The organism is Ruegeria spongiae, assembly GCF_023502395.1.
Lineage (GTDB): Bacteria > Pseudomonadota > Alphaproteobacteria > Rhodobacterales > Rhodobacteraceae > Ruegeria_C > Ruegeria_C spongiae.
Window position 1 is genome coordinate 56,763 of record NZ_JAMFMB010000002.1, and the last position, 53,944, is coordinate 110,706.

The following is a 53,944-nucleotide window of genomic DNA, read 5'->3' on the forward strand; positions in this document are numbered from 1 at the left end:
GATGTTGGACCCCGGCATGGTGCAGGACGCACTGCTCAACCTGGTTCTGAACGCCCGAGACGCCTGCGGGGCCACCGGACAGATCACCGTCAGCGCCCATTGCATCGGTCAGACCTGGCTGGAACTGGCGATTACGGATACCGGGCAGGGGTTTTCTGATAAGGCTCTAAAAAGGGCATTGAACCCGTTTTTTACCACCAAGGGCAGCGAGGGATCGGGGCTGGGACTGTCGATGGTCTATGATACGGTCAAACTGGCGGGCGGGGATCTGCAATTGTCGAATACGCCGGTGGGTGCCAGCGTTGTTGTGCGTCTCCCCCTCCGGGTCGCGCCTGACATGAAAGGCGGAATGGCGCTGCTTGTCGAAGACAACGACGATCTGCGCGCCGGATTCCGCGATATGCTGGTCGAGTTGGGCCATTCGGTGATCGAAGCGACCTCGGTGGACGAGGCTTGCGCGCTGGCCGCCGATCTGGGCGACATCTCGATGGTTCTGTCCGACATCCGGCTTGAGGGGGATGCGACGGGGCTGGACCTGATGGAGCGGTTACCCGCCAATCTGCCCTGTATTCTGATGACGTCGCTGCCCGCCTCCGATCCGCTCTATCGCGACGCGATCACTCGTGCGCCGGTCTTGCGCAAACCGTTCGGAACCGGTCAATTGGCGGCACTGATCCAGAAAGAGGCCCGGACGTGACCGACGCATTGGTGACCATCCTCGATGATGAACCCGCGATCCGCCAGATTCTGACCGACGCGCTGGAAGAGGCGGGGTTCCGGACCCAGTGCTTTGCCCGCGCCCGCGAATTCGAAGCCTCGCTGAAACGGGTGACGCCGGATCTGTGTCTGGTGGACCTGTCGCTGCCCGACACCGACGGACTGGCGCTGGTGCATCGGCTGGCGCTGGAACAGGGGGCAGCGGTGATCATCATCTCGGGCCGGGCGCAGGTGCAGGACCGGGTGACCGGGCTGGAACTGGGGGCAGACGACTATATCACCAAACCCTTCGATCCGGCCGAGGTGGTGGCGCGTGTGCGCGCGCGGCTGCGCAGCCCGAAAATACCCGGGCCTGCAGGCGAGACAGCACTGTTCAACGGCTGGACCGCGCATTTCGACCGTTACGTGCTGGAAGACAGCGACGGTGGCGAAACGCCGTTTTCTCATGCCGAAGGCGAAGTGCTGCGGCTGTTTCTGGAGAGCCCCAAGCGGCTGATCAGCCGCGCCCAGATGCAAGAGGCGCTGGGCGGTGCCGCTGGTGAAAGTTTTGACCGGGCGATGGATGTGCGCATTTCACGGCTCAGGACCAAGCTGCGCGAAGACCCCAAGAATCCACGCCTGATCAAGACGATCTATGGCGCGGGATATATCTTTCTGGGTGACGTAAAGTGGCTCTAATAGGGCCAAATCAGGCAATGATTTCGGGCCAGAGCGCCGCATTCGCGCGGGTGAACACCCCCAGATGGCCAACCTTGCGCAACCCGAACGCGGATGGCTCAAGCGGGACATGCGTGGCGCATGCGTCATAGAGCCGGGCCAGCCGTTCGGTGGCAACCGCCGGGCATACCTCGTCATCGGTCAGGCTGACCATCCTGACTGGCGCGCCGCTTCGCCGCCAGTTGGGCTGCGGCAGGGTCCAGCCAGCGTCCGGCAGATACGAATCACGCGAGGTACACCAGCGCCGCCATTCCCAATACACTCCCGCAGGCAGATCCGTGCCAAAGCCGATCAACCGACCGGGCAAATATCCCGCTAGGCGGGTGGCCAGCGGCACGTGGCCGAACCAGAACAGGCGCGCCAGACCCTGATAGGGCCAGGGGTGGTCGCCATGATGCACCAGACCGGAACAGACACCGATCATGCGGCTGACGTCTTCGATCCCGTCCTGCATCGGCATCGCCATCGCGCCCAACGAATGACCGATCACCCAAAGCGGCGTTTCTGGAACGCGCCGCCGCATCTCGGCGCGCGCAGCGGGCATGTCGATCAGAATCCAGTCCGACATCTTGACGCGTGAGGCCCGCAGCGGCCCGCTGCGCGAGGTCTCGAAATCGCGGTAGTCATAGGTCAGGACAGCCATGCCCTGGGTTTCGGCCAGCCAGCGCGCGAAGTGGCGATAATACGACTGTGGCACGCCGGTGGCGCTGTTGATCACCACCGCCGCGACAGGATCTCCGACCGGCAGGAACAGTTTCCCCGACAGCGTCGCGGGACCGGCACCAAAACGGATATCGTGGGTCAGGATTGTTGTCTGCGCATCAAGCATCGGCGTTCTCCCGTCGCTAGACCAATTGGTCTACTGTTCTTATGTGTGGACCAATTGGTCTAGTCCTGTCAATATCGAAGTGCGATGAAAGAAAAACGCCCCATGCCCACCAAGGATCGGCTGATCCGGACCGCCGCCGAATTGTTCCGGCGCAGCGGCTACAACGGCGTCGGTCTGAACGAGTTGCTGACGGCGGCAAATGCGCCGAAAGGGTCGCTGTATCATCACTTTCCGAATGGCAAACCGGACCTGGCACTGGCGGCGGCGAACTGGGCCTCGGACCGGATGCTGCGGATGATCGCCGCGGCCTATGAACCGGCCAGCAGTTTTGCCGAGGGGACGCAGGTGCTCTGCGCGCGACTGGCCGATATCTTCGACCATTCGGGTAAATGGGATGGCTGCCCAATTTCGAGCACCCTGTTCGAAGGGCCCGATAACGAAGCGTTCCGCACCCATGCCGCGCATCTTTATGAAGGCTGGATATCCGAGGCGACGCAGCACGCAAAGCGGCTCGGGGTCGAGGCGCCGCAGGCCACCGCCGAAGAGTTCTTCATGCTGATCCAGGGCGCCTGGCAATTGTCACGTTCCCGGCGAAGTTCGGCCCCGTTGCGGGCGCTGCCCACGATCGTCAGGCGCGGTGTCGGGTCCGGCGGCGGAATTTCTTGACAGACTCAGTCATCAAGGATTAGCGGTTGTGTGATGGTTCTCACACCACATCTGTGGTTGGGATGAAAAGGGAACTCGGTGCGGCCCCGATGGGGCCAATTCCGCGACTGCCCCCGCAACTGTAGGCGGAGAGCGATGCCGTATGACCACTGGCCGAAAGGTCGGGAAGGGCGGCAAAGCATCGACCCGCAAGTCAGGAGACCTGCCATCGGAACTGTAACTCGAACGCGGGCGGGGTGTCCGGTGCGGGTCTGTTGACCCCAGCGGTCACGGACGTTCACGGCCCCTGTCCCGCCAGCGCGGAGGGCGCGATGTGATCTGGACGAAGAACAACCGAACGTTTGCGGAAACCCAGTGTCTGATTACCGGAAAACCCTGTCCGGCCCTGGCCCGGATGGTGGACAGGCTGGCCGATGCGATGGACTCGGCCCGCACGGTGACGGCGGCGGATTTCGAGATTGAAGGCAGCGCACAGCTTGCCCATTGCGGGCAGGATTGCACGGCGGTTTACCGGGCAAACCATGCGCGGATACGCATGTTCGCCGGCGTCGCCGAGACCGCCGATCTGGATGTCATGAACCTATATGCCGACGCAATGATGGACCCGGAGGGGCAGGGCTTTCCGGCGCCGGACAGCGCACCACCTTGCGCCATGATCGAACTGCGCCTGCCTTTGGTCGCGCATCAGGTACAGGCCGCCGCCTGATCCGTCATGGCGCTTTCTCTGTGACCTGATCGGGATGGGTCGCGGCCCAATCCTCCATGATCCGGGTCAGTGCCGGGTCGCTGCTGGCCTCGATCAGGTTGCGCCCCAGCGGCGCACCCGCCCCAAGCGCATATGTCAGGCAGGTGGCGTGATCGCGGTTGCCCCGGTGTGGGTGGTTGTCCGCCCCGTGCAGAATGGTCGACACCAGCCCCCCGCCATAGCCGTTCAAATGGCCCAGATCCGGAGACAGCGTCAAAAGATAGCGCATCATATCGCGCAAGCCTTCCCACCCGGCGACCTGCAGGGCGGTCAGCCCCTCGCGATCGGGTGTGTCGGGGTTCAGGCCAAGGGCGACGAGGCGTTTCACATGATCCAGCTTGCCGGGCAGATGCAGGATGGATCGGATCAGAATGCGGTATTCATCAGGCAGGCTGGCCGCATCCAATGACGCGCCGGGCGGCAAAACCCCATCCGCTGCCTGGGCCAGAAGCTGCTCTGCTTGGGTAAGGTGTGGGGCACTGCCCGTTGCCTCGATGGCGCGGGCAAGCGTCGTATTGCCGAAGACCCGCGCAAAACCATAGGCAGAATAGCCTTTATAGAGCCTGTCCCGATCAGCGCCATGATCCAGCAACAGGTCTACCACCGGGCCATCACACATGCGTCGCGCCGCCTGATGCAGGGCGGGCATGACCCAGGGTTCTTCTCCGCCAACTGGGTCATCGTTGAACTCCTCTACCTGTGCGCCGTGGTCCAGCAACATTCGCACCGCTTCATGATCGTTGAAGTCCAGCGCGCGCAGCAAGGCGTTGGTGCCGCGCGGATCGGCACCGGCGGCCAGCAGCATTTGCAACCCCTTGTGATGCCCCAGCTCGGTTGCGTGATAGAGCGATTCTCCGTCATTCGGATCGGCTCCATGATCCAGCAGCCATTGGGCGAGGATCATGTTGTCGGCATGGCCAGTTGCCCCATATAGAGCCGAAAGTTGATGTGGGCTGCCCGGTTCCAAGGGGTAGCCGTCATTCACGTCCGCGCCTGCAGCAAGCAGCGCCTCGGCTACGGCAATCATGTCCCGCTCAAGTTCGGGGTGTGCGTGGATGTGCCGGGAAAAGGCCAGATGCAGGATCGGTCTGCGCGGGCCTTGCAGCGCCTGATGGACGACACCGGGATCGCGGTCCAGCCACGCCCTGACGGCATCGACGCGATAAAGCGCACAGAGCAGACCAAAACGGTCATCGGCCAGATCGGGCGTATCGGTCAGCAATTGCGCGACCCGCCAATCCGCCCCCTGAAACAGTGCCAGTTTAAGCTGTTCGGCACGGGCGCCGCGCTGCATTGTCGCGGTTTCGAGGCTGAACTTCATTTTGGGCCAGCTGTCATGCCCGGCCTCTCGGGCGATCACATGAAGGGCGGCACTGTGGGTAACCGCCGGGGCTTCGCCCAGAACGGTTTGAACACGGGCAATTGCGTGCGCATCACCGGCCTTGCACGCTTTCTTCAAGCGCTTTGCCTGACGGCGGTGGTGGTCGAGGGGATCGGTCATCGGTTTTCCTCCAACACCCCGGTGGTCCGCTGATCGGGGAGAGAAAAAACCGCATGTTGCGTTGGTCTCTGAAGGGGGCTGATACAGCTTTCCGCGGACCCGGATGCCGCCCAGTCGGCACCGGTATCATAAGACGCGTCGCTGATCAGGACAAGTTCGGGCGCGTGCGGCCATGGCCCATTCCATCTGATCTTCGGTTTCCACGGCGCAAGGTCGTACGGCGCGCAGGCGGGTCAGGGCGGCCTCGGGCGCTTCTCCACCTTCAATCATCAGCCGTAGCGCGACCATTCCGGACCGCCCGCAGCCGCCCCGGCAATGCACCAGAACCCGCCCGCCGCCGTTCAGCGCATGACGGGCATCGGCGCTCACCTCGGGCCAGGCCTCTTGAATGGCAATGGGCGGGGCAGAGAAATCCGTCACCGGCAGATGCGCCCAGCGGCTGGCGCGGCTCTGAATATCGGGGCCGAACTGCAGCGCGCCGGCCCCGAACATCTCCAACTCAGTGGTCATCGAGATCACAAGCCCCGGTTTCCACTCCGCGATCAGGGCCAGATCGCCGTCATAATCGCCCGACCGTCCGGGCAAGGGGGACAAGGCAAGCGTCCCGCCGCCAACCGGCAGGTCATGAATAACCATGTGCAACATAAGGCGGTCCCCCTGCGAGCCGCGAACTCATTACATTATTGCAATGCACCCATGCTATGCGCTGCCCCAAGCTTTCCCAAGGGTTTTCCCGCATACGCGAGGTGGACGCCGGGGGGGCGGCACTCTAGGCTCCGGCGTCAGGAACGAATCCGCCAGAGCAGACATGACCGACACGCCCAGCCCCGCCTATCAGGTTCTCGCCCGCAAATACCGCCCGGAAACCTTCGCCGACCTGGTCGGGCAGGATGCGATGGTGCGCACGCTGAAAAACGCGTTCGAGGCGGACCGGATCGCGCAGGCCTTTGTGATGACCGGCATTCGCGGCACCGGCAAGACCACCACCGCGCGGATCATCGCCAAGGGCATGAATTGCATCGGCCCGGATGGCGGCGGTGGCCCCACCACCGAGCCTTGCGGGCAATGCGAACATTGCGTCGCCATCATGGAAGGCCGCCATGTCGACGTGATGGAGATGGACGCCGCCAGTCGCACCGGTGTGAACGACATCCGCGAGATCATCGATTCGGTGCGCTACCGTGCGGCTTCGGCGCGCTACAAGATCTACATCATCGACGAGGTTCACATGCTCTCGACCAGCGCGTTCAACGCGCTGCTCAAGACGCTTGAGGAACCGCCCGAACATGTGAAGTTCATCTTCGCCACCACCGAGATCCGCAAGGTGCCGGTCACGGTGCTGTCGCGTTGCCAGCGGTTCGATCTGCGCCGGATCGAGCCGGAAGAGATGATCGCGTTGATGCGCAAGATCGCCTCGGCCGAGGGCGCCGAGATCGCCGAGGATGCGCTGGCGCTGATCACCCGCGCGGCGGAAGGCTCGGCACGGGATGCAACCTCGTTGCTGGATCAGGCGATCTCGCACGGGGCCGGGGAAACAACGGCAGAGCAGGTACGCGCGATGCTCGGTCTGGCCGACCGGGGTCGGGTGCTGGACCTGATGGACATGATCCTGCGCGGCGACGCGGCGGCGGCGCTGACCGAACTCAGCGGGCAATATGCCGAAGGGGCTGACCCGCTGGCGGTGCTGCGCGATCTGGCCGAGATCACCCATTGGGTCTCGGTGGTCAAGATCACGCCGGATGCCGCCGAGGACCCGACCGTTTCGCCGGATGAACGCAGCCGTGGGTCTCAGATGGCCGAGGCGCTGCCGATGCGGGTGCTGACCCGGATGTGGCAGATGCTGCTGAAAGCGCTGGAAGAGGTGAGTGCCGCGCCTAACGCGATGATGGCCGCCGAAATGGCGATCATCCGGCTGACCCATGTGGCCGATTTGCCGACACCCGAGGAATTGGTGCGAAAGCTGCAGGACACGCCGCCGCAACCGATGCCGGGCGGTCCCGGTGGCGGGCGGGCGATGCAACCTGCCGGGGCCCCTGTTGCGCAGGCAGCACCGGTATCCGCCACGCCCCGAAACGGGGCGGGTAATGCCCCCACGGCCGCGCTGGCGCAGGATATTGAACAGGCGCTGGCGCGCTATCCGACATTCGAACATGTGGTCGAGCTGATCCGCGCCCATCGCGATGTCAAACTGCTGGTCGAGGTGGAAAACGGGGTTCGGCTGGTCGCCTACCAGCCGGGCCGCATCGAATTCACCCCGACGGAACAGGCACCCACCGATCTGGCGCAGCGGCTGGGCTCGCGGCTGCAAAGCTGGACCGGAAACCGCTGGGCGGTCTCGGTTGTCTCGGATGGCAAGGCTCCGACGATTGCAGAAATACGGGACGCCGCAGAGCTGGCCCTGAAGCAGGAGGCCGAGGCGCATCCGCTGGTTCAGGCGGTTCTGGCGCAGTTCCCCAAGGCCAGGATCACCAATATCGAAACCCCCGAACAACGCGCGGCACAGGTCGAGACCGAAGCGCTGCCCGAGGTCGAGGATGAATGGGACCCGTTCGAAGACGGGTAAGCGACGCCCTTGTGGTGCGCTCGGGTGGTGCGTATCTAGGCGATTAATCTAGTTAACGGAGGCACTCGATGCTCAAAGGACTCGGCGGGCTTGGCGATATGGCCAAGATGATGAAATCGGCACAGGAATTGCAGACCAAGATGACCGACATGCAGGAAGAGCTGCATAACATCATGGTAGTCGGCGAATCCGGGGCCGGGCTGGTCAAGGCCACCGCCTCGGCCAAGGGCGAGCTGAAGGCGCTGGATATCGATCCCTCGATCTTCAATGGCGATGACAAGGAAGTCGTCGAGGACCTGATTCTGGCCGCGATCAAGGACGCGCAATCCAAGGCCTCGGACCGGGCGCAGGCCGAGATGGCCAAGCTGACCGAAGGCATGGGCCTGCCGGCGGACATGAAACTCCCGTTTTGATCGCCTCGTGAGCTCGACCCGCGACATCGACAATTTGATCGAGCTGATGGCTAAGCTGCCCGGGCTTGGCCCCCGCTCGGCGCGGCGCGCGGTGCTGCATCTGATCCGCAAACGCGCGCTGCTGCTGACTCCGCTGGCGGATCAGATCAGCGTGGTGGCGGAAACCGCACGCGAGTGCCTGAATTGCGGCAATGTGGGCACCGCCGATATCTGTGACATCTGCGAAAGCGAGAAACGCGCAACCGGCGAGCTTTGCGTGGTCGAGGATGTGGCCGACCTCTGGGCGATGGAACGCGCGGGCGTGTTCAAGGGCCGTTACCATGTGTTGGGCGGGACGTTGTCGGCGCTGGATGGCGTGGGCCCGGACGATTTGCGCATTCCACGTCTCAGGGACCGGGTGGCAAGCGAAGGCATCACCGAAGTGATCCTTGCGTTGAACGCCACCGTCGACGGCCAGACCACAGCGCATTACATCGCTGAACAGCTAGACGGGCAGGTCCGCCTCACGTCGCTGGCGCAAGGCGTGCCCATCGGGGGTGAGCTGGATTATCTCGATGACGGGACGATCACCGCAGCTTTGCGGGCGCGCAAAGAACTGTAGGCGTCGCGTTACCCCACCTCGCGCTCTTCCCATTGGTTGCGTTCCTGCCAGATCAGGCGCAGCGCCTCGGATTGGCCGGTGAAATGTGCGTCCAGCGCCTCGCAGCACCAGATCCGGTCGCAGCGAAAGTGACGAAAGCCGTCGCGCAGCTCGCACCAGGCGGCAAGCATGGTGCATTCCAGATGATAGATCAGCGCAACGGGGCGGACGATGCGGTCGGTCTCGCGGTTTTCGGAATCGCGATAGGTCAGACGCAGTTTGCGCTCGTTGCGGATGGCGGCTCGCAGGTTGGCCTTTGACACGCAGCCAAGTGCCGGATCGTCGGGCGGGGCACCCCAGGGCGCGACCTGCAGCCATTCGGCGGGGTCATGCAACGCGTCGATCTTCTGACAGATGCGGCTGGCGGCCTGTTGCAACGCGCTGTCGCCGGTGCGGGACAGCATGGAGAGACCGACGCGCAGCGCCTCGACCTCTTCTTCGTCGAAATTCAGCGGCGGCAGGTTATAGCCGCGCCGCATGACATAGCCCAGACCGGGCGCGCCCTCGATCGGGGTGCGCATCGCCTGCAACGCGGCGATATCGCGGTAGATCGTGCGCTCGGACACTTCCAGCTTCTGGCCAAGCGTTTCCGCCGTCATCGGCTTTTCCGAGGCGCGCAGAATCTGGATCAGTTCGAACAAACGGGTCGAGCGGCGCATCTGAACTCCTCAAGGCTCCTGACAGGTTAGCACATGATCCTGACAGCGGGGTGGCAGGAGTGATGTGATGTTCTGACTTCAGTGTTCAAGAACGGAGCAGAGCCATGAGTAGCGATGACCATAAGATCATGATGCACTTGAAACTGGGCCGCTGGAGCGATCAAAGACCTTTGCGCAACTATGAGTTGGAACGCGAATGGCTGGAGCGGAAGAAGGGCAGCGATTACAAGATCGCCAAGCCAACCCGCAAGCGGTTGCCCTTCTGGCGGCGGTTCGGGCGTCAAAGGCCCGATCTGGCCGCCTCATAAGCCAGCAACGCGCGCTTGACCGGCAGACCCCAGTGATAGCCGCCCAGACCGCCGGATTTGCGCAGGGCGCGGTGGCAGGGGATCAGCCAGCTGATCGGGTTTCGGCCCACCGCCGTGCCCACCGCCCGCACCGCGCGCGGCTGACCGATGGCCTCGGCGATCTCGGAATAGGTCGTGACATGGCCCGAGGGGATGCGCAGCAGCGCCTCCCACACCTTGATCTGCAGGGGCGAGCCGATCAGGTAAAGCGGGGTGGGGTCGCGTTTCTCGCTTTCGGCGCCAAAGGCGCTGAGCACCCAGGGGCGCAGTCGCATCGGGTCTTCGATGAACTCCGCCTGCGGCCAGCGCGAGATCAGATCTTCCATCGCCTCCGCTTCACCTGTTTCAGCCGCAAAGCCGATGCCGCAGATGCCCTTGTCGGTGCCCATAACCAAGGCGGGGCCAAACGGGCTTTCGAACCAACCCCAATAGATCACCAGACCGTTGCCCTTGCGGGCATATTCGCCCGGGCTCATGGATTCCCAGCGCATGAACAGGTCGTGCAACCGGCCCCCGCCGGACAACCCGACGCTATGGGCGGCATCCAAGGTGGTGAACCGGTCATGCAGCAGCGCCTTGGCATGGCCGAGCGCCAGATACTGCTGGTATTTCTTGGGCGAGACGCCGACCCAGCGCGAGAACAGGCGCTGGAAATGGGCCGGGCTCATATCCATCTCGCGCGCCAGTTCCTCCAGCGACAGCATCTCGCCGCCCTGGTCGATCACCTCGATCGCGCGGCGCATGACGCCGTAGTGATAGCCTTGCTCGCTGGTCTGCATATTCATCGCGAATGCTCCTGTTCCTGTTGGCAGGGTATGAAATTCGGGCCTTGGGTTCGACCCGAAACCTGCGCAATTGATTTCCGCGATTCGGTCCTGTCGGGGCTTTACGCCTCTGCCGACACACGGCATTAAGACCGCCGATGGCAAAGCAACTCGACTATCATACGATCCGCGAGATCTTTACACGCTTTCACGCGGCCGACCCTGAACCCAAGGGCGAACTAGAGCATGTGAATGTCTATACGCTGGTTGTGGCCGTGGCACTGTCGGCGCAGGCGACCGATGCGGGGGTGAACAAGGCCACGCGTGCACTGTTCCAGATCGCCGATACCCCGCAGAAAATGCTGGGCCTGGGCGAAGAGGGGCTGATCGAGCACATCAAGACCATCGGGCTTTTTCGCAACAAGGCCAAGAACGTCATCAAGATGAGCCGTATTCTGGTCGAGGACTATGGCGGAGAGGTGCCGAACTCGCGTGCCGCCCTGCAATCGCTGCCGGGGGTGGGGCGCAAGACCGCCAATGTGGTGCTGAACATGTGGTGGCGTCAGCCCGCGCAGGCGGTGGATACCCATATCTTTCGCGTCGGCAACCGCTCGGGTATTTGTCCGGGCAAGGATGTGGACGCGGTCGAACGCGCCATCGAGGACAATATTCCGGCCGATTTTCAGCTTCATGCCCATCACTGGCTGATCCTGCATGGCCGCTATCACTGCAAGGCGCGCAAGCCGCTTTGCGGCACCTGTATCATTCGTGACCTTTGTGAATTCGAGGATAAATACCTATGAAAACCTATCAGATCGTCGGGATCGGCAATGCCGTGGTGGACGTGATCAGCCAATCCGACGACAGCTTTCTCGATCTCATGGGGATCGAAAAGGGCATTATGCAACTGGTCGAGCGCGAGCGCGGCGAGGTGCTTTATGCCGCGATGAACGCCCGCGTGCAGACTCCGGGCGGCTCGGTCGCCAACACCATTGCGGGCGCTGGCGCGCTGGGGCTTGAAGCGGCGTTCATCGGCCGCGTGCATGACGATGCGCTGGGCCGGTTTTATGCCGAGGCGATGAAGGATGACGGTGTTGATTTCGTGAACCCGCCCGTTCCCGGCGGCGAATTGCCCACGTCCCGCTCGATGATCTTCGTGTCACCTGATGGCGAGCGGTCGATGAACACCTATCTGGGAATTTCCTCGGAACTGTCCTCCGAAGATGTTCCGGGGGATGTGGCGGGCAACAGTCAGATCATGTTCCTCGAGGGCTATCTGTTCGACAAGGAAAAGGGCAAGGCGGCCTTTCTCGAGGCCGCGCGCACCTGCCACAAGGGCGGCGGCAAGGCGGGCATCGCGATATCCGATCCGTTCTGCGTGGAGCGGCACCGGGTCGATTTCCTGCTGCTGATCGAGAACGAGCTGGATTTCGTGATCGGCAACGAGGCCGAGATCAAATCGCTGTTTGAAACCGACGATCTGGAAGAGGCGCTGGCCAAAACCGCTGCCATCTGCCCGCTGGTGGTCTGCACCCGGTCCGGCGACGGCGTGACCGTACTGAGCGAGGGCACCCGCATCGACGTGCCGGTCGACAAGATCGTGCCGGTGGACGCCACCGGGGCGGGCGACCAGTTTGCGGCCGGGTTCCTTTTTGGCATGGCCACGGGCCGCGATTACGGAACCTGCGCGAAGATGGGCAATGTCTGCGCCCGCGAAGTCATCAGCCATATCGGGCCTCGTCCCGAGGCGAACATGCTGAACCTCTTGCGCGAAGACGGGTTGCTGTAAGCCCTCCGCGGGCAGGCCCGGTCAAGGCCTGCCCGGCGCAGGGGGCGCTCCAGCGCTGTACGGTTCAGGATTTGTCCTGTTCAGCCGCAGCTTGCAGCACAAGCAGGAAGCCGGACAGGAAAATGGCCTCGGCCAGAAGCTTGCAGACTTCCTCTAGGGTTTCGAGCACAGCGTGCAGCGAGTGGGCCGCGCTTTCGGATTTCGTCACCCACAAGGCGAAACCCGGCCCATTTGAGGCGGTGTCCAGCGCGATGCTCAATATCAAGACGGCGAACCCTGCGAGCAGGTAGGGGGCAAGGAACCTGTACAGTGTGAGTTCCGAACGAAACACATACAGCACGATCGCGCCGATCAGGGCATAGACGCCGATAATGGCGTCATCCAGGCGATCCGAAAACGACGTTTCGGTCATCTCACTCATGGCGTGAATGGATTTATCGATCCCTTCGTGAATCTTCAGTGCATCGTCCAGTGCAAGGAACAGGAAACCCGACGCGATCAGCAACCAGACAAGGCTGGGGTGCTGCAGCCAGTTTGCAGCGGTGCGGCGTCGCAGAATATAGATCCTGAAGCAGGTAACCGAGATCGCAAGCAGCAGCAGAACCGATACAATTGTGCCCGGTTTGCCTTCGCTGAATTGATCCGAGATGTCACCCTTGTGATACCCGATCAGAACAAACAAGAGGCTCAGGAACAATGATGCCCCAATGATGTTTTTGGTGGTCGTAATGTATTGCAGTTTCATCAAGTTTCACACTCGTTAGGCCTTGTTGCCAGCTGCTGCTGACTTGGCGAAGTATCAATGTGAAGTCACGCGGTGGTCAAGTCAGGTATGTGGCGAATGCCGCGACCACCCGCTCATAGACGTCGCGTTTGAAGGAGACGATTTCCTCGGTCAGTTGTGCGGGATGCTGCCATTTCCAGCGGGTGAATTCCGGGTGTTCGGTCTTGATGTCGATCTGATCATCGCGGCCCTGGAAACGCAGCAGGAACCATTTCTGTTCCTGCCCGCGAAAGCGCCCCTTCCAGATCTTGGGGACAATGTCATGGGGCAGGTCATAGGGTAGCCAGCCGTCGGTCTCGGCGATGATTTCAACCAGCTCTGACGTCACTCCGGTTTCCTCCCAAAGTTCGCGTAGGGCGGCGTCGCGCGGGTCTTCGCCGGGGTCGATACCGCCCTGGGGCATTTGCCAGGCCTCGGAATGGCGGTCATTGCGCTGGCCGACAAAGGCGCAGCCATCGCCATTGATCATCATCAGCCCGACGCAGGGGCGATAGGGAAGTTGCGCGATCTGTTCTGGTGTCATGTCAGTTCCGGTTTGATCCTCGCCGATATTTAGCAATGTGGCAGGGGATGGGAAAGCAAGTTACGCTAGGTTTTGAATGACAAGCGCAGTCAAGAGCGCTTTTCTCCGCGCAGCAACTGACAGGAGCGAAGAATGACCAACTATCCGAACATGCTGGCCCCCCTGGATCTGGGATTTACGACGCTCAAGAACCGGGTGTTGATGGGGTCGATGCACACCAATCTGGAAGAAACCAAGGATTGGGATCGGGCTGCAGAGTTCTATGCCGAACGGGCGCGCGGCGATGTCGGGTTGATCGTCACCGGTGGCATCGGTCCAAATGAGGAAGGCTCGGTGGCCCCCCACGCGGCGCTGATGGCCAGCGAAGAGGACGTTGCCAACCACTCGGTCATCACCAATGCGGTGCATGAGGCAGGGGGCAAAATCGCAATGCAGATCCTGCACGCGGGGCGCTATGCCTATCAACCGAAATGTGTCTCTGCCAGCCCGGTGAAATCGCCAATCTCTCCGTTTCAGCCCAAGGAACTGGATGAGGAAGGGATCGAAAAGCAGATCACCGATTTCGTCAATTGTACCCTGCTGGCCCAAAAGGCCGGATATGACGGGGTCGAGATCATGGGGTCGGAAGGCTATTTCATCAACCAGTTCATCGTCTCGCACACCAACAAGCGCGAGGATCGCTGGGGTGGGTCGTATGAAAACCGCATCCGCCTGCCCATCGAGATCGTGCGCCGCACCCGCGAGGCGGTGGGCGAGGATTTCATCATTATCTACCGGTTGTCGATGATCGACCTGGTGCCCAATGGCTCGACCTATGACGAGGTGGTGCAACTGGCGCTGGAGATCGAGAAGGCGGGCGCCACGATCATCAATACCGGCATCGGCTGGCACGAGGCGCGCATTCCCACCATCGCCACCTCTGTTCCGCGCGCGGCTTTCGCCTGGGTGACCAAGAAGCTGATGGGCAAGGTCTCGGTCCCGCTGGTGACCTCGAACCGGATCAACACGCCCGAAGTGGCCGAGCAGGTGCTGGCGGATGGTTGCGCCGACATGGTCTCGCTGGCCCGTCCGATGCTGGCGGATTCGCATTTCGTGGCCAAAGCCGCAGCGGGCGAGGCCGATCAGATCGCGCCGTGCATTGCCTGCAACCAGGCCTGCCTGGATCACACGTTCAGCGGCAAGCTGACCTCGTGTCTGGTCAATCCGCGCGCCTGCCACGAGACGGAACTGACGATCACTCCGACCGAGAAACCCAAGAGCATAGCGATTGTCGGGGCCGGTCCGGCCGGACTTTCAACAGCAATCACAGCGGCGGAACGGGGTCACAAAGTGACTGTATTTGACCGCGCGGACGAGATCGGCGGCCAGCTCAATATGGCCAAGCAGGTGCCTGGCAAGGAAGAGTTCTGGGGCTTCGTCGACTGGTTCCGCACAATGGTCAAGCTGACCGGCGTGAATGTCGAGCTGGGCCGCGAGGTGGGTGCCGACGATCTGACCGGATTTGACGAGGTCATCATCGCCACCGGTGTCCTCCCGCGCGACCCGAAAATCCCGGGTCAGGACCGCGACAATGTGATCGACTACATTGACGTGCTGCGCCACAAGGCGCCCGTTGGCAAATCCGTCGCAGTGATCGGTGCCGGTGGTATCGGCTTTGACGTCTCCGAGTTCCTGCTGGAGGAAGGCCACAGCATCACCATGGACCTGCCCGCCTGGATGAAGGAATGGGGCGTGGCCGATACCGCGGCGAACCGATCTGGTCTGGCACCCGAAGGGCCGCAGCCCTCGGCCCCGGCACGTCAGGTGACCCTGCTGCAGCGCAAGGCCACCGCCCATGGCAAGGGACTGGGCAAGACCACCGGCTGGATTCACCGGGCGACGCTCAAGATGAAGAACGTCAATTTCGTCGGCGGCGTGAACTATGAGCGTATCGACGATGCCGGTCTGCATGTCAGCTTTGGCGAGGCGCGCGAGAACCCCACGGTGATCGAGGCCGACACGATCGTGCTCTGCTCGGGTCAGGTTTCCGACCGGTCGCTGGCCGATACGCTGATCGAACGCGGGATCGAACCGCATGTGATCGGGGGCGCCGATGTGGCCTCTGAACTTGACGCCAAGCGCGCTATCAATCAGGGCACGCGGCTGGCGGCAAGCCTCTGATCAAGCACCATGCAGGTCCCGGCTGTCTGCCGGGGCCTGATCCCTGTCTTCCATCCCATAGTCGCGCATCACATGCGCCACGCGCAGCCGGTAGCCCGCGAATATGCCCGCGCGTCCTTTGCTTTGTGCCGCGCGATGCTGGGTCAAAGCGCGCCAGTTCGCGACCGCCTCCTCGTCCCGCCAGAACGACAGCGACAGCAATTTGTCCGGGTTGGTCAGGCTTCGGAATCTTTCGACCGAGATGAACCCCGGCACCTGATCCAGCAGCGGGCGCAGACCACCGGCCACATCCAGATAGGCGTCGACTTGCCCCTCGGCGGGTTCCACTTCGAATATGACGGCGATCATGTGCTGGCTCCATGCGGGGTTGAGGCCAGTTTCAGCCAGGTCCGGTCCTCTCGCAACAGGAACTTTTCGCGCTGGGCAAAGGCATAGTTCTCTTGCCCCAGCGGGTCCGCCGCCAGCCGTTCGCGATAAACCTCGTAAGCGGCGAGGTCGGGGATGTTGTAGATGCCATAAGCCAACGTAGTTGATCCTTCATGCGGGGCGAAATAACCGATCAGATCGGCGCCGCATCGCGGAATGGCCTGGCCCCAGTTGCGGGCGTAGTCTTCGAATTGGGCTTTCTTGGTGGGGTCTATCTGGTAGCGAATGATGCAGGTCAGCATGGGGGGCTCCGATGGTTCAAGACAGGGCCGGTATAGCCGCTTCCATTACTTCCATGTTTCGACTATTGTCGAAGTATGAAAGACGGACCTGACATCGCCCGCATCGCCGCGCTGATCGGAGATCCGGCGCGGGCCAACATGCTGGGCGCGCTGATGACCGGCAAGGCGCTGACCGCCACCGAACTGGCGCACGAGGCCGGGATCACGCCGCAAACCGCCAGCAGCCATTTGCGAAAACTGCTGGAGGGCGGGCTGGTGCGCCTGCGCGGGCAGGGGCGGCATCGCTACTATGCGCTGTCGGGCGCGGATGTGGCCGCGACGCTGGAAAGCCTGATGGGGCTGGCTGCCGGGCGGGGTCATCTGCGCACCCGAACCGGGCCGCGCGATGCGGCGCTGCGCAAGGCGCGTGTCTGCTACAACCATCTGGCTGGGGAGCGTGGCGTTATGCTTTACCGCTCGATGATCACCAAAAAGCTGCTGATCGAAACGGATGACGATGTTGGTCTCACCCCAATGGGCGAACGGTTTGCCGATGCTTTTGGCATTGATCTGGCGGCGCTGCGTGCCAAACGCGCGCCGCTCTGCCGACCCTGCCTGGATTGGAGCGCGCGGGAACACCACCTTGCGGGGTCGTTGGGTCGCGCAATGCTGTCCCGGATGGAGTCGCTGGGTTGGCTCGACCGCCAACCCGAAAGTCGGGTCATCCGCTTCACCGCAAAGGGCGAAGCGGCATTCGACGCCCGCTTTTCGGCCTGAACCGCGCTATTGGACCGTAATGGAGATCACATCGGACATGACCGGTGTCGCATGCGGAACATGGCCGTAATCGCCCAGAACCAGTTGCAGCGTATGTGGACCCGGCGCAAGCTCCAGCGTTACCTCGGTCTGCCCGCCACCGAAATGCATGTGGTTGTCATCGGCGGGCAAGCCATAGGCCAGGTCGTCCGCGCCATCCTCGCCTCCGCCCAGCGGTGGACGGTCGATCAACAGGTGGTGGTGGCCGGTATTCTCGGCCTCGGTTCCCGCAGGAGCCACCCCCATGCCGCTGAGGCCGAAGACCACCGTAACCGGTGAACTGAGGGTGTCGCCATCACCAATATTGACAAAATAAACCTTGGCATCCGCAGGGGCAGGGGTTTCACCACCCGCCAGCGCTGGCAAGGCGAGCAGGCTGGTGGCCAGCGCGATTGCAGTCAATTTCATGTTTTTCTCCCATGGTTTACGCTTATCCCGAATACTTAGATCAAGGCGCCGCCGGGTCGAGCGGATTGGTGCCAATTGCCTCAGAAGGCCAGTCTGGCGCGCGGAAATCCATTGTTTCCGTGTTTCCCTGACGCAAACGATCCCAGACAAAACCGCGATATTATCCCATCCGTGCCCCGATCTCGCCCAGATTGGGCGTCATTGCTGATGGTGACAACGGATAAGCCGAGGGAACGGGAATGGATCGACTGACCGAAATGGAGGCCTTTGCCAACGTCGTGGATCAGGGCGGGTTCACGGATGCGGCCAAAAAGATGGGCATCTCGAAATCGGCTGTGTCCAAGCACGTATCCAGCCTCGAGGCGCGTCTTGGCGCAAGGTTGCTGAACCGCACCACCCGCCGGGTGTCCCCGACCGAGATCGGGCTGGCCTATTATGACCGGGCGCGCCGGGTTCTCAACGACGCGGGCGAGGCCGACGCGCTGGTGACCTCGATGCAATCGGCACCGTCGGGCCTGTTGCGGGTCAGCGTGGCGACCGATTTCGGGGTCAATCACCTGTCGCCGGTCCTGTCTGAGTTTCTGTCCGATTTCCCCGACATCTCGATCAATATGGTGCTGAACAACCGCTATGTTGAGCTGATCTCGGAAGGGTTCGACATGGCGCTGCGCATTGGCGAGCTGGACGACAGCACCCTGCGCGCCCGTAAACTGACCGAAACCACCAAGCGCATGATCGCCTCGCCGGCCTATTTCCAGCAATATGGCCGCCCGCAGAAGATTGACGATCTGAACGAGCACAAGCTGTTGCATTATTCCAGCCAGTCCAGCGGCAACGTCTGGCGGCTGACTGCGCCGTCGGGCGAGAAACGTCAGGTCCGTACCAGCGGCTGGCTGAGCGTCAATGACGGCCATTCGCTGTTGAACGCCGCGATTTCGGGTCTGGGGATTGCGTATCTGCCCAGCTACCTCTACGCCGACGCCATGAAAAACGGCCTTGTCGAGGATGCGATGCCGTCGCTGCCGGACGAGGTGCAGGGCGTCTATGCGGTCTATCCGCCGGGCCGGTTCACCCAGCCCAAAGTGCGCGCATTCATTGATTTCCTGGTCCATGCCTTTGCCGAAAAAGGCCCGATGGACTGGTAGTTTTCCTCACCTCCTGGGTGACCTTACCTGCCCGCGCCCCGGCGCGGGCTCTTTTTGCGTGGAACCTCGGCGGTTATGCGGTGGAGATCAGGGCTGCAGTAGCATCACCACGACCCGGCGGTTGGTTTCGCGCCCTTCGGGTGTGAGATTGGTTGTGAGTGGCGACAGGTACCCCATCCCCTCGGCATCAACGCGCCCCGGTGCGATCCCGTGATCGCCCAACAGTCTGTCGCGCACGGCCTCGGCCCGGCGTTTGCTGAGCGCGATGTTGCTGTTCAGCTGACCGACCGTATCGGTGTGGCCCACAATGGCGACCCGCATCTCTGGCGCGCGTTGCATGGCCTCGGCCAGCGCGGCGAGCGAGGCGTAGCTGCCCGCGCTCAGGGTGCTCGACCCGGTGGCGAATTCGAGGTCCGACAGCACCGCGTGGCCGGTTTGGGTAAGCGTTGAAATCAGATCGGGCTGCGCCTGCGGTTCCGTTTCCGGGAGGCTCACCGCGTCTTCGGGCGCGGGTCTGGGACGCCCGGCCGGGGTCACCGAAACGACCTGAACATAGGCATCCGCGCGTGTGCGGCTGACCAGAACGCTGATCGCCTCGTCCTTGCGGATCGCCGACAGAAACCTGAAATCCTCCAGCGTCACATACATGTCGGGGGCGGGGATCACCTCGGTCGCGAAGCGGAAGTCGAAGCCGCCGCAGGTTCTTGCCACGCAATCGAGGACGATCTCGTAGCCAGCCTGGATCAACTGCGCGCGAATCGGGTCGATGACCTGCAGGGTAGAGCCCGAATAGCCGGTCAACCGCCAGGCGCGCCGGTCGACCCTGCCTTCGAAGCCACGCACAGGCAGCACCCCGTCAGAGATCACGCCCACCGGCAGATCATAGCTGTCCAGCAGATCAATCCGCTCGGTCACCTGATGAGCCTCGTCCGGCAGGATCGGCACCTGCGCCTGCGCGGCGGTTGCGGCGCACAGGCAAAGAAAAAGCGCACGCAGGTTCATCGGTGCTGTGCGTGATAGTCTTCGTTCGGGCGCATGCCAGTGGCGCTGGCCACCCTGTTCGACATGTTGAAGAACCCGGTCACATTGATGATGTCCCAGATATCGCGATCGGAAAAGCCAACATCGCGCAGCGCCTGCCGGTCGGCCTCGCTGGTCTCGGCGCTGGCTTTTGTGACCTTTTCGGCAAAATCCAGCATCGCGCGCTGGCGTGGTTCCAGCGGGGCCACATGGTGGTTCATCACCAGCATCTCGCCCAATTGCGGATCGCCCGACAATTGCCGCACCGCCGCGCCATGGGCCACAAGGCAGTAGAAGCACTTGTTGATCGAGGACACCACCACCGCGATCATCTCGCGTTCCAGCTTGCTGAGCCCGCTATCCGCCAGCATCACGTCGTTATACATCGCGGTAAAGGCGTTGAGCTTGTTGATATCAAAGGCATTTGCCTTCAGGACATTGGGGATCATCCCCAGCTTTTCCTGACAGATGTCGAAATACTTCTGCGTTTCCGCAGGTAGCGGGTCCAGCATGGGCAGGTCCAGCGCGGTGGGGGATGTCGCTTTGGTCAAATGGGCTCTCCTGTCTGGTTCAGAACGCGGTAATGATACTGGCCCGCGATCTGCATCCCAAGTGAGCGATAGAGCGCATTGGCCCCGGCATTCGCTTTGGTGCAGATCACGCTGAGCGTCTCGGCGCCCTGGTCGAGCGCCCAGAATGCGGCAGCGCGCATCGCCCAGCCGCCCAGACCCTCGCGCTGATGTTCGGGCAGAATTTCCAGCGCATGCACCATCGCGGTTGTCTCATGGATCGCTGCGAAACCGGCACCGGCGGGCTTGTCCTTGCGGCGGCTCAGCAGCCCGGTCTTTGGGCCGCGCGCACGCTGCATGACCGCCCAGCGGGCCGGGCCGATACCGGCGCGGGACCAGATTTCGTGCATGATCGCCAGCGGCTCCCACACAGCAAAAACGGTGACGCGGGGCACTGGCAGGTCGGTCAGCATCGCAGCCGGGCAGGAATAGATATTGACCGGGTCAAGCACAGTGTAACCGCGCACTTCCAGGTCCGCGTCCAGTTTCGTGTCACCGGGCCGGATCATGAAGAGGCGTCTCTGCCCCATTTCGCGCATCTTGTCTTCGGCCTCGGCGATCGCCCCGGTTGTAACCGTCCCTTGCAACGTGGCCGCAGACACCCGGCTGCCACCGCCTTGCCCCTCGCGTAGCAGAAAGGCACCGTCGCGGATGTAACGGGCTGCGGGCCAGGTATTGTCGACGATGGCGGGCCAGTCGGCGCTCACAGGGCGAGCTCGGCGGCGAGCCGCGTCACGGCGGCGTCGATCCGGGTTCCGTCGGTGCCGCGCACCACCACATTGGCGCCGAACACACCGTTCAGTTGAAACGGATAACACCCCACCGAAAGATCGTCGAAATCCGAGGCCAGTTGCGACAGGGTGTCGGCAATCTCGCCCTCACCCCGGTTGACCCGCAGGCTTTGTGACAAGAGCGGCGCGCCCCCGGTCAGGGTTGGCAGTACCGAGGCAACCATGGCCTGAAAGATCGTCGGAATGCCTGCCATCACATGCACATTGCCCAAGCTGAAGCCCGGCGCGGTCGAGACCGGGTTTTCGATCAGCGTGGCGCCCTCGGGAATGCGCGCCATCCGCAGACGCGCGGCGTTCAGTTCCAGCCCGGTGCGTTCGTAATGCGCCACAAGCAGGGCGCGGGCGTCGTCACGGATACCAATGGGGGCACCAAAGGCACGGGCGATACATTCGGCGGTGATATCATCATGGGTCGGCCCGATACCGCCGCTGGTGAACACATGGTCATACGCCTCGGACAGCGCCCGGGCGGCAGATTCGATCGCCGCCTCGGTATCGCCAACGAAGCGAACCTCCTCCAGATCGATGCCCAGCTTGGTCAATTCCGAGGCCAGATGGTGCATATTGGCGTCGCGCGTGCGGCCCGACAGGATCTCATCCCCGATCACGAGCATGGCGGCGGTTGGATTGGTCATGGCATCCCTCAGTTGATGGGCCTCACTTGAATGGCGCCCACCGCATCTATAGGCCTGCGCCCATGCGCTTTCAAACCCCTCTTGTGCCCGCGACGCTTATCAGACGCTACAAACGCTTTCTGGCTGATTGCCGGTTGCAGGACGGGCAGGAGGTGACAGCCCATTGCGCCAATCCCGGCTCGATGATGGGTCTGGCTGATCCCGGCACCAGAATCTGGCTGGAACCGAATGACGATCCGAAGAAAAAGCTCAAATACGGCTGGCGGCTGGTCGAGCATGGTGATGGGCATTTCACCGGTGTCGATACCTCCGTGCCCAACAAGGCGCTAAAGGCGGCTTTGCAGGCAGGCGAGATCGCCGAACTGGCCGCTTACAAGACTGTGCGGGCCGAGGTGAAATACGGCCAGAACAGCCGCATCGACTTTCTGCTGACCCAGCCCGGCCTGCCGGACGCCTATGTCGAGGTCAAAAGCGTCACCCTGTCGCGTCAGCCCGGTCTGGCCGAGTTTCCCGACAGCGTGACCGCGCGGGGCACTAAACATCTGCAGGAACTGGCGGCGATGGCGCAGAGGGGCCATCGTGCGATCATGTTCTATCTGGTGCAACGCAGCGATTGCCGGGATTTCGCGCTGGCGGCGGATATAGATCCGACCTACGCGGCGGCGTTTGAACAGGCGCGCCGGGCCGGTGTCGAATATCTGACCCGAAGCACGCGTATAACGCCCACGGAAATTACCATTGCCGAAGCACTCTGACCTGTGATAGCGCGCCCTCTGGTTCTTTTTGCGCAAGGGGCGTAAATAGGGGCCGAAGATGCAACTATGGAGTGCCCTTTGAAAAAGGACCTTCGCGGCCGCCTGACCAAGGATGGCATCCGCATATACGAACAGGGCGATTTCGCCGGGATGCAGGCAGCGGGCGCTCTGGCCGCGCGCATCCTTGATGATGTCGCCGACCATGTCTTTCCCGGCCAGACCACCGGCGAGATCGACCGCCTGATCACCGCGATGGTAGACGAGGCGGGCGCGACCTCGGCCACGATTGGCTATAAAGGCTATCAGCATGCCAGCTGTATTTCGGTCAATCACGTGGTCTGCCACGGCATTCCCGGTGAGAAAAAGCTCAAGGATGGCGACATCCTGAATGTCGACGTGACCGTCATCGTCGATGGCTGGTTCGGGGACACGTCGCGCATGTATGTGGCGGGTAAGCTGCCCCGCAAGGCCGAGCGCCTGATCCAGGTCACTCATGACGCGCTGTTCAAGGGTATCGAGATGGTCAAGCCGGGCAACACGTTCGGGGATATCGGCCACGCCATTCAGGCATATGTAGAGGCACACCGGATGAGCGTCGTGCGCGATTTCTGCGGTCACGGGCTGGGCCGGGTGTTCCACGCGCCACCCAATGTGCTGCATTATGGCCGTCCGGGCACCGGTGCAACTCTGGAAGAGGGTATGTTCTTTACCATTGAGCCGATGGTCAATCTGGGCCGTCCCGAGACCAAGACACTGGCCGACGACTGGACCGCCGTGACCCGCGACAAGTCGCTCTCGGCACAGTTCGAGCATTCGGTTGGCGTGACGGCGGACGGCGTTGATATCTTCACCCTGTCACCCGGCGGCAAGTTCCATCCGACTTATTCGTCCTGATCCTTTTTCGCCTGTGCGCGCAGAAGGGCCAGCAGCATGGTTTCCCCACCCCATGGTGTCACCGCATCCTGAATGAAAATCGCACCATGGTGCGGCGCCGGCTTTTTCCCGGTCGCGTCCTTTGCGGGGGATGTGACGGGTGCGATGCGCCCGGTCCAGACGGTATCCATGCGCCACAGACTACCACAGAGGGGTCAGAGCGCCAAAAGCTCCGGCACATCGTGCATGTTGTGGAACACTTCGGCACCCAGGTCACGTAACTCAGCGCCATCGTCATGGGCAGCAAAAGCCAGGCAGCGCATCCCGGCGCTGATGGCGGCGGTGACACCACTGCGGCTGTCTTCGATCACAACCGGGGTCTGTGCCCCGAAATGGCGCGCAGCGATCCGAAACAGCTCAGGGTCGGGCTTGGCAGCACCGTGGGTGTAGGCCGAGAACATCCGGTCACTGAAACGATCCCAAAGACCGTTTTGGCCAAGTGTGATCTGCATCTTCGCCTCGTGACCGTTCGAGGCGACGCAAAAGGGGACATTTTTCGCGTCAAGCGCGTCCAACAACTCGGGAATGCCACCCACGAGAGGGCAGCCCGCCTGCAGGCGGGCGTACATTTCACCATAGATCTCTTCAAGCCAGTCATCGGGCAGGTCCGCGCCCAACTCACGCGCCTTTTCCATGACACCGCTCATCGTGCCGCCGACAAAAAAGCCGAGCGCATCCTCCAGGCCCAGTTCCAGCCCATAGCGCGCCAGATTGTCGATCATGCACTGGTTGGACATGGTTTCACTGTCCACGAGCACACCGTCGCAGTCGAAGATCACCAGATCATGCATGTTGCGCGCCTGTATTTGAGGTTTCCACCCGCCACATCAGCGAAATATGCGTATCGCCGTATTTTCGCTGATCGTACAGCGAAAACCCTTCCGGGGCAGCCATCGGCTGACTTTCTTCCCAGACGACAAGCGCGTCATCCGCGATCCAGCCCCCCTCAAGCGCCGTCATCAGCGCCTTTTGCCCGAGGTTTTTGCCATAAGGCGGGTCGAGAAAGATCAGGTCATAGGCCGCGCCGGGATTGGCGCCCAGCCGTGTGGCATCGCGGCGGATCAGGTCGGTCTGGTCGGCGCTGATGGTCAGGTCGATATTCTTGTGGATCAGACCCTGCGCCACGCGGCCGTCATCGACGAAGGTGACATGCGCCGCACCGCGCGACAGAGCTTCCAGTCCCAGCGCACCGGTGCCCGCGAACAGGTCCAGCACCCGCAACCCGTCGAAGCCGACCTGATGGGTCAATACGTTGAACAGGCTCTCGCGGACCCGGTCGGTGGTCGGGCGCAGATGCGCCCCTGCATCCCCTTTGCCGAGTGAGGCCAGTGCGCGGCCCCGGAACTGTCCGGCAACGATCCTCACGCCTTCAACAGGGGCTTCAGGTCCGCGTCCGGGTCGGCGACGATGGCGGGATCGGCGGTCTTGCCCATGTCGATCAGCCGCTTGCCGACCATGTAGGCGCGCGGATCGTTCATCGCGTCCACCGCCAGCAACTGATCACCGCGATAATACCAGAACGACTTGCTCTGCCCGCTGCCGTCACGCGTGATCACCCGGTCATAGCCGGAATTCAGACCCGCGATCTGGAGCTTCACATCATACTGATCGGACCAGAACCAGGGCTGCGCCACATAGGGTTTTTGGGCGCCCAGCATATTGGCGGCGACGATCTCGGCCTGGTCGATAGCGTTGGGTACACTTTCCAGCCGAATCCGGTCACCCTGATGCGGGAAAGAGGCGCAATCGCCCGCCGCCCAGATATCGGGGTCCGAAGTACGGCCAAATTCATCGGTATGGATGCCGTTATCGAGGGTCAGCCCCGCTGCCTCGGCAAGTTCCGTCGCCGGAACGATCCCGACGCCGACAACCACGAAATCAACAGCGATCTCGGACCCGTCCGACAGGACCGCGCCGGTCACCTTGCCCGCCTCGCCGGTCAGTCGGTCCAGTCCGACCCCTTCGCGGATGTCGACGCCGTGGCCGCTGTGCAACGCGCGAAAATAGTCGCTGGTCTCGGGGGCTGCAACCCGTTGCAGGATGCGGTCGGCCATTTCCACCAGCGTCACTTTCACACCCTTCTTGGCGCAGACCGCTGCGGCCTCAAGCCCGATATAGCCGCCACCCACGATCAGCACTTGCGCGTGTTCGCGCAGCGCCGGGGCCATTGCGTCGATCCCGGCATGGCTGCGCACCACATGGACGCCCTCCAGATCGCCGCCGATGGCGGCGGGCAGGTGGCGCGGATGCGAGCCGGTGGTCAAAGCGAGCTGGTCATAGTTGAGCGTTTCGCCTTCCAGCGTCACGGTTTTTGCGACCGGGTCGATCGCCTTGACGTGCTGGCCCAGTTTGAGGGTGATGTTGTTCTCGGCATAAAAGCTTTCGGGCCGCAGAAACAGGCGCTCTTTCTCCATCTCGCCCAGCAGATAGGCCTTGGACAGTGGCGGGCGCTGATAGGGCAGGATGGGTTCGGCCCCGATCAGCGTTATCTCGCCGTCGAACCCGTCCTTGCGCAGCCTGGCAACCAGTGATGATCCTGCCTGCCCCGCGCCGATCACGACAATATGGCTCATTTTCCCTCGCCCGATCCGATAATGATGGTATCACTCTTGCGTCCAGCTATATGCAAGCAAACGACGTTCCGCAAATCCAACCAAAAGGAAAAGCACGATGATTTCAGTTGGTGACACCCTGCCCGACGCAACCATGACCCGGATCGGGGCCGAAGGGCCCGAGGCGGTGGCCATGTCCGACAAGATCAACGGGCGCAAAGTCGTGGTTTTTGCGGTACCCGGTGCCTATACGCCGACCTGCAGCTCGGCGCATGTGCCCAGCTTCATGCGCACCAAGGCGGCATTCGACAACAAGGGTGTTGACGAGATCATCTGCGTGTCGGTGAATGACCCGTTCGTGATGCATGCCTGGGGCGAGGCGACCGGTGCCACCGGGGCGGGCCTCACCTTGCTTGCGGATGCCGAATGCGCCTTCACCGACGCCATCGGTATGCGCTTTGACGCGCCGCCCGCCGGGCTGATCGCGCGGTCCAAGCGCTATGCGATGCTGGTCGATGACGGCAAGGTCGTGGCCCTGAATGTCGAGGACAATCCGGGCGTCTGCGAAACCTCCGCCGGCGAGGCGCTTCTGGACGAAATGTAAGCGGCAGATTAATTTTTCGGGGGCAGGGGTGAAATCACCCCTGTTTTTTCTCATTCGGCTTGCCAGTCGGGCAAAAGGGCTGTTCTCTGGGCATCAGCACGGGAGGTCACATGACATGAATCGAACGCTGGCTATTTTTTCAATGCTCGCTATGGGCGCATTGCAGGCCTGCGGACCTGCGGCAACACCCGAACAACAGCGGCAACGGGAACACGAGATTGCCTGCCTCAGCGGCTCGCTCGGCGGTGCGCTGATCGGCGGCGCGATCGGCAATCAGTTCGGCGGCGGCTCGGGCAGGGCGATTCTGACCGCAGCGGGCGCGGGCACAGGCGCCGTGGCGGGCAACCGCTATGCGTGCGGATGAAGGAGGACATGGACATGACACCAAGCAAAGTGACACTGGGCAAAGTTCTTCTGACCGGCATAGCGCTGGGCCTGGCCGGGGCCGCATCGGCTCAGGTGAGCGAGATGGAAGGGGCCAGCCTTGATCTTATCGACAAAGATGGGGACGGGGCCGTTTCCCCGTCCGAGTATCGGGATTTTTCCAACTTTGCCTTCGAGCAGATGGATACCAACAAGAACGGTAGTCTAAGCGCGGCAGAGCTTGGCGCAGCGGGAGCGGGCGAACATATGTCCAGCACCGATGCAAATGGCGACGGCAAGGTCACGAAATCCGAGATGTCGGATCAGATGACCAAGGATTTCACCGCAGCGGACAAGGATGGCGACGGGCATCTGAACTGATCCCGACCCCAGAATGATTCAAGCCGGGCGCGGATCAGCGTCCGGTTTTTTTGTCTTTGGTCGACCTCAGACCAGCGAATCCATTTTGCGGGCCAGCTTCGCGTCCAACGAAGACAGCCCATCGACATCATGAGTGGTCAACACCACCTCGACTGTTTTGTAGACATTGCGCCATTCGGGGTGGTGGTTCCACTTCTCGGCCCAGATCGCCGCCTTGGTCATCCAGCCGAAGGCTTCGACGAAATTGTCGAAGATGAAGGTTTTGGTGATGGCGTCGCGATCCTCGATCATCGTCCATCCATTGTCGAACAGCGGCTGCAGCAGAGGGCCGCGTGTTTCGTCGCTCAGGCGTTCTGTCATTGCTGTTCCTCCACATCTGGTTTTCTGAACGGTCCATACTCGGTCGGCAGTTCGATCTCATCTGAAATCGCGTCCCGCTCGGCGTCGAGATAGCGCGCGATGGCATCGGCGAAATTCGGGTCGCCGACCCAATGCAGCGAGTGGGTCTGCGTCGGAAGGTAGCCGCGCGCCAGCTTGTGTTCGCCCTGTGCGCCCGCCTCGACCCGTTTCAGGCCCTGCGCAATCGCCAGATCGATGGCCCTATAATAGCACAGCTCGAAATGCAGGCAGGGGTGATGTTCGATACAGCCCCAATAGCGCCCGTAGAGCGTCTCGCGCCCGATGAAATTCAGCGCGCCCGCGATGGGTATCCCACCACGTTCGGCAAAGACCAGCGCCATATCGTCGGCCATGGTCTGCTGCGCAAGATCGAAGAACTGTCGGGTCAGATAGGGAGAGCCCCATTTCCGGGCACCGGTATCCTGATAAAAGGTCCAGAACGCATCCCAATGATCGGGCCGAAGTTCTGCGCCGGAATAAGTGCGAATCTCGCCGCCGAACTCCTGCGCCTGCCGGCGTTCCTTGCGCAGGTTTTTGCGTTTGCGCGAAGACAACGCGGCCAGAAACCCGTCGAAGTCGCTGTAGGCGTCATTGAGCCAGTGAAACTGTTGCGTCGTGCGATGCATGAGGCCCATCTGTGTGCCCGCTTCGGCCTCGGCCTCGGTGCAGAAGGTGATGTGCAGGGATGAGATGTCGTTTTCCGACGCAAGCTGCACCGCGCCCTGGGTCAGCGCCGAGAGTCCGATGGTTTCATATCCGGGCCGGGTCAGAAATCGGCGACCGGTGGCAGGTGTGAACGGCGCGGCGATCTGCAGCTTTGGATAATAGTGCCCGCCCGCATGTTCATAGGCATGGGCCCAGTTGTGGTCGAAGATATACTCGCCCTGGCTGTGCGATTTGGCATACATCGGTGCCGCCGCAACCATCTGCCCGTCCAGATGAACGGTCAGATATTGTGGCTGCCAACCGGTGCCCGGACCAACCGATCCGCTTTCTTCCAGCGCCGACAGGAACCGGTGGGTGGTGAATGGGTCGAAGGGGCGGCCGCCGTCCAAAGCTTCGGGGCAGGCGCAGGCATCCCAGTCCGCTGCCGTCACTTGCGACAGGGACCCGAGAACCCGAACTTCGACCTGCGTCTGATCCATCTGCCCTCCGCAGCTTGGTGTCTATCTGGGTCGCGTCTGACGCGGTTCAACCCGGATGGGTGGCCAGATACCCTTCGAACGTCACATTGTCGGCCACCGCGCGGGCTTTTGCCTCTTGCGCGGGGCTGCGAATGGTCCAGCACAGGATCGGTACGCCCTGCGCTTTCAATTCGGTGACGCGGGGCCGGTCCAGATCACCGGCCTCATGGCTGATGAAGCTGGCCTGAACCGTGTCGAAATCCGGGATGCCGCGCAGGTGGTCGCAGGTGGCCGCAGACAGTTTTTCGATTTCCGGACGATAGGAGCAGGTGACCAGACCACGTGGAATGCCGGGGGCAAGCCGCGCCATCTCGGCCACGCTGTGGGGGTTGAAAGACATCACCGCAACCGGGCCGGAATAGTCTGCCAGAGCCTGCGCCGTGGCCCGTTCCAGCGGGCCGATATCGGGGCCCATGCCGCCATCCTGATCCTTGAGTTCGATCAGCAGCGGCACCTGCCCCGCCACAAGTTCCAGCACCTCGGGCAGGCCGGGGATGCCCTCGCCATCGCCGTGCAGCAGCGGTGTGGCGCTGGCCTCGGCCGCCGCCAGCGACCGAATCACGCCGGGCTGGCCCGCAAGGCGCGCCAGTTCATAGTCGTGAAACACCATGGCCTGATCGTCACGGGTCAGTTGCAGGTCGATTTCGATCCCGTAACCGGCTGTGATCGCGGCCCGGATCGCGGCCCGGCTGTTTTCCGGGCGGCCCTGGCTGGTATCGTGCAGCGCCCGATGGGTGATCGGCGCGCCCAGAAAGGCGGCGGGCAGGTCGGGACGCATCAGCTGACCTCGAAGATGCCTTCGATCTCGACGGCGACCCCAAAGGGCAGCGAGGCAGCGCTGACCGCCGACCGCGAATGCCGTCCGGCGTCACCCAACGCCTCGACCATGAAATCTGAGGCACCGTTGATGACCTTGGGCTGATCACCGAAATCCGCAGTGGAATTCACGAAACCGGTCAGCTTGATCACCCGTACCAGCCGGTCGATATCGCCACCGCAGGCGGCCTTGACCTGAGCCAGCAGATTGATCGCGCAGATGCGCGCCGCCTCGGCGCCTGCCGCGACCTCCATATCATCGCCCAGCTTGCCGGTGATCAGGCCGTCCTCGTTCATCGAGACCTGGCCCGACACATAGACAATGTTGCCGGTTTTTACGAACGGCACATAATTTGCCGCCGGTGCGGGTGCGTCCGGCAGGGTGACACCAAGGCTTTGCAGCTTTGCACTGAAACTCATGACCCGTGTTCCTCCTGTTGCGGGGTTTTGCCGGACGCTAGCGGCGAAGCGGCACCGGGGGAAGCCCGAAAAACCACGCTGGCACGCGGGAAATCGCGCGCGGCATACCGGGAACAGGCGGCAATGCCCGGCCTGCAGAGGCCTGCGCACACGATTTCGGCAATTCGGTTTCAAATTCTCGCCACATCACTTATGTAAGCCCGAATGGCCCATTTGCGGGCCTGCGTTTCATTCGCTAATAAAATCACGGAAACCATTCGAGCGGACCAAGACCAAAATGCGCTACCTGTCTTCTTCCTGTCAGCTGCTCTGCGCGCTGACGCTGGCCTTGTTGGTGTCGGCCTGCGCCACCCAAACACCAGAACAACGGGCGCGCGGCGAGATTTTTGACCCGTATGAGAACACCAACCGCTCGATCCATGCGTTCAACCGGGGCGTGGACAAGGCCGTTTTCCGGCCCGCGTCCAAGGGGTATGTCGCGATCGTTCCGGCGCCGGTGGTGACCGGATTCAGCAATTTCGCGGAAAACCTGTCCTATCCCGGCCAGACGCTGGACTACCTGCTGCAGGGCAACCCACGCGAGGCTGGCATCGCCGCCGGGCGGTTCCTGCTGAACACGACCTATGGGCTGGCGGGCTTCTTCGATCCCGCCTCCGAGATGAATATTCCGCGCGTCGATACCAATTTCGGCGAAACCCTGCATGTCTGGGGATTTGGCGAGGGTGCCTATGTCGAATTGCCGCTTTATGGCCCCAGCACGACCCGGGACGCGGTGGGTGTCGTCACCAATGCCATCACCAACCCGCTGGGCTTCGGCATCGTGCGACCGGTTGAAAATGTCGGCGTCTATGCCGAGGTCCTGCGTCGCATGGGCGATCGCGGGAACTTTTCGGATACAGTTGACTCGATCCTGTATGGCAGCGCCGACAGCTATGCGCAGGCCCGTCTGATTTATCTACAAAACCGCCGCTTCGAACTTGCGGATAGCGGCAGCGGTTCTACGTTAGACCTTTACGCCGATCCCTATGCCGAGTCTGACACAGGGACGGATGTTTATGACGACCCCTATGAGGACCCCTATGCGCAGTAATACGATTTCCCGCCGTTCTTTTGTGACAACCGCTATGGTCGGTCTGGGTGCCGCTCTGGCGCCGATGCCCGCATTGGCGCTGACCGAACAAAGCGCCCGCGCGCTGGTCGATGAGGTGGTGGCCAACATCAACCAGGTCATCGCCTCGGGCAAATCGCAAAACGCGATGATCAAGGATTTCGAGCGTATCTTCGTGCGTTATGCCGATGTACCGATCATGGCCCGCTATGCGCTGGGCCCGGATGCGCGTTCGGCCTCCAGATCGCAGATGCGCTCGTTCACCAAGGCGTTTCAAGGCTATATTTCGCGCAAATACGGGCGTCGCTTCCGCGAGTTCGTCGGTGGCCGGGTCGAGGTGAAATCGACCCGCAAGATCAAGGCCGGGTACGAGATCAGAAGCACCGCCTATCTGCAAGGGCAGGCACCGTTCGAGGTCACATTCCTTGTCTCGGACAAGTCTGGCAGCGAAAAGTTCTTCAACATGTTCATCGAGGGCGTGAACCTGCTGCTGACCGAGCGGACTGAAATTGGCGCGATGCTGGACCAGCGCAAGGGCAACCTGAACCAGTTGATCAAGGATCTGCCCAACGCTGGATAAGACGGCTGATGCCGGAGCAGGCCCCGCAGGCGCGGGGCCTTATCTGTTCCCGCCAAAGATATCCTTGAGCAGTTTGTCCACCGCTTTGCCAAGGCCACCCTTGCGCTTTTGCTGGCGCTTGGGTTCGGCGACGCGGGTGGGCTGCACCGGTTCTGCCATGGGCAGCGGCTTGGGCGCTATCCCCTCGTTGACGCGGATCATTGTCTCGCGCCAGATCTCGGCGGGCAGGCCGCCACCGGTCACCCCCGACAGCGGCGTGTTGTCGTCATAGCCCATCCACACGCCGGTGACGTAATCGGCGGTGAAGCCGATGAACCAGGCATCGCGCGCAGCCTGCGTCGTGCCGGTCTTGCCAGCAGCTTGCCGGTCCGGCAGTTGCGCCCGTTCTCCGGTGCCTTCTGAAACCACTTTCTCCATCATCCAGATCAGTTGCTGTGCGGCCTCGGTGCGGATCACCCGCTCACCGATGCCGCCGGTATTGTCGATCAGCGACTCGCTGTCGCCCAGCAGGGTCAGCTTTTCCATGCCATAGGGTGTCACCGAAGAGCCGCCATTGAGAATGCCGGCATATGCCCCGGTCATTTCCAGCAACGTGCTTTCTGATGCACCCAGCGCCAAGGCCGGACCATCAGCCAGCTCGTTGTCGATGCCAAATTCGCTGGCCACATGCCGAACCTTGTCGCGCCCGGCGATTTCGGAAACCTTCACCGCTGGCACATTAAGCGAATCCCTGAGGGCCCGGGCTAACGATACCCGACCATAATGCTTGTGGGTGTAGTTCTTGGGGCACCATTGGCCTGATCCGGGAACGTTCATGCAATAGGGCTCGTCCATCACTGTATCGAGCGGCGAATATCCAAGTTCCAGCGCGGTGGCATAGACAAAGGGCTTGAAAGATGACCCGGTCTGTCGCTTGGCCTGCGTCGCCCGGTTGAAGGCACCGTTCACCCTGGTTTCGCGCCCGCCCACCATGGCACGCACGGCACCGTCGGCGGACATGACGACGATGGCCGCCTGCGCCTTGGATCCTTCGCGTACCTTTTCCTGGAACACGAATTGCATCGCCTCTTCGGCTGAACGCTGGATGCGCGGGTCAAGCGTGGTGCGGATGATCACGTCTTCGGTGGTGTTGCCGCCGAAAAAGCCGGGCAGTTCGCCCATGATCCAGTCGGCGAAATAGCCACCGGCGCGGGCGGCTGCGGCCTCGGACAGGCGCGCGGGGTTGTCGCGAGCCTCAGTGGCCTGCGCGGCGGTCAGATAGTCCTGGTTTTCCATCAGGCCCACGATCAGCCGCGCGCGCTCCTGCGAGCGTTTGAGGTTGTTGGTGGGCGCATAGCGCGAGGGCGCCACAAGCAGCCCGGCCAGCATCGCCGCTTCGGCGGGGTCAACCTCGGCGGCGGATTTGCCGAAATAGCGCTGGCTGGCCGCCTCGAACCCACGCGCACCAGCGCCCAGAAAGGCGCGGTTGAGATAGATGGTCAGCACCTCGTCCTTGGTATACTTGGTCTCCATCGCCAGCGCATAGATGGCTTCCTTGGCCTTGCGCCAGAGCGAACCCTGTCGGCAGTCGCTTTCATAGGCGGCCTCCGATTCCCATTCCTTTGGGTCATAGGGCACACCAAGGCACAGCAGCTTGGCAGTCTGCTGGGTGATCGTTGATCCGCCATGGCCGGACAGCGGGCCGCGCCCCTCGCGCAGGTTGATGCTGACCGCGCTGGCGACGCCGCGGGGGCTGACGCCAAAGTGGCGGTAGAACCGCTTGTCCTCGGTCGCGACAACGGCGTTCTTGAGATAGGGCGAGACGGTATCGGCGGTGATCGCCCCACCGAACTGATCGCCGCGCCAGGCAAAAACCCGGCCATCCTTGTCCAGCAAGGTAACCGAGCCGCGCGCCCGCCCGTCCAGCAGCGCGCTGGGCTCGGGCAGAGTGGTATAAACATAGCCCACCGCCAGCGCGACGAGCAGCCCGGCAACCAGACCGACCCGCCAGGTAAAGCCCCAGATCAGCCGGAACACCCAGCGAAACAGCCGCTGAAACAGCCCGATAATGCCACCACGGGTCTTGCGTGCCGTGCGCCGTGCCGGTTTCCGCCTTGCCTTGGTGGTCTGGCTCTTCTTGGCCGCAGGCTTCTTCTTCGGGGCGGCCCGCTTTTTCGGCTTGGGTTTGGTTCCCGACGCGTACCGCCTGTCCGCAACCAATGGCGGCTTTCGTCGTTTGGAATCGCTCATGTCAGACTCTGCCCGGTTCTTTTCTTTGCGGCACAATACCCTGACCGTAAGGGCGTGTTGAGGGGATATTGCGCAGAAATTCGACCTTTCACACTTGCCTAAAAATTACCCAAACGAATTGCATTGTGCAAAAAATGTGCAACTTCACTGCCTGAATGCCCTTTCTGCCCCGTCCTTGCGTTCCCTGTCCCAGGGAATCCGGGAAGTTTCTGCACATGCAAAATACCGGACCACACCGGTGAAACGAAGGGGAACAACGTGAAACTCATCATAGCGACAATCAAACCGTTCAAGCTGGAGGAGGTCCGCGAAGCGCTGACCGAGGCCGGCGTGCGCGGGATGATGGTAACGGAAATCAAGGGCTTTGGCTCGCAATCGGGGCATACCGAGATCTATCGCGGCGCCGAATATGCGGTGAATTTCGTGCCCAAGATCAAGCTCGAGATCGTGGTGTCCGCCAACATGGTCGATCAGGTGATCGACACTATCGCGACCACCGCGAAGACCGGAAAAATCGGCGACGGCAAGATCTTTGTTCTCGACGTGCAGCAGGCGGTCCGCGTCCGCACCGGCGAGATCAACGAAGACGCCCTCTGAGCGCAGCCAATCCAATTCCAGGGACAAAAAACATGAACCTTTTGAAATCACTCATTCCTGCCGCCGCGATCTGCGCGGTGCCGCAGCTGGGGCTTGCGCAAGAACCCGCCGCCACAGGCGAGGCCGCGCTGCATACGCAATATATCTTCACCACGCTGCTGTTCTTGATGGCCGGTTTTCTGGTCTTCTTCATGGCTGCGGGCTTTGCCATGCTCGAAGGCGGGCTGGTGCGGTCGAAAAACGTGGCCATGCAGATGATCAAGAACGTGGCGCTGTTTTCATTCGCCGCGATCATGTACTGGCTGATCGGATTCAACCTGATGTATCCCGGCGATGGCTGGACCGTTGCGGGCTGGGTCGGACCGTTCTTTTCGACAACCGTGCTGGATCCCGTAGGCGTGGGCGCCGATGCGGCGGCACTGGATTACGCCTCGGTCGGGTCGGATTTCTTCTTCCAGCTGGTGTTTGTGGCGGCGACCGCGTCGATCGTATCGGGTGCCGTGGCCGAGCGGATCAAGCTGTGGCCCTTCCTGATATTCGTGATCGTGCTGACCGGCGTGATGTATCCGATCTCGGGGTCCTGGCAGTGGGGTGGCGGTTGGCTGTCCGAGGCTGGCTTCTCGGACTTCGCAGGTTCGACCATCGTGCATTCGGTCGGCGGCTGGGCTGCCCTGGCGGGCGCGCTTATCCTCGGTCCTCGGATCGGCAAGTACAAAGATGGTCGCGTGCATCCGATGCCCGGTTCCAACCTGGCATTGGCCACGTTGGGCACGTTCATTCTGTGGCTGGGCTGGTTCGGCTTCAACGGCGGCTCGCAACTGGCGATGGGCACCGTGGGTGATGTCTCGGACGTGTCGCGCATCTTTGCCAACACCAACATGGCCGCAGCCTCGGGTGCAGTTGCCGCGCTGATCCTGACACAGCTGCTGTATAAGAAGCCTGACCTGACCATGGTGCTGAACGGCGCTTTGGCCGGTCTGGTGTCGATCACCGCCGAACCGCTGGCCCCGAGCCTGTTTGGTGCTCTTTGGATTGGCGCTGTTGGCGGCATCATCGTGGTCTTCGCGGTCCCGATGCTGGACAAGTTCAAGATCGACGACGTTGTCGGTGCGATCCCGGTTCACCTGTTTGCCGGTATCTGGGGCACCATCGCCGTGATCTTCTACGGTGAGGCAAGCCTGGGTACGCAATTGCTGGGGATCGTCGCTTATGGTGTGTTCACCTTTGTTGGCGCCTTGATCCTCTGGACCATCCTGAAGTCCACCGTCGGCATCCGCGTCAGCGAAGAGGATGAGATCAACGGCCTCGATATGGCGGAACTGGGCATGGAAGCCTATCCCGAGTTTTCGAAAGGCTGACACCTTTGCCGCAAGCGTCGGAGGCCCCGGTTCCGCCGGGGCCTTTTTTGCTGCGGATGGATGAGCGCATGAGCATTTGATTTTGCGATGGTGGCCGGGGCATTGTTGGTGGGCAGGAATGGACGGAGCACGCCGATGATCACCGAAGCGCAATACAGGGACTATATCGCGGATTTCAACGGGGCCTGCGCCGGAACCGGCATGACCCACGGGGATTTCTACGACAAATGGTATGAGCCGGACGCGGTGTTCGAGTACATTCCAAAGGCCAAGATCAACAGCGGAAAGGCGTCAGCCGTTGCTTTCTGGACCGGCGTGTCAGAGATCATGCAAGAGACGATCCAACCGCATATCCATTTCGTCACCACACCAAGCCTGATCGCAACCGAGGCCCCGATTGATTTCCGCTGCAAGCAGGATCTGGAATGGGTGGGTGTGCAACACAAGGCGGGCACATCCTTCCGGCTGATGATGTGCGCCTTTTATGAGGTGAGCGAGAATGATCGGTTCAGATATGTGCGGGTCTATTCAATCTACCACCCGCATTATCAGGTGACGTGACGCACCCGGCTGGACCGGGTGCGTTATGGGGGGCTAGACGCCGACCTCGACAATCGCCTGTGCCAGAATCGGCACTGTCTGCGCATTGAGGCCGGCGATGTTCATCCGGCTGTCGCCGACCATGTAGATGCCATGCTCAACCCGCAGCTTTTCGACCAGTTCCGGCGCCGCTCCGATGCGTGAGAACATGCCACGGTGCTGCGCGATAAACCCGAACCGGTCCGAGCCGGAGAGACGCTGCAGCTCATCGGCCAGTTGCTGGCGCAGGCCCAGCATCGACAGACGGACCTCTTCCAGCTCCTGCTGCCAATCAGCGCGCAGGGCGACGTCGCCCAGGATCGTGGTGACGACACGCGCCCCGTGATCGGGGGGAAAGGAATAGTTCTGGCGGTTCAGGAAGGCCAGCGTGGACTGATTGAGTGCGGTCTGGCTTGCATCCGCGCTGATCGCCATCAGCAGGCCGGTACGCTCGCGATAGACCCCGAAATTCTTCGAACAGCTCGCCGCGATCAGGCATTCGCTGACTGATGAGGCCACCAGCCGCGTGGCGGCGGCGTCTTCCTCCAGCCCGTCGCCAAAGCCCTGATAGGCGATGTCGATCATCGCGATCAGGCCCTGTTCGTTGATCAGGTTCACCACGTCCTGCCACTGAATCAGGTTCATGTTCGCACCGGTCGGGTTGTGGCAACAGCCATGCAGCAGCACAACATCGCCGGGGCGCGCCTGTTTCAGGTCTTCGATCATGCCGTCAAAATCGACGCCGCGTGTTTCGGCGTCGAAATAGCGATAGGGCACCATCTCGATCCCCAGATAGTTCAGGATCGAGATATGGTTCGGCCAGGTCGGGTTCGAAACAAATATCCGTGCCGAAGGGTTGGCCATGCGCACCAGCTCAAACGCTTGCCGACAGGCTCCGGTACCGCCCGGTGTGGCGACGGCAGCGACGTTTTCGCGCGGTACCGCGCCGTTCAGGATCAGGTTGATCATCGCATCCGAATAGGCGGGATCACCGGCAAGCCCGGTATAGGCCTTGGATTGCTGTTCCTCCCAGACCTGTCGTTCGGCCGCCTTGACCGCGCGCATCACCGGAGTGATGCCCTCGGCGTTCTTGTAGACGCCGACGCCCAGATCGATTTTCTGGTCGCGCGGGTCTTCGCGATACATCTGCATCAGCGCCAGAATCTTGTCGGCGGGCTGCGGCTTGAGGTGTTCGAACATCAGGTTTCTCCGGTTGCGACGGGCAGGGTGGGGAAGGCACCCCATTCGGCCCAGGAGCCGTCATAAAGGGAATGGTCGGACTTGCCGATCCGCTCCAGCGCGAGCGACAGGATGGCGGCAGTCACACCGGAGCCACAGGTGGTGATCGCCGGTTTCTTGAGGTCCACGCCAGCGCTTTCGAAGACGGCGCGGCAGGCCTCGGGCGATTTCATCGTCCCGTCCTTGTTCAGGAGCATGGTATGGGGCACGTTGCGCGACCCCGGAATATGGCCCGAGCGCAGCCCCTCGCGCGGTTCGGGATCACTTCCGGCAAAGCGGCCCGGCGACCTTGCATCGATGATTTCGTGATCGCGCAGCTTGGCGGCGGCCGAGACCTGGGTCACATCCCGGATCAGCTGGTTCTGTACCCGCACCGTCATGTGCCGGTCACGGATCACGGGTGGCAGATCCTCGATCTCGCGCCCTTCGGCCCGCCATTTGGGAAAGCCGCCATCCAGCACAGCGACATTATTCTGGCCCATCAGACGAAACAGCCACCAGACCCGTGCGGCAGACATCAGCCCGGCACCGTCATAGATCACGACCTGATGGCCATCACCGACGCCCATCGCCCGCAGGCGAGACATGAATTTTTCCACCGGCGGTGCCATATGCGGCAGGTCCGAGCGCCGGTCGGAAATGTCGTCGATATCAAAGAAACGCGCGCCGGGGATATGGGCCTCTTGATACTCGGCCAGCGCATCGCGGCCCTGCTGCGGCAGATACCAGGAGCCATCCAGCACCCGCAGGTCGGGGTCCTTGAGATGCGCGGCCAACCAGTCGGTGGATACCAGTGTTTTCGGATCATCCTGCATCAGAGCCTCCGCCGTTATCGCAAATTGGGCTTATACAAGCGGTTTCCATGGCGCAAGGCGTGATCAGCTATGATCCTTGAGCAACCGTTGTTTTTGCCGGGACCAGTCGCGTTTTGCCTGGGTTTCACGCTTGTCATGGGTTTTCTTACCCTTGGCGACGCCGATTTTCAGCTTTGCGATGCCCTTGTGGTTAAAATAAAGCACCAGCGGCACCAGCGTCATGCCCTTGCGCTGGGTCGCGTTCCACAGATTGGACAGCTCTTTGCGCGAGACCAGCAGCTTGCGTCGCCGCCGTTCCTCATGCTTGAAGGATTTTGCCTGCTCATAGGGCGCGATATAAGAATTCACCAGCCACAATTCGCCCTCTTCGACGGCGGCATAGCTTTCGGCGATGTTCGAGCCGCCCGCGCGCAGCGATTTGACCTCGGACCCTTCCAGGATCATGCCGCATTCGATGTCGTCCTCGATCGCATAATCATACCGCGCCCGCCGGTTCTCGGCGATTACCTTGTAATTGGGGTTTGTTTTCTCTTTGGCCATGGGGGGCAGATTTAGGCGCGCTTGTCGCCCGGTGCAAGCGGTGTCGCATCTGGCACCGTTTCGGCCCGCGCAGGTCGCAAATTGGCAAGCGGCGGCGGTTTCGGCCTGAAAGGCTGAGGGCATGACCTGTTTGCACATTCCAAAACGGCTCGATCGCCGCGCCACCGGCAGTGATCTGGTCGCCTGACGCGTGCTTCGGCCGGATGGCCGGTAAACGTGACGGATGACGGCAAGATTTGGAATGACAGATGAAACTTTCCCCAAGGCTGCGGCTGGCAATCGATATCGGTGGCACCTTCACCGACACGGTTCTGGTGTCCGGACATGACAGGATCGTCGGGTCCACCAAGACGCTGACCACCCATAAAAACCCCGCGCTTGGCGCGATGGAGGGCGCGCGGCACGTGCTGGCGCAGGCCGACCACGGTTTGAGTGAGATCGACGGGTTTGTCCACGGCACCACGCTGGCCACCAACGCACTGATCGAAAAGCGCGGCGCGCGGGTCGCCACCGTCACCACCGAGGGGTTTCGGGACATTCTGGAAATCGCTTATGAGCGCCGCTATGCGCAATATGACCTGAGCCTTGAGAAACCCGACTTTCTGGTGCCCCGCGACCGCGCGTTCACGATCCCTGAGCGGATGTCGGTGCAGGGTCAGGTGTTGCGCCCGCTGGACAAGGGTGCCATCGCGCCGCTGCTGGAGCAGATTGTCGCCTGCGGCGCCGAGGCGGTTGCGATCTGTCTGCTGCATTCTTATGCCAACCCCGCTCATGAGCACCGTTTGCGGGACAGTCTGCTTGCGGCCCGGCCCGGTCTGACCGTGTCGATCTCGTCCGAGGTCAGCCCCGAGGCGCGTGAATTCGAACGTCTGAGCACCACCGTGGCCAACGCCTATATCCAGCCTCTGATGGCGTCTTATCTGGAACGGTTACAGTCTCTGCTTCAGGCCGAAGGGCTGGTATGCCCGATACTGATGATGACGGCGGGTGGTGGCATGTGCACGCTGGACACCGCTACGCGCTTTCCGATCCGTCTGGTCGAATCCGGCCCGGCGGGTGGCGCGATACTGGCCGCGCATATCGCGGCGCAGGCCGGGCTGGACCACGTCCTGTCGCTGGATGTCGGGGGCACCACCGCCAAGCTCTGCCTGATTGATACTGCGCAGCCGCAAACCTCGCGCCGCTTCGAGATTGCGCGCGCGGCGCGCTTCATCAAGGGTTCGGGCATGCCGGTGCGCATTCCGGTGATCGAGATGATCGAGATCGGTGCAGGCGGCGGCTCGATCGCCGGTGTCGACCGGTTGGGGCGGCTGACGGTTGGCCCGAAAAGCGCCGGGTCAGAGCCGGGTCCGGCAGCGTTCGGGCTTGGTGGCGTCGCGCCGACGGTCACCGATGCCGATATCGAGCTGGGATTCCTGCGACCCGAGGGGTTTGCCGATGGACGGATACGGATCGACACGCAGGCTGCGCATGTGGCGCTGGGCGAGCAGATCGGCGCGCCGCTCGACCTGTCGGCGGCCGAGGCCGCGGATGGGGTCAGTCGGATCGTTCAGGAAAGCATGGCCTCGGCAGCGCGGATGCATGCGGTGGAATCCGGCAAGGACCTGGGCAGCCGTACGTTGATTGCCTTTGGCGGCAATGGGCCGCTGCATGCCAGCCGGTTGGCGCGATCGGCCGGGGTCGCGCGCATCCTGATCCCGCCCAATCCCGGCGTTGGGTCGGCTGTCGGGTTCCTGTTCGCCCCGGTTTCGTTCGAAATTGTGCGGTCCCGCTACGCGCGTCTGGGCACGTTGCCAGTTGCGCAGATCAACGCGTTGTTCGCTCAGATGCTGGGCGAGGCCGAAGTGGTGGTGGCCCAGGGCGCGGGCGATGCTGAAAGGTTGACACGGCGCAGCGCGTTCATGCGCTACGCCGGACAAGGCCATGAGATCGAGATCGCCTTGCCCGACCGCCCCCTGACGCACTCAGATTTGCCCGCTCTCACTGAGGCGTTTGATGCCGAGTACCGCAACCAGTTCTCCAGACCGGTTCCGGGGATGGAGATCGAGATACTCAACTGGTCGGCCAGGGTATCGACGCACAGCACACCTGTGAGGAAATGTGTCGAAAATCCCAAAGTTAGAGACCATATTGCCACGCAATCGACTCCGATAATCTGCGATGTGGACGGGACGCCAAGGCAAGCTGCTCTGGTCAAGCGCGAGGCGCTGCAGCCCGGCGACCAAATAGAAGGCCCAGCGCTGATCACCGAGCCGCAGACCACCACACTGGTGTCCAGCGATTTCAAGGCACAGGTCGATGCGATGGGCAATCTGGTCCTGACCCGTCACGCCAAAGGAGGTGCCGAATGACAAACGCTCTCTCTCCCGCCCGGTTGCAGGTCATGTGGAACCGCCTGCTGGCCGTTGTCGAAGAACAGGGACAGACCCTGATCCGCGCCGCCTTCAGCCCGATCGTGCGCGAATGCGGCGATATCTCGGCAGGGCTGTTTGACGCGCAGGGCCGGATGCTGGCACAGGCGGTCACCGGAACGCCAGGCCATATCAACACCATGGCAGAGGCGGTGAAGCACCTGATGCGGCGCTTTCCCACGGCGCAGATGCAGCAAGGCGACATCTATATGACCAACGATCCCTGGCTCGCCTCGGGGCATCTGAACGATTTCCTTTTGCTGATGCCCGCCTTCCGGCAAGGCCAAGTGGTGGGCTTCACCGCCTGCACCTCGCATCTGGTTGATCTGGGCGGGTTGGGTATGGGGCCGGAAGGGTCGGATATCTACGACGAGGGCCTGCTCATCCCGCCCTGCAAACTGGTCTCGCAAGGTGCGCTGAACGAAGGGTTGATGGAGATCATCCGCGCCAACAGCCGGGAACCCATCGCCAACGAAGGCGACATCTATGCCCTGATCGCGTGCTGTGAGGCGGGTGCCGGGCGTCTGGTTGAAACGATGGCGGAGTTCGGCCTCGACGATCTTGAGGCGCTGGGCAGCTACATCATCGACACCTCGCGGCGCGGCACGCTGGAAGCCATCGCCGAAGTGCCGAACGGTGTCTATCACAACCTGCTGCGCACAGACGGATACGAGGCCGAGCTGGAGCTGCGCGCGGCTCTGACCGTCTCTAACAAAGGTGTTCATGTGGATTTCACCGGGACTTCGGGATGTTCCAGCAAGGGTATCAATGTCCCGCTCAATTATGCGACGGCCTATTCGGTCTTCGCGCTGCGCTGCATCGTCGGGCCGGATATTCCCAACAACGCGGGGTCGCTGGCGCCGTTTACCGTGGATGGCCCTGCCGGGTGCATCCTGAACGCGCAACGGCCTGCGCCGGTGGCCATGCGTCATACGCTGGGGCAACTGATGCCGGATCTGGTGTTTGGCTGCCTGCATCAGGCGCTGCCCGATCTGGTGCCTGCCGAAGGGGCCTCTTGCATGTTTGATCTGCCGATGCGCCACGCGCCCGAAGTGCTGCGTGGGGGCGGGCGCGGTTTCGCGATAGAGCCGGTGCATAACGGCGGCACCGGCGCACGGCCCTACGCAGATGGCCTGTCGGCCACCGCCTACCCGTCGGGCGTCTTTGGCTCGCAGGTCGAGATCACCGAAGCGGTTGCCCCGGTCACCGTCTGGCGGCGCGAGTTGCGGCCCGATTCGGGCGGCGCGGGCACCTATCGGGGCGGGCTGGGACAGCGGATCGAGATGTCATCAGCCAATGGCGCGCCGTTTCTGGTGTTCCTGTCGGTCGAGCGCCTGAAATATCCGGCCCTCGGGCGGGCCGGGGGTGCGCCGGGCGCACCGGGCCGCATCCGCCTGCGCGGCGCGGTCGAGGACCTGCCCGGCAAGTGCGAATTGCGGGTGGGTCCCAAGGATCACCTGATCTTCGAAACGCCGGGCGGTGGCGGGTTTGGCCCGCCGGAACAGCGCGACCCGGAGGCCATCGCGTGTGATCTCAAGCGCGGGCTGGTCACCAAAGCGGGCGTGATGCGCGACTACAAGGGAGGTAAACCATGATCCGACCGGTTCCTCATGTGGCAGAGATGGCGCCTTATGCGCTGGCTGATCTTGGCGGCGATCTTGTCTCGATGGCGCAGAACGAAAGCGCCTTTCCGCCCAGCCCAAGGGCGCTGGCCGCCGCGCGCGACGAGATGGCGCAAGCGCCACTCTACCCTGATCCCGACTGGAGCGAGCTGCGGCAAGCAATTGCCGAAAGACACATGTTAGACCCGAATATGATCCTGTGTGGTGCAGGATCAATGGAGTTGATCGGCTGTCTCATCCGCGCCTATGCGGGTCCGGGGCGCGCGGTTCTGGGCAGCGCCTATAGCTATGCTTTCGCGGCCACCGCCAGTTTACAGGCGCAGGCGCATTACCGGCAGGTGCCGGAGCCCGATCTGGCCGTATCGGTCGACGCGGCCCTTGACAATGTGACCCCCGATCTGGCGGTGGTTTTTCTGTGCAATCCGGGGAACCCCACCGGCACCATGGTGTCGAATGCCGACATCCTGCGCCTGCGCGCAGACCTTCCCGGTGACGTGCTGCTGGTCGTCGATCAGGCTTATGGCGAGTTTTGTGATGCCGCGCAGGACCCATCCGAGATATTCGCGCTTGCCTTGCGTGGCGATACCGTCGTCTTGCGCACGTTTTCCAAAGCCTATGCGCTGGCTGGGGCGCGGGTTGGCTGGGGCTGTTTCCCACCCGCAATTGCGGGCGAGTTGCGCAAGCTGCTCAATCCCAACAACATCGCCTCCGCCTCGCAAAGGATGGCGGCGGCGGCGATGCGCGATCAGGTCCATATGCGCGCGGTCGTCGCCAGAACCGGTTCGATCCGCGAGGCATTCTCGGAGCGCTGCCGCGCAATGGGTATCGACGTGCTGCCAAGCCACACGAATTTTGTCTTGCTTCGCTTTGACAGCGCAGACCGGGCGGCGCGAGTCGATCAGGCGCTACGGCGTTCGGGCCTGCTGATGCGGGGCATGGCGGGATATGGCCTGCCGAACTGCCTGCGCGCCACGATCTGCGACGCACCCGTGATGGAACGTGCGGCTACGGTCCTGAAGGAGGCGCTGACATGAGGTTTGAAAATCGCGGACTGGCTCGGATCGGCGTGCTGGTGCCCTATACCAACACAAATCTTGAACCCGACCTGATGCGAATGCGAGTGCCCGGCACGACGCTGCATGTACAGCGCATGGGCGGGTATGATGTGGATGAGATACCCGGAGCGGAGCAGATGGCTGGTCTGGGGGCCTCGGACATCAGCCATGATCTGCGGATGATCGCCGGGGTTCGCCCCGATATCGTGCTGTATGGCTGTACCAGTGCGACGCTCACCCATGGGCCGGAATTCGACACTAACTTGGCCAATAACATCTCTGACATGTGTGGCGCCCGGTGCGTCACCGCTGCCGGGGCGCTGGTTGAGGCGCTGCAGGCTCTGGGCGTTCGGCGGGTAGGGTTTTCATCGCCCTATTTAGGTGAGATCAACCGGCAGGCGGTGCATTTTCTGCAAAGCCAAGGGATCGAGACCATGCACTGTGCCGATATCGGCAGAGAGCTTGGCAATTACGGGCAGGGAGAGCTGCGGCCCGATGATATCCACGACCTTGCCTGCCGTGCCGATCACGATCAGGCCGCGGCGATCGTCCTGTCTTGTACCGACATGCGGTCGGTTGAGGTTGTCGACCATGTCGAGGCGACGCTGGGCAAACCGGTCGTTACCTCCAATCAGGCGATGATGTTCTGTTTGATGCGGGCATTGGGCCTGCCCCGACATCCCATGGTGCCGGGGCGCCTGTTCGATTGCTTGTAATAGCCGTGCGACGCGATCAGACGGACCCCTGATATTCGCCCCGTGCCGGGTAGTTGTTGGCGATCGCGAAATCCAGCGCGCCCACAAGCTCCGAGAAATGCGGCCGCACAAATGGCATCGTCTGAACCGAGCCGTAATAGAGGGACTGCTCGGGTGTCACCATGAACAGACCCGGCTCGGAAAACAGCGCTGGTTCCTCTATCCCGATCGACGTCTTGCCGCGCGAGGTCGAGATATAGAGCCCCCATTCCCGCGCCTTTTCCAGCGACAGGTCATAGCCGAATCGCAGCTTGGTCGATTTGATCTTGTCGGCCATCTCGCGGGTGCGCCCTTGACCATCTGAGCTGAGCGCCAGGGTCTTCACGCCCCGTTCTGCGAAATCGTCCACTCGCTTTTCCAGTTCAGTCAGGTAGGTGGCGCAGAGCGGGCAGTGCAAGCCGCGATAGAAACAGATCACCGTTCCTTTTTCCGACCCGTCCGTGGTCAGATCGAATTCGCCATGGTCCAGCGTGGGGACAGACAGGTCGGGGGTTTTCTGGCGCGGCATCAGCATTATGGGTCTCCTGTGTGTGAGGCTTGTCGACAGGGATATCGCAAGTTAGCATCAGGAAAATAGCAAAAACCTGATCCAAACCTCGAAACCTGATCCGAAATCCTGATAATGGACCGTCTTTCTGCCCTTATGTCGCGATTTTCCCTCTCCGTACGTCCCTGCGCGGTGGAGGAGGCCAATTTTGCGGTTGTAGGGGATGTGCAACCCGATTGCCTGATCTATGGCACAAGTGGTCATTTGCACTTGTTAGAGCCTGACAAGCACTCGGTTCTGCTAAGCGCAAGAGTTTGCTGGGGTGGGTCACAGAACCCGCTGCTGGCGGCTCTGCCGCCCGAAATCCGGCAAGACCTGACCAATGATTCAGAGATGCGCACGGTGGTGGATCTGCTGCTTGCCGAACAAGCAGCCGCCCGTTGCGGGTCGGCATCTGTGCTGAACCGGTTGGGCGAGGTGCTGCTGGTTCGGCTGATGCGGCGACAGATCGAGCAGGGTCAGATGCGGGTCGGGTTGCTGGGTGGCCTGGCCGACCCCAGGCTCAGCCGCGCCATCGTGGCCATGCACCACCGGCCCGGGCAGGACTGGCGTGTGGATCTGCTGGCGCAGGAGGCGGGTCTGTCGGTCAGCCGTTTTGCCGAGCTTTTCCGCAAGGCGGTGGGCGTGACGCCGCTGGCCTATCTGCGCAAATGGCGTTTGACCCTTGCGCGGCAGGACATCGAAAGGGGTGACCGGGTGCAGCGTGTGGCGAACCGGTATTGTTACGGCTCGCCCGAGGCATTGAGTCGCGCGGTCTCGCAGGAATACGGACAGACCCCGACCCAGATCAGAAAAGCCGCCGCCGAGGATCGGGCCATCCCGGCCCTCTGAGTGGATGACACTCCGGTTGTGACGCGGTAGCTATGCGGTGCCGTATCGGCTCATCATCATGTCGACGGTGTTGTCCACGACGCGGGACATTTGCGTCTGGCTGAGGATATCACCACCCAGGATCACCGGCCAGAAGGCTTTGGATTTGAGCAACGCGATGAACTGCTCGGCGGCCTCTTCGGGCTCTTCCACGCTGAGCTGGCCGTCGCGGGCCGCATCGCGCAGCATCTCGGTAAAGACACGTTTCGAATCGATCTTGCCCTGTACCGTCGTGGCCAGTTGCGGATTGCGCAGGTTCTCGCTGACGACCAGCTTGGCAATGGCCATCACCTCGGGCGAGGTCAGCAGGCGCCCCTCGGCCCAGGCGAGGTCGGTCAGTTGCGCGCGGATATCGCGGCTCGGGTCATAGGCCATGCTCAGCGCATCGGCGAATTTCTCATAGAGGATTCGCACGATCGACTGGTACAGCTTTTCCTTGCTTTCGAAATACTTGTAGACCGTCCGCTTGGACACTTCGGCGCGTGCGGTGATGCGATCCATGCTGGCAGCGGCAAAGCCCTTTTCCTGGAACTCGGCCACGGCGGCATCGATGATCTGCGCTTGCTTGGACGCATTTGTGGTGTCGCAGGTGGTCATGGCGTCCTCCTATAAAGCCTGGACTCCGGGCCGGTCAAATCTATGTGTAAACTATCGAGTTTACACTCTCAAATGACAGAAGTAAGGTAAACTCACCAGTTTACCCCGTTGCGGGCAACACGCGTGAACAGGAGACCCCCCATGGCAATGACGTTGAAACTGAACGGCACGACGCGAGATGTCGACGCTGAACCGGGCACCCCTCTGCTGTGGGTGATCCGCGATGAACTGAAGCTGACCGGCACCAAATTCGGTTGTGGCGTCGCCTCTTGCGGGGCCTGCACAGTGCATCTGGATGGTGAGCCGGTCCGGTCCTGCCAGACCTATGTCGAGGATGTAGAAGGCGCCGAGATCACCACGATCGAGGGGTTGAACAGCGATATCTCTGCCGCCGTGCAGCAGGCCTGGACCGAGCTTGATGTGGTGCAATGCGGCTATTGCCAGTCGGGGCAGATCATGTCGGCGGTTGGCTTGCTGAGCGAGACCGCCAAGCCCACCCTCGAAGAGATTGACCTCTATATGGATGGCAATGCCTGCCGCTGCGCCACCTATCAACGCATCCGCGCCGCGATTCAGCGCGCTTCCCAGATCATGGAGGCCTGATATGACCCTGAACACATCACGCCGAGGGTTCCTCAAAAGCGCCGCCGCCACCGCCGCAGTGCTATATGTGGGCGCGCGCCCCGATGGGGCAATAGCCGCCGCTAACGCCGAGGGGGCGATGCTGAACCCCTTCGTCAAGATCAGCTCCGACGGCACGGTCACGGCCATCGTGAAGCATTTCGAAAAGGGCCAGGGGCCCGCAACCGGCCTGACCACCCTGATCGCCGAAGAGTTGGGCATTCCGATCGAGGATGTCGCGTATGAGTTCGCGCCGTCCGATGCCGGAGCCTACAACAACCTGTTCCTTGGCCCATTCCAGGGCACAGGCGGGTCCACGGCCATGGCGAACTCGTTCATGCAATACCGCCGGGCTGGCGCCGCCGCGCGCGACATGCTGTTGCAGGCCGCCGCAAATGCGTGGGGCGTCGACGCATCGACCCTGTCGCTGGACGACGGCGTCATAAAAGGACCCGGGTACGAAGCGCCTTTGGCTGATTTTGTCGCGGCAGCGGCGCAGATCGCACCACCGGCAGAGCCGCGTCTGAAAGACCCGTCCGAATTCAAGCTGATCGGCAATGAAGCTGTCCGGCGCAAGGATACGCCGCCCAAGATCAATGGGACCGCGACCTATGCGATGGATCTGCATCTGGACAACCAGATGATTGCCGTGATCGCCCGTAGCCCGCGCATGGGCGGGCTGGTTGCCGGTTTCGACGAGAGCGACGCCAAAGGGATCAAGGACTTCATCCGCGCGGCGGAACTGCCCAACAAGGCTGGCGTCGTGGTGTTTGCCGAAAACACCTGGGCGGCGCTGCAGGCGCGCGCGGCGCTGGCGGTCGACTGGGATTTCTCGGCGGCCGAGACGCGCTCCTCGGGCGAGATTCGCGATCAATTGCTCGCGGCAGTGAATGCTGATCCGGAGTACAATGTCACCGACACCGATCAGGCTGCGATCGGGGCCGCGATTGACAAGGCCGCGACCGTTCTGGATGAAACCTTCTATTTTCCGCTGTTGGCCCATGCCCCGATGGAGCCGCTGACCTGCACCATCGAAGCCACGGCAGATGGTGGCGTGATATTGCATGATGGCTGCCAGTTCCCGACCGGGCCGCATATGGCCCTGTCTCAGATCCTGCAATTGCCGATGGAGAAGGTGCAGATCAACACCCTGTTTGCTGGCGGCTCATTCGGGCGGCGCGCGACGCCAACGGCGGATTATCAGGTCGAGGCGGCGCTGGCCTTTGCCGTCACCGACCGTACCCGCCCGGTCAAACTGGTCTGGACGCGCGAGGATGACATCACCGGCGGCTATTACCGCCCGGCCTTTGCCCATCGGGTGCGCGTGGGGTTGGACGGGTCCGGCAATATCATCGCCTGGGATCACCGGATCGCTGGTCAGTCGGTCATGAAAGGCACCGCGTTCGAGGATTTCTCGGTTCATCACGGCATCGACCACAGCTCGGTCGAGGGGACCTCTGACACGCTCTACACCATCCCCGGCCACTTCGTCGGGCTGACCGATGTGGCCAAGGCGACGTCGGTGCTGTGGTGGCGTTCGGTCGGGCATACCCATACGGCGTATGTGATGGAAAGCATGATCGACATGGCCGCAAAAGCCGCCGGTCACGATCCGGTCGAATTCCGTCTGGATCTGCTGGCGGGTGGCGACACGGATCAGGCGCGGATTGCCGGGGTCCTGCAACTGGCCGCTGAAAAGGGCGGCTGGGGCAAGGCGGCAGACGGGCGGACACAGGGCATCGCGGTGCACAAGTCCTTCGGCAGCTATGTCGCGGAACTGGTCGAGGTGTCGGGCAATGCCCAGGACGGCGTGCAGATCGAAAAGGTCACCTGCGCGGTGGATTGCGGCATCGCGGTGAACCCGGACGTGATCAAGGCCCAGATGGAAGGCGGGATCGGCTATGGTCTGGGCCACGCCATGCGCAATGAGATCACCCTCACCGAAGGCGCGGTCGACCAGTCCAACTTCCCGGATTACGAGCCGCTGCGGATCGGTGATATCGGGGCCATCGAGGTGCATATCGTCCCCTCGACCGAACCGCCCACCGGCGTGGGCGAGCCGGGCACGCCGCCTTCGGCCCCGGCGCTGGCCAACGCGATTGCCGCGACCGGGCATCGGGTCACGTCTTTGCCGATGGTGAATAACGGCGTCAGTTTTTCCTGAGCGCAACGGCGCCGCCGGATCCTCCGGCGGTGCCGCTACCCCAGCAGCGGATGGCGTGAGAGCAGGCGGAACCTGCCATCCTCGCCCTCGCCCATCAAGCACAGATCAGAGATCGGGTAGGGGTGTGGAATGCAGCCCTCGAAATAGCGGGCCAGCAGGATTTGCAGCGGGTTCCGTTCTTCTGGCCGAAGCGGCCCGGTCAAAGTCATGTGAAACTGGAATGCGCCCATCACGAACGGGTATCCCCACTGATCCAGCAGCGCGCGGTGTTGCGGGCTCAGCCGGTCGGGATTGCGCCGCGCGCGTTCCTCGGCGCTCAAAGGCGTGCGCCAGGTATTTGTTGCTTCGATGATCTGCGCCGCCAGATCGGTGAGCGGCCCTGTCTCACCAACCGGGCGCAAGGCCAGAAACGGACCCAGCGCAGCTACGGACAGGCCGTTCAGTGTCACCGGCCGCAAGCTGCGGGCCAAGTCGTCCGCCATGTCCTGAAGCCTGTCGAGGGTCAGACCCTGCGCCGGGCGGAAGGGCGGGCGCAGCGTGCCGTGAAAGCCGTATTTGCGCGGTCGTGCCGTCAGCTTGCGATTCGGTGCAGGCAAACCGTCCAACCCGGGAAATTCCGGTGCAAGGCCCGAAACCGGGTCCCAGCCGAGCCATTGGGCGGCCTTTTCGGCAAGGATTCCGTCTGGTGGCGTGTGAAATACTGCGTATCTGCGATGATTGTTCATTTCCGCCCTGATGCTGCCGATTGTGTTGATCGGTTAAGCAATTGTATTTTATGAAAAACTTGTCTGAGAGATGCAAGAAATATCCCGAGTTACGGGAATCCCCGTATTTTCGACTCGGCCCCAAACAGGTTAACACTGTTGTCAGAGGTATCATAAGTGATGCGCCCCCAGCTCACACCTCCCCAAACAGGGACTGATCAATTACCGGTCAGTCCCTGTTGCTTTTCCAGAAGGCTGTTTCAAATACGCCGCGCCACATCGTCTTGCGGCTTTCGGGCTCAGAATTCGGTCGACGCGATCACCACATCGGTATCCCAATCGACGCAGGCCGCGCGCAGCTCGGCAGAAATTGGCCTGTCGGTGACAAAGCAGTCCAGATCGCCCAGCGTGGTGATCCGCGCCGGAGCGTTGCGCTGCAGCTTGGTGTGATCGGCGACTAGGATCACCTGCCGCGACTGGCGGATGATGCTGCGGCTGACGCCGACCTCGCGGATGTCGAAATCAAGCAGGTCGCCATCCTTGTCCAGCGCCGAGCAGCCGATGACCGCGTAGTCGAATTTGAACTGCTGAATGACATCGGTGGTGATGGCGCCGACCAGCCCGCCATCGGCGCGGCGCAACGTGCCGCCGGTGACATTGACCTGGCAGGCAGGGTTGGCGGCCAGGATGTTGGCCACGTTCATGTTGTTGGTCACGACCAGAATGTTCTCGTGACCCAGCAGTTGCGCCGCGACCGCCTCGGTCGTGGTGCCGATATTGAGGAAGATCGAGCAATCATTGGGCAGAAGCGCGGCACAGGCGCGGGCAATGTCGATCTTGCCGGCATGGTTCAGCCCGCGCCGTTCTTCATAACCGATATTGCTGGTGCCCGAGGGCAGCACCGCCCCGCCATGCACCCGGTCCAGCTTGCCCGCCTCGGCCAGCTCCGTCAGGTCGCGTCTTATGGTTTGCAGCGTGACCCCGAAATGCTGCGCCAGCCCGTCAACCGTGACCCTGCCGTCGCGGCGGGCGATTTCGATGATCTCGGGATGGCGGAATGTCTGGGCCACGTCATTCTCCTGTTGCACCAATCCGCCCCAACGATTGCGCGTCTGCAAGCGGCGTGCCACCGCGTGCTATCATAGCAGCATCGGGAGGAAAGCAAAAAAGAGCCAAAACGAAAGTCACGATCTTCCTTTATGTTCGGTTTTTTGAGATAGAGCAGCAACAGGAATGGATTCGACCCAGGAGGCGTTGATGCCGACAGACGGTGATACAGGCGTTTGCGATCTTTTCATCATTGGTGGCGGCATCAATGGTTGCGGGATCGCGCGTGATGCGGCCGGGCGCGGCTATTCGGTGACGCTGGCCGAAATGAACGATCTGGCTTCGGCGACCTCGTCGGCCTCGACCAAGCTGTTCCATGGTGGTTTGCGCTATCTGGAATTTTTCGAGTTTCGCCTTGTGCGCGAGGCGCTGATCGAACGTGAGACGCTGCTCAGGGCGATGCCGCATATCTCGTGGCCGATGCGCTTTGTTCTGCCCTATCACAAGGATATGCGGTTCGAGAGCGAGACGCCGACATCGAAATTGCTGAACCTCTTCATGCCCTGGATGAAGGGCCGCCGACCCGCCTGGCTGATCCGGCTGGGCCTGTTCCTTTACGACAATCTGGGGGGGCGCAAAATCCTGCCCGGCACGTCGTTGCTGCGGCTGCGTGAAAGCGCCGAAGGCAAACCGCTCAACCCCAAGTTCGAAAAGGCCTATGAGTATTCTGACTGTTGGGTCGAGGATGCCCGCCTTGTGGCGTTGAATGCCCGCGATGCCGAGGCCCGCGGGGCCAAGATCATGACCCGCACCAAGGTGTTGAGCGCCAAGCGCGCGGATGATCTGTGGCATGTGGCGATCGAAACCGCCGATGGCGACACCCGCACCATACATGCCCGCATGCTGATCAACGCTGGCGGGCCATGGGTCGGCGACATCATTCATACCAAGATCCATGTCGACAGCCGCGCAGATGTGCGCCTCGTGCGGGGCAGCCATATCGTGACAAAGCGACTCTATGATCACGACAAATGCTATTTCTTTCAGGGCACAGACGGCCGGATCATCTTTGCGATCCCTTATGAAACCGACTTCACCCTGATTGGTACCACCGATGCCGAACACCACGATCCCGATGACAAGCCGCGCTGCACGCCCGAGGAACAGGCCTATCTGCTGAACTTCGCCAACCAGTATTTTCATGCGCAGCTCTGCGATGCCGATGTGGTGTGGACCTATTCCGGGGTGCGCCCGCTTTATGATGATGGGGCCAGTTCGGCGACCGCCGCGACGCGGGACTACAAACTCAAGGTTGAGGCTTCCGGCGGCGCGCCGGTTCTGGACGTCTTTGGTGGCAAGATCACGACCTATCGGCGGCTCGCGGAATCGGCGCTGGAGAAGGTCGCAAAACATCTGCCAAACCAGAAAGGCCCTTGGACGGCGGGCGTGCCCCTGCCGGGCGGGGATTTCCCGGTGGACGGGTTTGATCGGTTGGTCAGCGATCTTGAGCGGGACTATCCGTTCCTCAGCGCCTTCCACGCGCGTCGCCTTGTCAGAGCCTATGGCACCGAAGCCGCCACACTGCTCGGTGATGCCAAGGGCCTTGACGATCTGGGTCAGGATTTCGGCGCCACCCTGACCGAGCGTGAGGTGGTCTGGATGATGACCCACGAATACGCGCGCCGGGCCGAGGATGTGGTCTGGCGGCGCACAAAGCTGGGTTTGCGGATGAGCGATGCGCAGGTTGAACAGCTTGACGCATGGATGCAGCGCCGCCAGAACGATGAGGTGCCCGGCAACGCCGCATGACGCGGCGGCGCTTCGGCGATGACCAGACAGGAGCCGGACGCCGCAATGATCGCCAGCCTGATGATGTACCGGCGTCCCGAGCTTGACGATGCGATTGCCCGGTATTGGGGTCTGATCCGCGCCAATCTTGCCCTATCGGGCGTCGCTGCCCCGAAGGTACTGTCGCAGGAGGTCGAGGAATTCGCAGTCTGGAACGATCCGGATCTGGTGCTGAGCCAGACCTGCGGGATGCCCTATCGTCTCTGGCTGCATGATAAGGTTGAACTGGTCGGAACGCCGGATTTCGGCGTTAAAGATTGCCCGCCCGGGTATTACCGATCTGTGCTGGTGGTGCGGGCGGACGACACCCGGTCGAATCTCGAGGCATTTGAGGGTGCCAGATTTGCCTATAATGAGGTCTTTTCACAGTCGGGTTACGCCGCGCCTTATGCGCATGTAATGG

62 protein-coding genes and 1 riboswitch (2 of these 63 only partly in view) are annotated in these 53,944 nt (G+C 62.1%); of the genes, 32 read left to right on the forward strand and 30 right to left on the reverse strand.

Annotation, left to right across the window (positions count from 1 at the left end; genetic code table 11):
* Both M3P21_RS02135 and M3P21_RS02140 read left to right on the forward strand, forming a co-directional pair.
* Positions 1-697, forward strand: the end of a protein-coding gene (locus tag M3P21_RS02135) for a PAS-domain containing protein (protein ID WP_249706432.1). The gene continues 1,172 nt to the left of window position 1, outside the view; only the last 697 of its 1,869 coding nucleotides appear in the window; its start codon lies beyond the left edge, outside the window; the stop codon is at positions 695-697.
* Positions 694-1,395, forward strand: coding sequence for a response regulator transcription factor (locus M3P21_RS02140; RefSeq protein ID WP_249706433.1), 702 nt, complete (start codon positions 694-696; stop codon positions 1,393-1,395). Before M3P21_RS02135 ends, M3P21_RS02140 begins: the two co-directional genes overlap by 4 nt.
* Before the next feature lie 10 nt (positions 1,396-1,405).
* Here the strand turns inward: M3P21_RS02140 and M3P21_RS02145 are convergent, their stop codons facing one another.
* Positions 1,406-2,263: an alpha/beta hydrolase family protein gene (locus tag M3P21_RS02145; protein ID WP_249706434.1), complete on the reverse strand. Its 858-nt coding sequence runs from the start codon at positions 2,261-2,263 to the stop codon at positions 1,406-1,408.
* Positions 2,264-2,365: 102 nt separating this feature from the next.
* Here M3P21_RS02145 and M3P21_RS02150 point away from each other — a divergent pair, with 102 nt between their 5' ends.
* A complete protein-coding gene (locus M3P21_RS02150; protein ID WP_249706435.1) occupies positions 2,366-2,929 on the forward strand; it encodes a TetR/AcrR family transcriptional regulator in 564 nt (187 codons plus the stop codon).
* Between the two features lie 18 nt (positions 2,930-2,947).
* Positions 2,948-3,153, forward strand: a riboswitch (cobalamin riboswitch).
* An 89-nt stretch (positions 3,154-3,242) separates the two neighbouring features.
* Positions 3,243-3,635: a hypothetical protein gene (locus tag M3P21_RS02155; RefSeq protein WP_249706436.1), complete on the forward strand. Its 393-nt coding sequence runs from the start codon at positions 3,243-3,245 to the stop codon at positions 3,633-3,635.
* A 4-nt stretch (positions 3,636-3,639) separates the two neighbouring features.
* Here M3P21_RS02155 and M3P21_RS02160 read toward each other — a convergent pair whose 3' ends face one another.
* Positions 3,640-5,175, reverse strand: coding sequence for an ankyrin repeat domain-containing protein (locus M3P21_RS02160; protein WP_249706437.1), 1,536 nt, complete (start codon positions 5,173-5,175; stop codon positions 3,640-3,642).
* A gap of 126 nt (positions 5,176-5,301) precedes the next feature.
* Positions 5,302-5,820, reverse strand: a complete 519-nt coding sequence (locus tag M3P21_RS02165; protein WP_249706438.1) for a protein-tyrosine phosphatase family protein — start codon at positions 5,818-5,820, stop codon at positions 5,302-5,304.
* A gap of 163 nt (positions 5,821-5,983) precedes the next feature.
* Here M3P21_RS02165 and M3P21_RS02170 point away from each other — a divergent pair, with 163 nt between their 5' ends.
* The 3 genes from M3P21_RS02170 (at position 5,984) to recR (ending at position 8,752) form a co-directional block, all read left to right on the forward strand.
* Positions 5,984-7,738, forward strand: a complete 1,755-nt coding sequence (locus tag M3P21_RS02170; protein ID WP_249706440.1) for a DNA polymerase III subunit gamma/tau — start codon at positions 5,984-5,986, stop codon at positions 7,736-7,738.
* A gap of 68 nt (positions 7,739-7,806) precedes the next feature.
* Entirely contained in the window at positions 7,807-8,151 is a 345-nt protein-coding gene (locus M3P21_RS02175; RefSeq protein ID WP_249706441.1) for a YbaB/EbfC family nucleoid-associated protein, read from the forward strand.
* A 7-nt stretch (positions 8,152-8,158) separates the two neighbouring features.
* Positions 8,159-8,752 carry a recombination mediator RecR gene (gene recR, locus M3P21_RS02180; RefSeq protein WP_249706442.1) on the forward strand — a complete coding sequence of 198 codons (594 nt, stop codon included), beginning with the start codon at positions 8,159-8,161 and terminating at the stop codon, positions 8,750-8,752.
* An 8-nt stretch (positions 8,753-8,760) separates the two neighbouring features.
* Here the strand turns inward: recR and M3P21_RS02185 are convergent, their stop codons facing one another.
* Positions 8,761-9,450, reverse strand: coding sequence for a helix-turn-helix transcriptional regulator (locus M3P21_RS02185; protein ID WP_249706443.1), 690 nt, complete (start codon positions 9,448-9,450; stop codon positions 8,761-8,763).
* A gap of 104 nt (positions 9,451-9,554) precedes the next feature.
* Here M3P21_RS02185 and M3P21_RS02190 point away from each other — a divergent pair, with 104 nt between their 5' ends.
* Positions 9,555-9,758 carry a hypothetical protein gene (locus M3P21_RS02190; RefSeq protein WP_249706444.1) on the forward strand — a complete coding sequence of 68 codons (204 nt, stop codon included), beginning with the start codon at positions 9,555-9,557 and terminating at the stop codon, positions 9,756-9,758.
* Here M3P21_RS02190 and M3P21_RS02195 read toward each other — a convergent pair.
* Positions 9,731-10,582: a methylated-DNA--[protein]-cysteine S-methyltransferase gene (locus M3P21_RS02195; protein ID WP_249706445.1), complete on the reverse strand. Its 852-nt coding sequence runs from the start codon at positions 10,580-10,582 to the stop codon at positions 9,731-9,733. The genes M3P21_RS02190 and M3P21_RS02195 overlap by 28 nt on opposite strands.
* A gap of 137 nt (positions 10,583-10,719) precedes the next feature.
* Between M3P21_RS02195 and nth the strand changes: the two genes are divergently transcribed.
* On the forward strand, positions 10,720-11,364 hold the full coding sequence (gene nth / locus M3P21_RS02200) for an endonuclease III (protein ID WP_249706446.1): 645 nt from the start codon (positions 10,720-10,722) through the stop codon (positions 11,362-11,364).
* Complete coding sequence (locus M3P21_RS02205) at positions 11,361-12,350, forward strand: adenosine kinase (protein ID WP_249706447.1); 990 nt, start codon at positions 11,361-11,363, stop codon at positions 12,348-12,350. Before nth ends, M3P21_RS02205 begins: the two co-directional genes overlap by 4 nt.
* 64 nt (positions 12,351-12,414) lie before the next feature.
* On the opposite strand, the gene M3P21_RS02210 is transcribed toward M3P21_RS02205, so the two are convergent.
* Entirely contained in the window at positions 12,415-13,095 is a 681-nt protein-coding gene (locus tag M3P21_RS02210; protein ID WP_249706448.1) for a DUF8692 domain-containing protein, read from the reverse strand.
* A 76-nt stretch (positions 13,096-13,171) separates the two neighbouring features.
* Complete coding sequence (locus M3P21_RS02215; protein WP_249706450.1) at positions 13,172-13,657, reverse strand: RNA pyrophosphohydrolase; 486 nt, start codon at positions 13,655-13,657, stop codon at positions 13,172-13,174.
* A 132-nt stretch (positions 13,658-13,789) separates the two neighbouring features.
* Between M3P21_RS02215 and M3P21_RS02220 the strand changes: the two genes are divergently transcribed.
* Positions 13,790-15,817 (forward strand): NADPH-dependent 2,4-dienoyl-CoA reductase, encoded by a 2,028-nt coding sequence (locus M3P21_RS02220; RefSeq protein WP_249706451.1) that lies wholly within the window; start codon positions 13,790-13,792, stop codon positions 15,815-15,817.
* Here the strand turns inward: M3P21_RS02220 and M3P21_RS02225 are convergent, their stop codons facing one another.
* Entirely contained in the window at positions 15,818-16,165 is a 348-nt protein-coding gene (locus M3P21_RS02225) for an antibiotic biosynthesis monooxygenase family protein (RefSeq protein WP_249706453.1), read from the reverse strand.
* Positions 16,162-16,485 carry an NIPSNAP family protein gene (locus M3P21_RS02230; RefSeq protein ID WP_249706454.1) on the reverse strand — a complete coding sequence of 108 codons (324 nt, stop codon included), beginning with the start codon at positions 16,483-16,485 and terminating at the stop codon, positions 16,162-16,164. Before M3P21_RS02230 ends, M3P21_RS02225 begins: the two co-directional genes overlap by 4 nt.
* 75 nt (positions 16,486-16,560) lie before the next feature.
* Between M3P21_RS02230 and M3P21_RS02235 the strand changes: the two genes are divergently transcribed.
* Positions 16,561-17,241, forward strand: coding sequence for an ArsR/SmtB family transcription factor (locus M3P21_RS02235; protein WP_249706456.1), 681 nt, complete (start codon positions 16,561-16,563; stop codon positions 17,239-17,241).
* 6 nt (positions 17,242-17,247) lie between these two features.
* Here the strand turns inward: M3P21_RS02235 and M3P21_RS02240 are convergent, their stop codons facing one another.
* The gene (locus tag M3P21_RS02240) at positions 17,248-17,688 is read right to left on the reverse strand and encodes a DUF4399 domain-containing protein (protein ID WP_249706457.1); all 441 of its coding nucleotides are present in this window, start codon (positions 17,686-17,688) and stop codon (positions 17,248-17,250) included.
* A gap of 239 nt (positions 17,689-17,927) precedes the next feature.
* Here M3P21_RS02240 and M3P21_RS02245 point away from each other — a divergent pair, with 239 nt between their 5' ends.
* Complete coding sequence (locus M3P21_RS02245; protein WP_249706458.1) at positions 17,928-18,833, forward strand: LysR family transcriptional regulator; 906 nt, start codon at positions 17,928-17,930, stop codon at positions 18,831-18,833.
* Positions 18,834-18,920: 87 nt separating this feature from the next.
* Here the strand turns inward: M3P21_RS02245 and M3P21_RS02250 are convergent, their stop codons facing one another.
* From M3P21_RS02250 to M3P21_RS02265, 4 genes are read right to left on the reverse strand one after another with little or no spacing between them, the layout of a single operon-like run.
* Entirely contained in the window at positions 18,921-19,835 is a 915-nt protein-coding gene (locus M3P21_RS02250; protein ID WP_249706459.1) for an OmpA family protein, read from the reverse strand.
* Positions 19,832-20,404: a peroxidase-related enzyme gene (locus M3P21_RS02255; protein ID WP_249706460.1), complete on the reverse strand. Its 573-nt coding sequence runs from the start codon at positions 20,402-20,404 to the stop codon at positions 19,832-19,834. Before M3P21_RS02255 ends, M3P21_RS02250 begins: the two co-directional genes overlap by 4 nt.
* Complete coding sequence (locus M3P21_RS02260) at positions 20,401-21,129, reverse strand: GNAT family N-acetyltransferase (protein ID WP_249706461.1); 729 nt, start codon at positions 21,127-21,129, stop codon at positions 20,401-20,403. Before M3P21_RS02260 ends, M3P21_RS02255 begins: the two co-directional genes overlap by 4 nt.
* Positions 21,126-21,848, reverse strand: coding sequence for a competence/damage-inducible protein A (locus M3P21_RS02265; RefSeq protein ID WP_249706462.1), 723 nt, complete (start codon positions 21,846-21,848; stop codon positions 21,126-21,128). The genes M3P21_RS02260 and M3P21_RS02265 overlap by 4 nt, the downstream gene beginning before the upstream one ends.
* Positions 21,849-21,910: 62 nt before the next feature.
* Here M3P21_RS02265 and sfsA point away from each other — a divergent pair, with 62 nt between their 5' ends.
* Both sfsA and map read left to right on the forward strand, forming a co-directional pair.
* Complete coding sequence (gene sfsA, locus M3P21_RS02270; protein ID WP_249706463.1) at positions 21,911-22,603, forward strand: DNA/RNA nuclease SfsA; 693 nt, start codon at positions 21,911-21,913, stop codon at positions 22,601-22,603.
* Positions 22,604-22,681: 78 nt separating this feature from the next.
* Positions 22,682-23,497 carry a type I methionyl aminopeptidase gene (gene map, locus M3P21_RS02275; protein WP_249706464.1) on the forward strand — a complete coding sequence of 272 codons (816 nt, stop codon included), beginning with the start codon at positions 22,682-22,684 and terminating at the stop codon, positions 23,495-23,497.
* Here the strand turns inward: map and M3P21_RS02280 are convergent.
* From M3P21_RS02280 to M3P21_RS02295, 4 genes are read right to left on the reverse strand one after another with little or no spacing between them, the layout of a single operon-like run.
* Complete coding sequence (locus M3P21_RS02280; RefSeq protein ID WP_249706465.1) at positions 23,485-23,667, reverse strand: hypothetical protein; 183 nt, start codon at positions 23,665-23,667, stop codon at positions 23,485-23,487. The two genes, map and M3P21_RS02280, sit on opposite strands and share 13 nt — an antisense overlap.
* Positions 23,668-23,691: 24 nt before the next feature.
* Positions 23,692-24,327: an HAD family hydrolase gene (locus tag M3P21_RS02285; protein ID WP_249706466.1), complete on the reverse strand. Its 636-nt coding sequence runs from the start codon at positions 24,325-24,327 to the stop codon at positions 23,692-23,694.
* Positions 24,320-24,901, reverse strand: a complete 582-nt coding sequence (gene rsmD, locus M3P21_RS02290) for a 16S rRNA (guanine(966)-N(2))-methyltransferase RsmD (RefSeq protein WP_249706467.1) — start codon at positions 24,899-24,901, stop codon at positions 24,320-24,322. Before rsmD ends, M3P21_RS02285 begins: the two co-directional genes overlap by 8 nt.
* Positions 24,898-26,109 carry an NAD(P)/FAD-dependent oxidoreductase gene (locus M3P21_RS02295; RefSeq protein WP_249706468.1) on the reverse strand — a complete coding sequence of 404 codons (1,212 nt, stop codon included), beginning with the start codon at positions 26,107-26,109 and terminating at the stop codon, positions 24,898-24,900. Before M3P21_RS02295 ends, rsmD begins: the two co-directional genes overlap by 4 nt.
* Before the next feature lie 97 nt (positions 26,110-26,206).
* Here M3P21_RS02295 and M3P21_RS02300 point away from each other — a divergent pair, with 97 nt between their 5' ends.
* The 3 genes from M3P21_RS02300 (at position 26,207) to M3P21_RS02310 (ending at position 27,436) form a co-directional block, all read left to right on the forward strand.
* Positions 26,207-26,692, forward strand: coding sequence for a peroxiredoxin (locus tag M3P21_RS02300; RefSeq protein WP_249706469.1), 486 nt, complete (start codon positions 26,207-26,209; stop codon positions 26,690-26,692).
* Between the two features lie 115 nt (positions 26,693-26,807).
* Positions 26,808-27,056, forward strand: coding sequence for a YMGG-like glycine zipper-containing protein (locus M3P21_RS02305; RefSeq protein ID WP_249706470.1), 249 nt, complete (start codon positions 26,808-26,810; stop codon positions 27,054-27,056).
* Positions 27,057-27,070: 14 nt separating this feature from the next.
* Positions 27,071-27,436, forward strand: a complete 366-nt coding sequence (locus M3P21_RS02310; protein WP_249706471.1) for an EF-hand domain-containing protein — start codon at positions 27,071-27,073, stop codon at positions 27,434-27,436.
* 66 nt (positions 27,437-27,502) lie between these two features.
* Here the strand turns inward: M3P21_RS02310 and M3P21_RS02315 are convergent, their stop codons facing one another.
* Genes M3P21_RS02315 through M3P21_RS02330 form a run of 4 tightly spaced genes read right to left on the reverse strand, consistent with a single transcriptional unit; the run spans position 27,503 to position 30,255 of the window.
* The gene (locus M3P21_RS02315) at positions 27,503-27,796 is read right to left on the reverse strand and encodes a 4a-hydroxytetrahydrobiopterin dehydratase (protein ID WP_249706472.1); all 294 of its coding nucleotides are present in this window, start codon (positions 27,794-27,796) and stop codon (positions 27,503-27,505) included.
* Positions 27,793-28,980: a GNAT family N-acetyltransferase gene (locus tag M3P21_RS02320; protein ID WP_249706473.1), complete on the reverse strand. Its 1,188-nt coding sequence runs from the start codon at positions 28,978-28,980 to the stop codon at positions 27,793-27,795. Before M3P21_RS02320 ends, M3P21_RS02315 begins: the two co-directional genes overlap by 4 nt.
* A gap of 46 nt (positions 28,981-29,026) precedes the next feature.
* Positions 29,027-29,797, reverse strand: a complete 771-nt coding sequence (locus M3P21_RS02325; protein WP_249706475.1) for a glycerophosphodiester phosphodiesterase family protein — start codon at positions 29,795-29,797, stop codon at positions 29,027-29,029.
* Positions 29,797-30,255, reverse strand: a complete 459-nt coding sequence (locus M3P21_RS02330) for a RidA family protein (RefSeq protein ID WP_249706477.1) — start codon at positions 30,253-30,255, stop codon at positions 29,797-29,799. Before M3P21_RS02330 ends, M3P21_RS02325 begins: the two co-directional genes overlap by 1 nt.
* 277 nt (positions 30,256-30,532) lie before the next feature.
* Here M3P21_RS02330 and M3P21_RS02335 point away from each other — a divergent pair, with 277 nt between their 5' ends.
* On the forward strand, positions 30,533-31,345 hold the full coding sequence (locus M3P21_RS02335; protein ID WP_249706479.1) for an MlaA family lipoprotein: 813 nt from the start codon (positions 30,533-30,535) through the stop codon (positions 31,343-31,345).
* Positions 31,335-31,943, forward strand: coding sequence for an MlaC/ttg2D family ABC transporter substrate-binding protein (locus M3P21_RS02340; protein ID WP_249706480.1), 609 nt, complete (start codon positions 31,335-31,337; stop codon positions 31,941-31,943). The genes M3P21_RS02335 and M3P21_RS02340 overlap by 11 nt, the downstream gene beginning before the upstream one ends.
* Before the next feature lie 39 nt (positions 31,944-31,982).
* Here M3P21_RS02340 and M3P21_RS02345 read toward each other — a convergent pair whose 3' ends face one another.
* Positions 31,983-34,172, reverse strand: a complete 2,190-nt coding sequence (locus M3P21_RS02345; RefSeq protein WP_249706482.1) for a transglycosylase domain-containing protein — start codon at positions 34,170-34,172, stop codon at positions 31,983-31,985.
* A 258-nt stretch (positions 34,173-34,430) separates the two neighbouring features.
* On the opposite strand from M3P21_RS02345, the gene M3P21_RS02350 reads away from it, so the two are divergent.
* The 3 genes from M3P21_RS02350 to M3P21_RS02360 all read left to right on the forward strand — a co-directional run bounded on the left by M3P21_RS02350 (position 34,431) and on the right by M3P21_RS02360 (position 36,688).
* Entirely contained in the window at positions 34,431-34,769 is a 339-nt protein-coding gene (locus M3P21_RS02350; RefSeq protein WP_249706484.1) for a P-II family nitrogen regulator, read from the forward strand.
* Positions 34,770-34,801: 32 nt separating this feature from the next.
* Positions 34,802-36,127, forward strand: a complete 1,326-nt coding sequence (gene amtB / locus M3P21_RS02355) for an ammonium transporter AmtB (RefSeq protein ID WP_249706485.1) — start codon at positions 34,802-34,804, stop codon at positions 36,125-36,127.
* A 135-nt stretch (positions 36,128-36,262) separates the two neighbouring features.
* The gene (locus M3P21_RS02360; protein ID WP_249706487.1) at positions 36,263-36,688 is read left to right on the forward strand and encodes a hypothetical protein; all 426 of its coding nucleotides are present in this window, start codon (positions 36,263-36,265) and stop codon (positions 36,686-36,688) included.
* Positions 36,689-36,721: 33 nt separating this feature from the next.
* Here the strand turns inward: M3P21_RS02360 and M3P21_RS02365 are convergent, their stop codons facing one another.
* The 3 genes from M3P21_RS02365 to smpB all read right to left on the reverse strand — a co-directional run bounded on the left by M3P21_RS02365 (position 36,722) and on the right by smpB (position 39,300).
* Positions 36,722-37,906 (reverse strand): amino acid aminotransferase, encoded by a 1,185-nt coding sequence (locus tag M3P21_RS02365; protein ID WP_249706488.1) that lies wholly within the window; start codon positions 37,904-37,906, stop codon positions 36,722-36,724.
* Positions 37,906-38,760, reverse strand: a complete 855-nt coding sequence (sseA, locus tag M3P21_RS02370) for a 3-mercaptopyruvate sulfurtransferase (protein WP_249706490.1) — start codon at positions 38,758-38,760, stop codon at positions 37,906-37,908. Before sseA ends, M3P21_RS02365 begins: the two co-directional genes overlap by 1 nt.
* A gap of 63 nt (positions 38,761-38,823) precedes the next feature.
* Positions 38,824-39,300 carry an SsrA-binding protein SmpB gene (gene smpB, locus M3P21_RS02375; protein WP_249706492.1) on the reverse strand — a complete coding sequence of 159 codons (477 nt, stop codon included), beginning with the start codon at positions 39,298-39,300 and terminating at the stop codon, positions 38,824-38,826.
* Positions 39,301-39,548: 248 nt separating this feature from the next.
* Between smpB and M3P21_RS02380 the strand changes: the two genes are divergently transcribed.
* From M3P21_RS02380 to M3P21_RS02395, 4 genes are read left to right on the forward strand one after another with little or no spacing between them, the layout of a single operon-like run.
* Positions 39,549-41,651, forward strand: coding sequence for a hydantoinase/oxoprolinase family protein (locus M3P21_RS02380; RefSeq protein WP_249706493.1), 2,103 nt, complete (start codon positions 39,549-39,551; stop codon positions 41,649-41,651).
* Entirely contained in the window at positions 41,648-43,306 is a 1,659-nt protein-coding gene (locus M3P21_RS02385) for a hydantoinase B/oxoprolinase family protein (RefSeq protein ID WP_249706495.1), read from the forward strand. Before M3P21_RS02380 ends, M3P21_RS02385 begins: the two co-directional genes overlap by 4 nt.
* On the forward strand, positions 43,303-44,367 hold the full coding sequence (locus M3P21_RS02390; protein WP_249706496.1) for a pyridoxal phosphate-dependent aminotransferase: 1,065 nt from the start codon (positions 43,303-43,305) through the stop codon (positions 44,365-44,367). Before M3P21_RS02385 ends, M3P21_RS02390 begins: the two co-directional genes overlap by 4 nt.
* The gene (locus tag M3P21_RS02395; RefSeq protein WP_249706498.1) at positions 44,364-45,104 is read left to right on the forward strand and encodes a maleate cis-trans isomerase family protein; all 741 of its coding nucleotides are present in this window, start codon (positions 44,364-44,366) and stop codon (positions 45,102-45,104) included. The genes M3P21_RS02390 and M3P21_RS02395 overlap by 4 nt, the downstream gene beginning before the upstream one ends.
* Before the next feature lie 16 nt (positions 45,105-45,120).
* On the opposite strand, the gene M3P21_RS02400 is transcribed toward M3P21_RS02395, so the two are convergent.
* On the reverse strand, positions 45,121-45,657 hold the full coding sequence (locus tag M3P21_RS02400; RefSeq protein WP_249706500.1) for a peroxiredoxin-like family protein: 537 nt from the start codon (positions 45,655-45,657) through the stop codon (positions 45,121-45,123).
* Between the two features lie 108 nt (positions 45,658-45,765).
* On the opposite strand from M3P21_RS02400, the gene M3P21_RS02405 reads away from it, so the two are divergent.
* On the forward strand, positions 45,766-46,521 hold the full coding sequence (locus tag M3P21_RS02405; protein ID WP_249706502.1) for a helix-turn-helix domain-containing protein: 756 nt from the start codon (positions 45,766-45,768) through the stop codon (positions 46,519-46,521).
* 30 nt (positions 46,522-46,551) lie between these two features.
* On the opposite strand, the gene M3P21_RS02410 is transcribed toward M3P21_RS02405, so the two are convergent.
* The gene (locus M3P21_RS02410) at positions 46,552-47,157 is read right to left on the reverse strand and encodes a TetR/AcrR family transcriptional regulator (RefSeq protein WP_249706505.1); all 606 of its coding nucleotides are present in this window, start codon (positions 47,155-47,157) and stop codon (positions 46,552-46,554) included.
* A 141-nt stretch (positions 47,158-47,298) separates the two neighbouring features.
* On the opposite strand from M3P21_RS02410, the gene M3P21_RS02415 reads away from it, so the two are divergent.
* On the forward strand, positions 47,299-47,760 hold the full coding sequence (locus M3P21_RS02415) for a (2Fe-2S)-binding protein (protein WP_249706507.1): 462 nt from the start codon (positions 47,299-47,301) through the stop codon (positions 47,758-47,760).
* A 1-nt stretch (position 47,761) separates the two neighbouring features.
* A complete protein-coding gene (locus M3P21_RS02420) occupies positions 47,762-49,942 on the forward strand; it encodes a xanthine dehydrogenase family protein molybdopterin-binding subunit (RefSeq protein ID WP_249706508.1) in 2,181 nt (726 codons plus the stop codon).
* A 35-nt stretch (positions 49,943-49,977) separates the two neighbouring features.
* Here M3P21_RS02420 and M3P21_RS02425 read toward each other — a convergent pair whose 3' ends face one another.
* Positions 49,978-50,667, reverse strand: a complete 690-nt coding sequence (locus tag M3P21_RS02425; protein WP_249706510.1) for a DUF1045 domain-containing protein — start codon at positions 50,665-50,667, stop codon at positions 49,978-49,980.
* Between the two features lie 278 nt (positions 50,668-50,945).
* Positions 50,946-51,716, reverse strand: coding sequence for a DeoR/GlpR family DNA-binding transcription regulator (locus M3P21_RS02430; protein ID WP_249706512.1), 771 nt, complete (start codon positions 51,714-51,716; stop codon positions 50,946-50,948).
* Between the two features lie 187 nt (positions 51,717-51,903).
* Between M3P21_RS02430 and glpD the strand changes: the two genes are divergently transcribed.
* Positions 51,904-53,502 carry a glycerol-3-phosphate dehydrogenase gene (glpD, locus tag M3P21_RS02435; protein ID WP_249706515.1) on the forward strand — a complete coding sequence of 533 codons (1,599 nt, stop codon included), beginning with the start codon at positions 51,904-51,906 and terminating at the stop codon, positions 53,500-53,502.
* Between the two features lie 18 nt (positions 53,503-53,520).
* On the forward strand, positions 53,521-53,944 hold the 5' portion of the coding sequence (locus M3P21_RS02440) for a phosphate/phosphite/phosphonate ABC transporter substrate-binding protein (protein WP_249706517.1). 359 nt of this gene lie beyond the right edge of the window; 424 of the gene's 783 nt are visible here — the first part of the coding sequence; it begins with the start codon at positions 53,521-53,523; its stop codon lies beyond the right edge, outside the window.

Coding starts and splice junctions, on each gene's coding strand:
- M3P21_RS02160 (WP_249706437.1), bottom strand. CDS start 5,175: ATGACCGATCCCCTCGACCACCACCGCCGTCAGGCAAAGCGCTTGAAG.
- M3P21_RS02265 (WP_249706462.1), bottom strand. CDS start 21,848: ATGACCAATCCAACCGCCGCCATGCTCGTGATCGGGGATGAGATCCTG.
- glpD (WP_249706515.1), top strand. CDS start 51,904: ATGCCGACAGACGGTGATACAGGCGTTTGCGATCTTTTCATCATTGGT.
- M3P21_RS02400 (WP_249706500.1), bottom strand. CDS start 45,657: ATGCTGATGCCGCGCCAGAAAACCCCCGACCTGTCTGTCCCCACGCTG.
- M3P21_RS02145 (WP_249706434.1), bottom strand. CDS start 2,263: ATGCTTGATGCGCAGACAACAATCCTGACCCACGATATCCGTTTTGGT.
- M3P21_RS02405 (WP_249706502.1), top strand. CDS start 45,766: ATGGACCGTCTTTCTGCCCTTATGTCGCGATTTTCCCTCTCCGTACGT.
- M3P21_RS02250 (WP_249706459.1), bottom strand. CDS start 19,835: ATGAACCTGCGTGCGCTTTTTCTTTGCCTGTGCGCCGCAACCGCCGCG.
- M3P21_RS02245 (WP_249706458.1), top strand. CDS start 17,928: ATGGATCGACTGACCGAAATGGAGGCCTTTGCCAACGTCGTGGATCAG.
- M3P21_RS02365 (WP_249706488.1), bottom strand. CDS start 37,906: ATGTTCGAACACCTCAAGCCGCAGCCCGCCGACAAGATTCTGGCGCTG.
- M3P21_RS02310 (WP_249706471.1), top strand. CDS start 27,071: ATGACACCAAGCAAAGTGACACTGGGCAAAGTTCTTCTGACCGGCATA.
- nth (WP_249706446.1), top strand. CDS start 10,720: ATGGCAAAGCAACTCGACTATCATACGATCCGCGAGATCTTTACACGC.
- M3P21_RS02190 (WP_249706444.1), top strand. CDS start 9,555: ATGAGTAGCGATGACCATAAGATCATGATGCACTTGAAACTGGGCCGC.
- M3P21_RS02345 (WP_249706482.1), bottom strand. CDS start 34,172: ATGAGCGATTCCAAACGACGAAAGCCGCCATTGGTTGCGGACAGGCGG.
- M3P21_RS02195 (WP_249706445.1), bottom strand. CDS start 10,582: ATGAATATGCAGACCAGCGAGCAAGGCTATCACTACGGCGTCATGCGC.
- M3P21_RS02395 (WP_249706498.1), top strand. CDS start 44,364: ATGAGGTTTGAAAATCGCGGACTGGCTCGGATCGGCGTGCTGGTGCCC.
- M3P21_RS02185 (WP_249706443.1), bottom strand. CDS start 9,450: ATGCGCCGCTCGACCCGTTTGTTCGAACTGATCCAGATTCTGCGCGCC.
- M3P21_RS02295 (WP_249706468.1), bottom strand. CDS start 26,109: ATGAGCCATATTGTCGTGATCGGCGCGGGGCAGGCAGGATCATCACTG.
- M3P21_RS02280 (WP_249706465.1), bottom strand. CDS start 23,667: ATGGATACCGTCTGGACCGGGCGCATCGCACCCGTCACATCCCCCGCA.
- M3P21_RS02325 (WP_249706475.1), bottom strand. CDS start 29,797: ATGCGTCCCGACCTGCCCGCCGCCTTTCTGGGCGCGCCGATCACCCAT.
- M3P21_RS02170 (WP_249706440.1), top strand. CDS start 5,984: ATGACCGACACGCCCAGCCCCGCCTATCAGGTTCTCGCCCGCAAATAC.
- M3P21_RS02220 (WP_249706451.1), top strand. CDS start 13,790: ATGACCAACTATCCGAACATGCTGGCCCCCCTGGATCTGGGATTTACG.
- M3P21_RS02335 (WP_249706479.1), top strand. CDS start 30,533: ATGCGCTACCTGTCTTCTTCCTGTCAGCTGCTCTGCGCGCTGACGCTG.
- M3P21_RS02300 (WP_249706469.1), top strand. CDS start 26,207: ATGATTTCAGTTGGTGACACCCTGCCCGACGCAACCATGACCCGGATC.
- M3P21_RS02385 (WP_249706495.1), top strand. CDS start 41,648: ATGACAAACGCTCTCTCTCCCGCCCGGTTGCAGGTCATGTGGAACCGC.
- sseA (WP_249706490.1), bottom strand. CDS start 38,760: ATGCAGGATGATCCGAAAACACTGGTATCCACCGACTGGTTGGCCGCG.
- M3P21_RS02390 (WP_249706496.1), top strand. CDS start 43,303: ATGATCCGACCGGTTCCTCATGTGGCAGAGATGGCGCCTTATGCGCTG.
- M3P21_RS02230 (WP_249706454.1), bottom strand. CDS start 16,485: ATGCTGACCTGCATCATTCGCTACCAGATAGACCCCACCAAGAAAGCC.
- amtB (WP_249706485.1), top strand. CDS start 34,802: ATGAACCTTTTGAAATCACTCATTCCTGCCGCCGCGATCTGCGCGGTG.
- M3P21_RS02240 (WP_249706457.1), bottom strand. CDS start 17,688: ATGAAATTGACTGCAATCGCGCTGGCCACCAGCCTGCTCGCCTTGCCA.
- M3P21_RS02420 (WP_249706508.1), top strand. CDS start 47,762: ATGACCCTGAACACATCACGCCGAGGGTTCCTCAAAAGCGCCGCCGCC.
- M3P21_RS02330 (WP_249706477.1), bottom strand. CDS start 30,255: ATGAGTTTCAGTGCAAAGCTGCAAAGCCTTGGTGTCACCCTGCCGGAC.
- M3P21_RS02150 (WP_249706435.1), top strand. CDS start 2,366: ATGCCCACCAAGGATCGGCTGATCCGGACCGCCGCCGAATTGTTCCGG.
- M3P21_RS02360 (WP_249706487.1), top strand. CDS start 36,263: ATGATCACCGAAGCGCAATACAGGGACTATATCGCGGATTTCAACGGG.
- M3P21_RS02415 (WP_249706507.1), top strand. CDS start 47,299: ATGGCAATGACGTTGAAACTGAACGGCACGACGCGAGATGTCGACGCT.
- M3P21_RS02235 (WP_249706456.1), top strand. CDS start 16,561: ATGAAAGACGGACCTGACATCGCCCGCATCGCCGCGCTGATCGGAGAT.
- M3P21_RS02225 (WP_249706453.1), bottom strand. CDS start 16,165: ATGATCGCCGTCATATTCGAAGTGGAACCCGCCGAGGGGCAAGTCGAC.
- M3P21_RS02205 (WP_249706447.1), top strand. CDS start 11,361: ATGAAAACCTATCAGATCGTCGGGATCGGCAATGCCGTGGTGGACGTG.
- M3P21_RS02165 (WP_249706438.1), bottom strand. CDS start 5,820: ATGTTGCACATGGTTATTCATGACCTGCCGGTTGGCGGCGGGACGCTT.
- M3P21_RS02340 (WP_249706480.1), top strand. CDS start 31,335: ATGCGCAGTAATACGATTTCCCGCCGTTCTTTTGTGACAACCGCTATG.
- M3P21_RS02320 (WP_249706473.1), bottom strand. CDS start 28,980: ATGGATCAGACGCAGGTCGAAGTTCGGGTTCTCGGGTCCCTGTCGCAA.
- M3P21_RS02215 (WP_249706450.1), bottom strand. CDS start 13,657: ATGACACCAGAACAGATCGCGCAACTTCCCTATCGCCCCTGCGTCGGG.
- M3P21_RS02175 (WP_249706441.1), top strand. CDS start 7,807: ATGCTCAAAGGACTCGGCGGGCTTGGCGATATGGCCAAGATGATGAAA.
- smpB (WP_249706492.1), bottom strand. CDS start 39,300: ATGGCCAAAGAGAAAACAAACCCCAATTACAAGGTAATCGCCGAGAAC.
- M3P21_RS02285 (WP_249706466.1), bottom strand. CDS start 24,327: ATGCATGATCTGGTGATCTTCGACTGCGACGGTGTGCTCGTGGACAGT.
- M3P21_RS02380 (WP_249706493.1), top strand. CDS start 39,549: ATGAAACTTTCCCCAAGGCTGCGGCTGGCAATCGATATCGGTGGCACC.
- M3P21_RS02210 (WP_249706448.1), bottom strand. CDS start 13,095: ATGAAACTGCAATACATTACGACCACCAAAAACATCATTGGGGCATCA.
- M3P21_RS02315 (WP_249706472.1), bottom strand. CDS start 27,796: ATGACAGAACGCCTGAGCGACGAAACACGCGGCCCTCTGCTGCAGCCG.
- sfsA (WP_249706463.1), top strand. CDS start 21,911: ATGCGCTTTCAAACCCCTCTTGTGCCCGCGACGCTTATCAGACGCTAC.
- M3P21_RS02305 (WP_249706470.1), top strand. CDS start 26,808: ATGAATCGAACGCTGGCTATTTTTTCAATGCTCGCTATGGGCGCATTG.
- M3P21_RS02425 (WP_249706510.1), bottom strand. CDS start 50,667: ATGAACAATCATCGCAGATACGCAGTATTTCACACGCCACCAGACGGA.
- M3P21_RS02410 (WP_249706505.1), bottom strand. CDS start 47,157: ATGACCACCTGCGACACCACAAATGCGTCCAAGCAAGCGCAGATCATC.